The 55,788-nt window shown below is 73.6% G+C and carries 51 protein-coding genes; 17 read left to right on the forward strand and 34 right to left on the reverse strand.

Features of this window, described 5'->3' with window-relative positions:
- Positions 1–35 precede the first annotated feature (35 nt).
- Complete coding sequence (locus ACFUC1_RS03995; RefSeq protein WP_379116846.1) at positions 36–2,558, reverse strand: ATP-dependent Clp protease ATP-binding subunit; 2,523 nt, start codon at positions 2,556–2,558, stop codon at positions 36–38.
- Positions 2,559–2,920: 362 nt separating this feature from the next.
- On the reverse strand, positions 2,921–3,433 hold the full coding sequence (locus ACFUC1_RS04000; RefSeq protein WP_379116848.1) for a hypothetical protein: 513 nt from the start codon (positions 3,431–3,433) through the stop codon (positions 2,921–2,923).
- A 201-nt stretch (positions 3,434–3,634) separates the two neighbouring features.
- On the opposite strand from ACFUC1_RS04000, the gene ACFUC1_RS04005 reads away from it, so the two are divergent.
- Positions 3,635–4,471, forward strand: a complete 837-nt coding sequence (locus tag ACFUC1_RS04005; RefSeq protein WP_379116850.1) for a DUF4397 domain-containing protein — start codon at positions 3,635–3,637, stop codon at positions 4,469–4,471.
- Positions 4,472–4,494: 23 nt separating this feature from the next.
- On the forward strand, positions 4,495–5,214 hold the full coding sequence (locus tag ACFUC1_RS04010; RefSeq protein WP_379116852.1) for a class F sortase: 720 nt from the start codon (positions 4,495–4,497) through the stop codon (positions 5,212–5,214).
- Between the two features lie 133 nt (positions 5,215–5,347).
- Here ACFUC1_RS04010 and paaK read toward each other — a convergent pair whose 3' ends face one another.
- Positions 5,348–6,628: a phenylacetate--CoA ligase PaaK gene (paaK, locus tag ACFUC1_RS04015; protein ID WP_379116854.1), complete on the reverse strand. Its 1,281-nt coding sequence runs from the start codon at positions 6,626–6,628 to the stop codon at positions 5,348–5,350.
- A 205-nt stretch (positions 6,629–6,833) separates the two neighbouring features.
- On the opposite strand from paaK, the gene ACFUC1_RS04020 reads away from it, so the two are divergent.
- From ACFUC1_RS04020 to ACFUC1_RS04040, 5 genes are read left to right on the forward strand one after another with little or no spacing between them, the layout of a single operon-like run.
- Entirely contained in the window at positions 6,834–7,697 is an 864-nt protein-coding gene (locus tag ACFUC1_RS04020; protein ID WP_379116856.1) for a S1C family serine protease, read from the forward strand.
- A 59-nt stretch (positions 7,698–7,756) separates the two neighbouring features.
- Positions 7,757–8,821 (forward strand): AAA family ATPase, encoded by a 1,065-nt coding sequence (locus ACFUC1_RS04025; protein WP_379116858.1) that lies wholly within the window; start codon positions 7,757–7,759, stop codon positions 8,819–8,821.
- The gene (locus ACFUC1_RS04030; protein ID WP_379116860.1) at positions 8,800–9,696 is read left to right on the forward strand and encodes a DUF58 domain-containing protein; all 897 of its coding nucleotides are present in this window, start codon (positions 8,800–8,802) and stop codon (positions 9,694–9,696) included. The genes ACFUC1_RS04025 and ACFUC1_RS04030 overlap by 22 nt, the downstream gene beginning before the upstream one ends.
- Positions 9,693–10,676 carry a VWA domain-containing protein gene (locus ACFUC1_RS04035; RefSeq protein WP_379116862.1) on the forward strand — a complete coding sequence of 328 codons (984 nt, stop codon included), beginning with the start codon at positions 9,693–9,695 and terminating at the stop codon, positions 10,674–10,676. Before ACFUC1_RS04030 ends, ACFUC1_RS04035 begins: the two co-directional genes overlap by 4 nt.
- 1 nt (position 10,677) lies before the next feature.
- Positions 10,678–11,805 carry a VWA domain-containing protein gene (locus ACFUC1_RS04040; protein ID WP_379116864.1) on the forward strand — a complete coding sequence of 376 codons (1,128 nt, stop codon included), beginning with the start codon at positions 10,678–10,680 and terminating at the stop codon, positions 11,803–11,805.
- A 66-nt stretch (positions 11,806–11,871) separates the two neighbouring features.
- On the opposite strand, the gene ACFUC1_RS04045 is transcribed toward ACFUC1_RS04040, so the two are convergent.
- From ACFUC1_RS04045 to ACFUC1_RS04055, 3 genes are read right to left on the reverse strand one after another with little or no spacing between them, the layout of a single operon-like run.
- Positions 11,872–12,699 (reverse strand): Fpg/Nei family DNA glycosylase, encoded by an 828-nt coding sequence (locus tag ACFUC1_RS04045; RefSeq protein WP_379116866.1) that lies wholly within the window; start codon positions 12,697–12,699, stop codon positions 11,872–11,874.
- A 4-nt stretch (positions 12,700–12,703) separates the two neighbouring features.
- Positions 12,704–13,096 carry a DUF4440 domain-containing protein gene (locus ACFUC1_RS04050; protein ID WP_379116950.1) on the reverse strand — a complete coding sequence of 131 codons (393 nt, stop codon included), beginning with the start codon at positions 13,094–13,096 and terminating at the stop codon, positions 12,704–12,706.
- A 9-nt stretch (positions 13,097–13,105) separates the two neighbouring features.
- On the reverse strand, positions 13,106–14,068 hold the full coding sequence (locus tag ACFUC1_RS04055; RefSeq protein ID WP_379116868.1) for a Ku protein: 963 nt from the start codon (positions 14,066–14,068) through the stop codon (positions 13,106–13,108).
- A gap of 84 nt (positions 14,069–14,152) precedes the next feature.
- On the opposite strand from ACFUC1_RS04055, the gene ligD (ACFUC1_RS04060) reads away from it, so the two are divergent.
- The gene (gene ligD, locus ACFUC1_RS04060) at positions 14,153–15,097 is read left to right on the forward strand and encodes a non-homologous end-joining DNA ligase (protein WP_379116870.1); all 945 of its coding nucleotides are present in this window, start codon (positions 14,153–14,155) and stop codon (positions 15,095–15,097) included.
- Complete coding sequence (gene ligD, locus ACFUC1_RS04065) at positions 15,090–15,965, forward strand: non-homologous end-joining DNA ligase (protein WP_379116873.1); 876 nt, start codon at positions 15,090–15,092, stop codon at positions 15,963–15,965. Before ligD (ACFUC1_RS04060) ends, ligD (ACFUC1_RS04065) begins: the two co-directional genes overlap by 8 nt.
- Here ligD (ACFUC1_RS04065) and ACFUC1_RS04070 read toward each other — a convergent pair.
- From ACFUC1_RS04070 to lysS, 4 genes are all read right to left on the reverse strand, one after another.
- Positions 15,962–16,420, reverse strand: coding sequence for a hypothetical protein (locus ACFUC1_RS04070; RefSeq protein ID WP_379116875.1), 459 nt, complete (start codon positions 16,418–16,420; stop codon positions 15,962–15,964). The genes ligD (ACFUC1_RS04065) and ACFUC1_RS04070 overlap by 4 nt on opposite strands.
- 212 nt (positions 16,421–16,632) lie before the next feature.
- Positions 16,633–16,968 carry an Lsr2 family protein gene (locus ACFUC1_RS04075; RefSeq protein WP_379116877.1) on the reverse strand — a complete coding sequence of 112 codons (336 nt, stop codon included), beginning with the start codon at positions 16,966–16,968 and terminating at the stop codon, positions 16,633–16,635.
- A 97-nt stretch (positions 16,969–17,065) separates the two neighbouring features.
- On the reverse strand, positions 17,066–17,266 hold the full coding sequence (locus ACFUC1_RS04080; RefSeq protein ID WP_379116879.1) for a hypothetical protein: 201 nt from the start codon (positions 17,264–17,266) through the stop codon (positions 17,066–17,068).
- Complete coding sequence (gene lysS / locus ACFUC1_RS04085; protein ID WP_379116881.1) at positions 17,263–18,786, reverse strand: lysine--tRNA ligase; 1,524 nt, start codon at positions 18,784–18,786, stop codon at positions 17,263–17,265. Before lysS ends, ACFUC1_RS04080 begins: the two co-directional genes overlap by 4 nt.
- A 29-nt stretch (positions 18,787–18,815) precedes the next feature.
- On the opposite strand from lysS, the gene ACFUC1_RS04090 reads away from it, so the two are divergent.
- Positions 18,816–19,607 (forward strand): AAA family ATPase, encoded by a 792-nt coding sequence (locus tag ACFUC1_RS04090; RefSeq protein WP_379116883.1) that lies wholly within the window; start codon positions 18,816–18,818, stop codon positions 19,605–19,607.
- An 80-nt stretch (positions 19,608–19,687) separates the two neighbouring features.
- On the opposite strand, the gene nadC is transcribed toward ACFUC1_RS04090, so the two are convergent.
- The 5 genes from nadC to ACFUC1_RS04115 are packed head-to-tail and all read right to left on the reverse strand — an operon-like array spanning position 19,688 to position 24,647.
- Complete coding sequence (nadC, locus tag ACFUC1_RS04095) at positions 19,688–20,575, reverse strand: carboxylating nicotinate-nucleotide diphosphorylase (RefSeq protein WP_379116885.1); 888 nt, start codon at positions 20,573–20,575, stop codon at positions 19,688–19,690.
- Positions 20,572–22,362 (reverse strand): L-aspartate oxidase, encoded by a 1,791-nt coding sequence (locus ACFUC1_RS04100; protein WP_379116887.1) that lies wholly within the window; start codon positions 22,360–22,362, stop codon positions 20,572–20,574. Before ACFUC1_RS04100 ends, nadC begins: the two co-directional genes overlap by 4 nt.
- Complete coding sequence (gene panD / locus ACFUC1_RS04105) at positions 22,352–22,780, reverse strand: aspartate 1-decarboxylase (RefSeq protein WP_379116890.1); 429 nt, start codon at positions 22,778–22,780, stop codon at positions 22,352–22,354. The genes ACFUC1_RS04100 and panD overlap by 11 nt, the downstream gene beginning before the upstream one ends.
- Before the next feature lie 35 nt (positions 22,781–22,815).
- The gene (gene panC / locus ACFUC1_RS04110) at positions 22,816–23,757 is read right to left on the reverse strand and encodes a pantoate--beta-alanine ligase (RefSeq protein ID WP_379116892.1); all 942 of its coding nucleotides are present in this window, start codon (positions 23,755–23,757) and stop codon (positions 22,816–22,818) included.
- Positions 23,754–24,647 carry a Rossmann-like and DUF2520 domain-containing protein gene (locus tag ACFUC1_RS04115; protein WP_379116893.1) on the reverse strand — a complete coding sequence of 298 codons (894 nt, stop codon included), beginning with the start codon at positions 24,645–24,647 and terminating at the stop codon, positions 23,754–23,756. The genes panC and ACFUC1_RS04115 overlap by 4 nt, the downstream gene beginning before the upstream one ends.
- Positions 24,648–24,762: 115 nt before the next feature.
- Here ACFUC1_RS04115 and ACFUC1_RS04120 point away from each other — a divergent pair, with 115 nt between their 5' ends.
- Complete coding sequence (locus ACFUC1_RS04120; RefSeq protein ID WP_379116895.1) at positions 24,763–25,725, forward strand: SAM-dependent methyltransferase; 963 nt, start codon at positions 24,763–24,765, stop codon at positions 25,723–25,725.
- On the opposite strand, the gene ACFUC1_RS04125 is transcribed toward ACFUC1_RS04120, so the two are convergent.
- Positions 25,709–26,914 (reverse strand): cytochrome P450, encoded by a 1,206-nt coding sequence (locus ACFUC1_RS04125; RefSeq protein ID WP_379116897.1) that lies wholly within the window; start codon positions 26,912–26,914, stop codon positions 25,709–25,711. The two genes, ACFUC1_RS04120 and ACFUC1_RS04125, sit on opposite strands and share 17 nt — an antisense overlap.
- Before the next feature lie 163 nt (positions 26,915–27,077).
- Here ACFUC1_RS04125 and ACFUC1_RS04130 point away from each other — a divergent pair, with 163 nt between their 5' ends.
- Both ACFUC1_RS04130 and ACFUC1_RS04135 read left to right on the forward strand, forming a co-directional pair.
- Positions 27,078–27,635, forward strand: coding sequence for a hypothetical protein (locus ACFUC1_RS04130; protein WP_379116899.1), 558 nt, complete (start codon positions 27,078–27,080; stop codon positions 27,633–27,635).
- A gap of 44 nt (positions 27,636–27,679) precedes the next feature.
- Positions 27,680–28,852 (forward strand): NADH-quinone oxidoreductase subunit D, encoded by a 1,173-nt coding sequence (locus tag ACFUC1_RS04135; RefSeq protein WP_379116901.1) that lies wholly within the window; start codon positions 27,680–27,682, stop codon positions 28,850–28,852.
- A 43-nt stretch (positions 28,853–28,895) separates the two neighbouring features.
- Here ACFUC1_RS04135 and ACFUC1_RS04140 read toward each other — a convergent pair whose 3' ends face one another.
- The 10 genes from ACFUC1_RS04140 to ACFUC1_RS04185 all read right to left on the reverse strand — a co-directional run bounded on the left by ACFUC1_RS04140 (position 28,896) and on the right by ACFUC1_RS04185 (position 39,990).
- Positions 28,896–29,381, reverse strand: coding sequence for a DUF3180 domain-containing protein (locus tag ACFUC1_RS04140; RefSeq protein WP_379116903.1), 486 nt, complete (start codon positions 29,379–29,381; stop codon positions 28,896–28,898).
- Positions 29,378–30,262 (reverse strand): 2-amino-4-hydroxy-6-hydroxymethyldihydropteridine diphosphokinase, encoded by an 885-nt coding sequence (gene folK / locus ACFUC1_RS04145; RefSeq protein WP_379116905.1) that lies wholly within the window; start codon positions 30,260–30,262, stop codon positions 29,378–29,380. The genes ACFUC1_RS04140 and folK overlap by 4 nt, the downstream gene beginning before the upstream one ends.
- A gap of 58 nt (positions 30,263–30,320) precedes the next feature.
- Complete coding sequence (gene folP / locus ACFUC1_RS04150) at positions 30,321–31,118, reverse strand: dihydropteroate synthase (RefSeq protein ID WP_379116952.1); 798 nt, start codon at positions 31,116–31,118, stop codon at positions 30,321–30,323.
- A 53-nt stretch (positions 31,119–31,171) separates the two neighbouring features.
- Positions 31,172–32,914 carry a phosphatidylglycerol lysyltransferase domain-containing protein gene (locus ACFUC1_RS04155; RefSeq protein WP_379116907.1) on the reverse strand — a complete coding sequence of 581 codons (1,743 nt, stop codon included), beginning with the start codon at positions 32,912–32,914 and terminating at the stop codon, positions 31,172–31,174.
- Complete coding sequence (folE, locus tag ACFUC1_RS04160) at positions 32,911–33,504, reverse strand: GTP cyclohydrolase I FolE (protein WP_379116909.1); 594 nt, start codon at positions 33,502–33,504, stop codon at positions 32,911–32,913. Before folE ends, ACFUC1_RS04155 begins: the two co-directional genes overlap by 4 nt.
- 12 nt (positions 33,505–33,516) lie before the next feature.
- Entirely contained in the window at positions 33,517–35,616 is a 2,100-nt protein-coding gene (ftsH, locus tag ACFUC1_RS04165) for an ATP-dependent zinc metalloprotease FtsH (protein ID WP_379116911.1), read from the reverse strand.
- Positions 35,617–35,793: 177 nt separating this feature from the next.
- Positions 35,794–36,330: a hypoxanthine phosphoribosyltransferase gene (gene hpt / locus ACFUC1_RS04170; protein WP_379116954.1), complete on the reverse strand. Its 537-nt coding sequence runs from the start codon at positions 36,328–36,330 to the stop codon at positions 35,794–35,796.
- A 79-nt stretch (positions 36,331–36,409) separates the two neighbouring features.
- Positions 36,410–37,390, reverse strand: a complete 981-nt coding sequence (gene tilS / locus ACFUC1_RS04175; protein ID WP_379116913.1) for a tRNA lysidine(34) synthetase TilS — start codon at positions 37,388–37,390, stop codon at positions 36,410–36,412.
- A 7-nt stretch (positions 37,391–37,397) separates the two neighbouring features.
- The gene (locus tag ACFUC1_RS04180) at positions 37,398–38,459 is read right to left on the reverse strand and encodes a zinc-dependent metalloprotease (RefSeq protein ID WP_379116915.1); all 1,062 of its coding nucleotides are present in this window, start codon (positions 38,457–38,459) and stop codon (positions 37,398–37,400) included.
- 67 nt (positions 38,460–38,526) lie between these two features.
- A complete protein-coding gene (locus tag ACFUC1_RS04185) occupies positions 38,527–39,990 on the reverse strand; it encodes a D-alanyl-D-alanine carboxypeptidase/D-alanyl-D-alanine-endopeptidase (RefSeq protein WP_379116917.1) in 1,464 nt (487 codons plus the stop codon).
- Between the two features lie 64 nt (positions 39,991–40,054).
- Here ACFUC1_RS04185 and ACFUC1_RS04190 point away from each other — a divergent pair, with 64 nt between their 5' ends.
- Positions 40,055–40,606 carry an inorganic diphosphatase gene (locus tag ACFUC1_RS04190; protein ID WP_379116919.1) on the forward strand — a complete coding sequence of 184 codons (552 nt, stop codon included), beginning with the start codon at positions 40,055–40,057 and terminating at the stop codon, positions 40,604–40,606.
- Positions 40,607–40,703: 97 nt separating this feature from the next.
- On the opposite strand, the gene ACFUC1_RS04195 is transcribed toward ACFUC1_RS04190, so the two are convergent.
- Both ACFUC1_RS04195 and ACFUC1_RS04200 read right to left on the reverse strand, forming a co-directional pair.
- On the reverse strand, positions 40,704–42,086 hold the full coding sequence (locus ACFUC1_RS04195) for a C40 family peptidase (protein ID WP_379116921.1): 1,383 nt from the start codon (positions 42,084–42,086) through the stop codon (positions 40,704–40,706).
- Positions 42,087–42,314: 228 nt separating this feature from the next.
- A complete protein-coding gene (locus ACFUC1_RS04200; RefSeq protein ID WP_379116922.1) occupies positions 42,315–43,667 on the reverse strand; it encodes a nitrate/nitrite transporter in 1,353 nt (450 codons plus the stop codon).
- 47 nt (positions 43,668–43,714) lie between these two features.
- Between ACFUC1_RS04200 and ACFUC1_RS04205 the strand changes: the two genes are divergently transcribed.
- Genes ACFUC1_RS04205 through ACFUC1_RS04215 form a run of 3 tightly spaced genes read left to right on the forward strand, consistent with a single transcriptional unit; the run spans position 43,715 to position 46,615 of the window.
- Positions 43,715–44,626, forward strand: coding sequence for an alpha/beta fold hydrolase (locus ACFUC1_RS04205; protein WP_379116924.1), 912 nt, complete (start codon positions 43,715–43,717; stop codon positions 44,624–44,626).
- On the forward strand, positions 44,619–45,008 hold the full coding sequence (locus ACFUC1_RS04210) for a VOC family protein (RefSeq protein ID WP_379116926.1): 390 nt from the start codon (positions 44,619–44,621) through the stop codon (positions 45,006–45,008). The genes ACFUC1_RS04205 and ACFUC1_RS04210 overlap by 8 nt, the downstream gene beginning before the upstream one ends.
- 29 nt (positions 45,009–45,037) lie before the next feature.
- Positions 45,038–46,615, forward strand: coding sequence for an LLM class flavin-dependent oxidoreductase (locus ACFUC1_RS04215; protein WP_379116956.1), 1,578 nt, complete (start codon positions 45,038–45,040; stop codon positions 46,613–46,615).
- 75 nt (positions 46,616–46,690) lie between these two features.
- Here ACFUC1_RS04215 and ACFUC1_RS04220 read toward each other — a convergent pair whose 3' ends face one another.
- The 6 genes from ACFUC1_RS04220 to ACFUC1_RS04245 form a co-directional block, all read right to left on the reverse strand.
- The gene (locus tag ACFUC1_RS04220) at positions 46,691–47,233 is read right to left on the reverse strand and encodes an ATP/GTP-binding protein (protein ID WP_379116958.1); all 543 of its coding nucleotides are present in this window, start codon (positions 47,231–47,233) and stop codon (positions 46,691–46,693) included.
- Between the two features lie 22 nt (positions 47,234–47,255).
- Complete coding sequence (locus ACFUC1_RS04225; RefSeq protein ID WP_379116928.1) at positions 47,256–47,627, reverse strand: DUF742 domain-containing protein; 372 nt, start codon at positions 47,625–47,627, stop codon at positions 47,256–47,258.
- 4 nt (positions 47,628–47,631) lie between these two features.
- On the reverse strand, positions 47,632–48,033 hold the full coding sequence (locus ACFUC1_RS04230) for a roadblock/LC7 domain-containing protein (RefSeq protein WP_171244902.1): 402 nt from the start codon (positions 48,031–48,033) through the stop codon (positions 47,632–47,634).
- A gap of 4 nt (positions 48,034–48,037) precedes the next feature.
- Complete coding sequence (locus ACFUC1_RS04235; protein WP_379116930.1) at positions 48,038–51,976, reverse strand: ATP-binding protein; 3,939 nt, start codon at positions 51,974–51,976, stop codon at positions 48,038–48,040.
- Positions 51,977–52,447: 471 nt separating this feature from the next.
- On the reverse strand, positions 52,448–54,802 hold the full coding sequence (locus ACFUC1_RS04240; RefSeq protein ID WP_379116932.1) for a TIM-barrel domain-containing protein: 2,355 nt from the start codon (positions 54,800–54,802) through the stop codon (positions 52,448–52,450).
- A gap of 284 nt (positions 54,803–55,086) precedes the next feature.
- The gene (locus tag ACFUC1_RS04245) at positions 55,087–55,788 is read right to left on the reverse strand and encodes an ANTAR domain-containing protein (RefSeq protein ID WP_379116933.1); all 702 of its coding nucleotides are present in this window, start codon (positions 55,786–55,788) and stop codon (positions 55,087–55,089) included.

The raw sequence follows: 55,788 nt of genomic DNA on the forward strand, positions 1-55,788 counted from the left end.
GCGCGGTTGCCCGCGCGGCACACCGGCCTTGTGGCTCAGCCCTCGGCGGCGTCGCCGACGGTTTCCACGACCGGGAGGTCGAGGCTGCCGGGGTGCGGGGTGCCGGTGAAGGTGAACGTCTCCGCCTTGCCCTCGCCCTCGGTCTTGACCAGGACCAGCTCGCCCGGCTTGAGCTCGCCGTAGAGGATCTTCTCCGACAGCACGTCCTCGATCTCGCGCTGGATCGTGCGACGCAGCGGACGGGCGCCGAGGACCGGGTCGTAGCCCTTCTTCGCCAGGAGGTTCTTGGCGTCGATGGTGAGCTCGATGCCCATGTCCTTGTCCTTGAGCCGCTTGTCGAGCTTGGCGATCTCGAGGTCGACGATGGCGACGATCTCCGCCTGCGTGAGCTGCGGGAAGACGATCGTGTCGTCGACGCGGTTGAGGAACTCGGGCCGGAAGTGCTGCTTCAGCTCGTCCTGGACCTTGTTCTTCATCCGCTCGTAGTCGCTGCGGGAGTCGGGCCCGGCCGAGAAGCCGAGCGAGACGCCCTTGGCGATGTCGCGTGTGCCGAGGTTGGTGGTCATGATGATCACGGTGTTCTTGAAGTCGACCATCCGGCCCTGGGAGTCGGTGAGGCGGCCGTCCTCGAGCACCTGCAGCAGGCTGTTGAAGATGTCCGGGTGGGCCTTCTCGACCTCGTCGAAGAGGACCACCGAGAACGGCTTGCGCCGCACCTTCTCGGTCAGCTGGCCACCCTCCTCGTACCCGACGTAGCCGGGCGGGGAGCCGAAGAGCCGCGAGACCGTGTGCTTCTCGGAGAACTCGCTCATGTCGAGCTGGATCAGGCTGTCCTCGTCGCCGAAGAGGAACTCCGCGAGCGTCTTGGCCAGCTCGGTCTTACCGACACCGGTCGGACCGGCGAAGATGAACGAGCCACCGGGACGACGCGGGTCCTTCAGGCCGGCGCGGGTGCGGCGGATCGCCTGGGACAGCGCCTTGATGGCGTCGTCCATGCCGACGATGCGCTTGTGCAGCTCGTCCTCCATGTGGAGCAGCCGCGAGGACTCCTCCTCGGTGAGCTTGAAGACCGGGATGCCGGTGGAGGCGGCCAGGACCTCGGCGATGAGCTCCTCGTCGACCTCGGCCACGACGTCCATGTCCCCGGACTTCCACTGCGACTCGCGCTCGGCCTTCTGGGCGAGCAGCTTCTTCTCGTCGTCGCGCAGGCGCGCGGCCTTCTCGAAGTCCTGCCCGTCGATGGCCGACTCCTTCTCGAGCCGCACCGAGGCGATCTTCTCGTCGAACTCGCGCAGGTCCGGCGGTGCGGTCATCCGGCGGATGCGCAATCGCGCGCCCGCCTCGTCGATGAGGTCGATCGCCTTGTCCGGCAGGAACCGGTCGTTGATGTACCGGTCGGCGAGGTTCGCCGCGGAGACCAGCGCGGAGTCCGTGATGGACACGCGGTGGTGCGCCTCGTAGCGGTCGCGCAGGCCCTTGAGGATCTCGATCGCGTGGCTGAGCGTCGGCTCGGCGACCTGGATCGGCTGGAAGCGGCGCTCGAGCGCCGAGTCCTTCTCGATGTGCTTGCGGTACTCGTCCAGGGTGGTGGCACCGATGGTCTGGAGCTCGCCCCGGGCCAGCATCGGCTTGAGGATGCTGGCGGCGTCGATCGCGCCCTCGGCGGCACCCGCACCGACGAGGGTGTGGATCTCGTCGATGAACAGGATGATGTCGCCGCGGGTGCGGATCTCCTTGAGGACCTTCTTCAGCCGCTCCTCGAAGTCACCGCGGTAACGGCTGCCGGCGACGAGCGCGCCGAGGTCGAGGGTGTAGAGCTGCTTGTCCTTGAGGGTCTCGGGCACCTCGCCCTTGACGATGTCCTGGGCCAGGCCCTCGACGACCGCCGTCTTGCCGACACCGGGCTCGCCGATGAGGACGGGGTTGTTCTTGGTGCGGCGGGACAGCACCTGCATGACCCGCTCGATCTCCTTCTCGCGCCCGATGACCGGGTCGAGCTTGCCCTCGCGGGCGGCCATGGTGAGGTTGCGGCCGAACTGGTCGAGCACCAGCGAGCCGGCAGGAGTGCCCTCCTGCTGCACGCCCGCACCGACGCCGGCGGTCGCGCCGCCCTCCTTGCCCTGGTAGCCGGAGATGAGCTGGATGACCTGCTGGCGCACGCGGTTGAGGTCCGCGCCCAGCTTGACGAGGACCTGGGCGGCGACGCCCTCGCCCTCGCGGATGAGGCCGAGCAGGATGTGCTCGGTGCCGATGTAGTTGTGGCCGAGCTGCAGCGCCTCGCGCAGGCTCAGCTCGAGGACCTTCTTCGCACGCGGCGTGAAGGGGATGTGGCCGCTCGGGGCCTGCTGCCCCTGGCCGATGATCTCCTGGACCTGCTCGCGGACCGACTCCAGCGAGATGCCAAGGCTCTCCAGGGCCTTGGAGGCGACACCCTCACCCTCGTGGATGAGGCCGAGCAGGATGTGCTCGGTCCCGATGTAGTTGTGGTTGAGCATGCGCGCCTCTTCCTGCGCGAGCACGACCACCCTCCGGGCCCGATCGGTGAACCGTTCAAACATCTCTTCTGCTCCTGCCTATCGAGATCATCTCGATGCTATCCGTGCTGCCTGACCGTGGCGCGTCCCATTCGGCGACCGATACGCGATCGGGACGAACGGACCACCCCGCCCACGTCCTTCCTGCGGGCCGGCCAGGTGGCTCACCGTGCGCAACGCGGCGCTTCCCCGCGCTGTTCCCGGCCCTGAGTCGGGTCGGCTCAATTCCGCCGTGGGCGGACAAAAGGCGCTGCCGCCGTGGGCGGACACGGGGCACTGTCGCCGTGGGCGGACAAAGGGCGCTGCCGCCGTGGGCGGACAAAGGGCGCTGCCGCCGTGGGCGGACACTGGGCGCTGTCGCCGTGGGCGGACCAAGGACCTCGGGGTCACGCGCCGGGACCCTTCCTGCGGACCTCCTCCACCTGCTCCATGGCCGCGCGCAGCTCGGCGAGCCAGGTGTCGGACCGCTCCCCCACGAGCTTGACGCACCACGCGAGCGCGTCCGCGCGCGAGCGGGCGACCCCGGCCTCGACGAGCGTGTCGAGGACCCGCCGCTCGGGCTGGCGCAGCCGGGTCATCACGGGGGCTGCGAGGTGCGTGAAGAGGGACTCGTGCCCGCCGACCCGCACCCCCCAGCTCACCTTGCGACCAGAGAGGTGCTCGAGCTCTCGGGCGATCTCGATGCGGCGCTCGCGGGTCTCCTCGCGGAAGGTCTTCGCCCGGCCGCGGGCGGCGACCTCGCGGTCGGCCTCGGCGGCGTCGTCGGGCAGGTCGGGGGCGGCGAGGTCGCCCCAGATGATGAGCTCGTCGCGGTCGCGGCTGACCTCGACGGGGCCGGTGAACCAGTCCTGCGGGAGGCGGCCGGCCAGCCATGCCTCGGCGGTGGCGCGTGCAGTCATGTAATCATGATTACTCGGTTGCACCGTACGGGGAAGGGGTGAGCCGTCCGCCCACGGTGAACACGGAAAGCCAGCCGGGCGGCCGCCGAACTTGTTCACGGACGGGAATCCCTGAAGAAGTTCCAATCCGGCTCCGACACGGGAGCGAATCCGGGGCAGGAGGCGCCCGCCGGGGGTCGCCCCGTCCGGAAAGGAACGACCATGAGCACAACCAGGACCACGACCGTTCGAGCCGTGCTGGCAGCCGGCGCCGTCGCCGCTGCCACGGCCGGCCTCGCCGCCCTGCCCGCCCAGGCGGCGTCCACCGCGACCGTGACCGTGGTGCACGGCATCCCGAAGACGCCGGTCGACGTGTACGTGGACGGCACGAAGGCCCTGTCCGACTTCCAGTTCAAGACCGTGACGAACCCGATCAGCCTGCCCGCGGGTTCGCACCAGATCGCGATCCGCCCGGCGGGTGCGGCCAGCAGCTCCACGCCGATCCTCACCCTGGCCCCCACCCTGCCGGCCGGTGCCAACGCCACGGTCGTGGCCTACCTGACGGCCGACGGCAAGCCCGCCCTCAAGCCGTTCATCAACCCCACCACTGCGGTGCCCGCCGGGATGGGCCGCGTCATCGTGCGGCACACCGCGGCAGCCCCGGCGGTCGACGTCCTGGCCGGCGGCAAGCCGATCATCTCCAAGCTCACCAACCCCAACGAGGCCATGCTCATGGTCCCGGCCGGCACCGTGTCCGCGTCCGTGGCCGCTGCCGGCACCACCAAGCCGGTCATCGGCCCGGTCGACCTCCCGGTGACCTCCGGCAAGACGCTGGTGGTCTACGCGATCGGCAGCCTCCAGGACGGCAGCCTGACCGCGGTGACGCAGAGCTACTCCAGCGGTGGCAGCGCCGCCCCCAGCTCGGTCAACGCCGGCACCGGCGGCCAGGCGGCCGACCGTGGTCCCGCGGCTGCCCTGCTCGCCCTGTCTGGCCTCGCCGGGGCCGCGCTCGTCGTCGGTGGCACCCGTCGCCGGGCGACCGCGACCGTCCGTCGCTGACGAACCGACGGCCTGACAGCACCATGTCGGACACGGGGCGCCGGTCACGGCGGGGCATCGTCCCCGTCGCGGCCGGCGTCCTGCTGCTCGCCGCCACCGGCGTCGGCGTGGCCGTGAAGGCGTCCGACCAGCCGCTCCCCGACGCGGGTGCCCTCCCTGCCGCCACCGCCACCGCCTCGACCACGCGAGCGCCCGGGGCCGCCGACCGGACGTCGACCGGGTCCCCCACCGGTTCGCCCAGCACGGCCGCGGATCCGTCGGGCGGCCCGACCGGCCCCACCATCGCGGCGGACAGGTCGTTCGAGCCCACTATGGTCCGGGTGCCCGCCATCGGCGTCTCGGCCCCCGTCGTTCCGACCGCGGTCGACGGAAGCGGGGCGCTCGGCATCCCCGAGGACCCCCGTGAAGTGGGCTGGTGGTCCGGCGGAGCCGCGCCGGGGTCCCCCTACGGCACGACCCTGCTCGCGGGGCACGTGGACTCGGCGAGCAGGGGGCTCGGCAGCCTCGTCGACCTGAGCCGCGCGCCCATCGGGGCCCGGGTCACCGTGACGGGGGCGGACGGCGCCTCCCAGGCCTACCGCGTCGTCGCCCGCCGGTCCTACCCCAAGGCGACCCTCCCGACCACGGAGCTGTTCCGCCAGGACGTCCCGGCCCGGCTGCTCCTCATCACCTGCGGCGGGCAGTTCGACCGCAGCACCGGCCACTACGAGCGCAACGTGGTCGTCTTCGCCGTCCCTGTCTGAACGGGTCCGTCGGGGACTGGTTGGGGGGCGCGCAGGCGCCCCCACCCGCGAAACGGGCCTGTCCGGACCCGTTTGGCGCTCGGAGTGCGGCTCACGGGTGCGAAACGGGCCCGTCCGGAACCGTTTCGCCCCGTCAGCGCAGGTGGCGCTGGTCGCTGATCCGCCTGGCCTTGCCGAGCGACCGCTCGAGGCTGTGCGGGTCGAGCACCTCGACCCGCACGGTCACCCCGATCCGGTGCTTGATGCGGCTCGCGAGCTCGCGCGCCATACCTGCCCGCTCGTCCGGGCCCGACGAGGAGGACGCGGCCTCCACCTGCACGGTGAGCTCGTCCATCCGCCCCGGGCGGGTGAGCACGCACAGGTAGTGCGGCGCCAGCCCGTGGATGGTGAGGATCTGCTCCTCGACCTGGGACGGGAAGACGTTGACCCCCCGCACGATCATCATGTCGTCGGTGCGGCCGGTGATCTTGGCCATCCGCCGGAACTGCGGGTGGGCGGTGCCCGGCATCAGCGTCGTGAGGTCGCGGGTGCGGTAGCGCACGACCGGCATGGCCTGCTTGGTGAGGGAGGTGAAGACGAGCTCCCCCTCCTCTCCGTCCGGCAGCACCTCACCGGTGATCGGGTCGACCACCTCCGGGTAGAAGTGGTCCTCCCAGATGTGCAGGCCGTCCTGGGTCTGCCCGGACTCCTGCGAGACGCCCGGGCCCATGACCTCGGACAGTCCGTAGATGTCGACCGCCCGGATGTTCGACCGGCGCTGCACCTCCTCGCGCATCGCCTCGGTCCACGGCTCCGCGCCGAAGATGCCGATCTCGAGGGAGGTGTCCTTGGGGTCGATGCCCTGCGCCTCCATCTCGTCGAGGATCGCCAGGAAGTACGACGGCGTCACCATGATCACGCGCGGGCGGAAGTCGACGATGAGCTGCACCTGCCGCTCGGTCATGCCGCCGCTGACGGGGACGACGGTGCAGCCGAGCCGCTCCGCGCCGTAGTGCGCGCCGAGCCCGCCGGTGAACAGCCCGTAGCCGTAGACCACGTGGAGCACGTCGCCCGGCCGCCCGCCTGCCGACTCGATCGAGCGGGCCATCACCTGGGCCCAGGTGTCGATGTCCTCCCTGGTGTAGCCGACGACGGTGGGGCGGCCCGTGGTGCCGCTCGAGGCGTGGATGCGCACCACCTGCTCCCGCGGGACCGCGAACATCCCGAACGGGTAGTTGTCGCGCAGGTCCGCCTTGGCGGTGAACGGGAATCGGGCGAGGTCCGAGAGCTCGCGCAGGTCGCCCGGGTGCACGCCGGCGTCGTCGAAGGCCTTGCGGTAGTGCGGCACGTTCTCGTACGCGTGGGCGAGGCTCCAGCGCAGCCGGTCCAGCTGGAGGGCGCGCAGCTCTTCGACGGTGGAGACGACGGTGTCCATGGCGGCATCCTCGCACCGGCCCCTCCCCCGCCGGTATGCCGTGTGGCCGCCGCCCGCGCACCACGGGACCCGAGGTCGCGCCCGCCCGGCGACTCGCGCCGATTTCCCGTGGGTGACCGGCGCGGCGGCACGGCCAACCTGAGAACTTCCCGTGAAAGGCCTGCACCCGTGTCGCGCGAACGGGTTCGGACGTACGCTCGCAAGGGTGGACCGGCTGGGGCTGCCTGCGGTCGACCGGGAGCCCAGGGGGGAGACGGTCGACGCCCCCGCACGCCGCCCCTGGCGGGACCGGCTGCCCCGCCTGCACGGCCGCGCGCTCGTGGCCCTCGTGGCGCTCCTCGTCGCCCTCCTGGCCGTCGGCACCTGGGCCATCACCCGGGGCCCCGGCACGCCACCACTGACCAGGGCCGACGTCAACGCCGCGGTGCGCAGCGGCATCGCCGACGCGGAGAAGCGGGCACGGCAGGCACCACCCGATGCGGCCACGGCATACGACACCGCCCGACCGTCCCTGGTGACGGTGGAGGGACGGCTCGCGAACGGCACGTCCACGGGGGCGGGCACCGTCATCGCGCAGGACGGCACCGTGCTCACCGCCCTGCACGTCGTCGCGAAGTCCTCGAGCATCGAGGTGACCTTCGCCGACGGCACCCGCTCGCCGGCCACGGTCGAGAAGCAGGACGCCGCCTCGGACATCGCCGTGCTGATGCCGAGCCGGCTGCCGCAGGTGGTCGTCCCGGCGGTCCTCGGCGGCGGGGTCCGGGTGGGCGACCCGGTCTTCGCCCTCGGGAACCCGCTCGGGCTCACGCACTCCCTGTCGGCGGGTGTGGTGTCGGCCACCGGTCGCACCGTCGAGGTGGAGCAGGGCCGCACCCTCAAGGACCTCATCCAGTTCGACGCGGCCGTCAACCCCGGCAACTCCGGCGGCCCGCTGCTCGACCGGGACGGGCAGGTCGTCGGTGTCGTCACGGGACTGGCCAACCCGTCGCGCCAGAGCTTCTTCGTCGGCATCGGCTTCGCCGTGCCCATCGCCACGGCCGGCGGCACCGCCGGCGCCCCGCCCCAGTGACCGGACAGCCGCGTCCGCCCGACCGTGACGACCCCGTCGCGCACCTCGAGGAGCACCGCATGGACCCGCACCGACCCGAGCCGCACCGGCCCGAGCCCCACCGAGCCGAATCCGGTCGGCAGCACCCGCTCGAGCAGGCGCTCTACGAGGTGAAGAAGACCATCGTCGGGCAGGACCAGCTGCTCGAGCGGATGCTCGTCGCGCTCCTCGCCCGGGGCCACCTGCTCGTCGAGGGCGTGCCTGGGCTGGCCAAGACGATGGCGGTCAAGACGCTGGCGCAGGCCGTGGGCGGGCAGTTCCAGCGGATCCAGTTCACGCCGGACCTCGTGCCCGCCGACGTCGTCGGCACGCGCATCTGGAACCAGAAGGAGGGCGACTTCCAGGTCTCGCTCGGCCCGGTGTTCGCCAACCTCGTCCTCGCCGACGAGATCAACCGGGCGCCGGCGAAGGTCCAGAGCGCGCTGCTCGAGGTGATGCAGGAGCGGCAGGTGACCATCGGGCGCGAGACCTACCAGGCCCCCGACCCGTTCCTCGTCATGGCGACCCAGAACCCGATCGAGTCCGAGGGCACCTACGCGCTCCCGGAGGCCCAGGTCGACCGGTTCATGCTCAAGGTGCTCATCGGGTACCCCACTGCCGCAGAGGAGTTCGTCGTCGTCGAGCGGATGACGACGACGTTCGAGAAGGCCCAGCAGGTGCTGACGACCGAGCAGCTGGTCGAGTACCAGCAGCGCACCGACCGGGTCTACGTCGACCCCGCGGTGATCGAGTACGCCGTGCGGCTCGCGAGCGCGACGCGGGCGCCCGCCGACGTGGGGCTGGGCGAGCTGGCCCGGTTCATCTCCTTCGGCGCCAGCCCGCGCGCGTCGATCAACCTGGTGCTGGCCGCCAAGGCGCTGGCGTTCCTGCGCGGGCGCGACTTCGCCCGGCCGCAGGACGTGCGCGACCTCGCCCGTGACGTGATGCGCCACCGCCTGGTCCTGTCGTACGAGGCGCTCGCCGAGGGCATCTCCGCGGACGACCTGCTCGGGCCGGTCCTCGACGCGGTGGGTATGCCGGACGTACCGCTGCGCGACCGCCGCCACCAGACCAGCGAGGCACCGTGGACACCGCAGCCACGCTGACCCCGGAGAGCCTGCTGCGGCGGCTGCAGTGGCGCGTCGTGCGCCGCCTCGACGGGCGGCTGCAGGGCGACTACCGCACGCTCTTCCGGGGCAGCGGCCTGGACTTCACCGACCTGCGCGAGTACGAGGCCGGCGACGACCTTCGGCACATCGACTGGAACGTCACGGCGCGGATGGACACCCCGTACGTCCGCGAGTACGTCGAGGACCGCGAGGTCACGGCGTGGCTGCTGCTGGACCGGTCCGCCTCGATGTCCTTCGGCCCGGTGGACCGGCAGAAGTCGCTCGTCACGGCGGAGGTCGCCACGACCCTCGCCTACCTGCTCGCCCGTGGCGGCAACCGGATCGGCGCGCTGCTGCTGGACGCCGGGGTCCGGACCATCCCGCCGGGCTCGGGGCGCAACCAGGTGCTGCGCATCTCGCGGGCGCTGCTCGAGCCGCCACGCGAGTCGTCCGACCGCACCACCACCGACCTCGGGGTGCTGCTCCACGCCGGGCTCGGCGTCGCGCGGCGGCGCTCCCTCGTCGTCGTGGTCTCGGACTTCATCAGCCAGCCGGGGTGGGAGCGCCCCCTGTCGCTGCTCACCCGGCGCCACGACGTCGTGGCCCTGCAGGTCGCCGACCCCCGGGAGACCGACCTGCCGTCGGTGGGCATGGTCTACGTCGAGGACGCCGAGACCGGCGAGCAGATCTTCGTCGACACCAGCGACCCCGCGTTCCGGCGCCGGCTGGGCGAGGTGGCCGCCGAACGCCAGGAGGAGCTGGTGGCCGCTGCCCGCAGGGCGGGCACCGACCTGCACCGCGTGGCCACGGACGACGACCTCGTGCGCTCGCTCGCGCGGATCTCCGAGCTGCGTCGCCGGAGGCGCGGATGACGTTCGTCTGGCCCCTCGCCCTGCTGGCCCTGCTGGTCGTCCCCGTTCTCGTCGTGGCGTACCGCGGCCAGGAGCGTCGACGCGCAGAGGGCCGGGCGCGCCTGGCCGCGCAGGGGTTCGTCGTGCCGCAGACCTCGCAGCAGGGCGCACGGCGGCACGTGCCGGCAGCCCTGCTCCTCGCATCGCTGACGCTGCTGCTGTTCTCGCTGGCCCGGCCGGAGGCGACGGTCTCCGAGCCGCACCGGGAGGGCACGGTCATCCTGGCCTTCGACGTGTCGACGAGCATGGGAGCCAAGGACGTCACGCCCACCCGGCTCGAGGCGGCCAAGGCCGCGGCGGCCTCGTTCGTCCGTCGCCAGCCCGCCGGCATACGCCTGGGGGTGGTGGCGTTCGGGGACAGCGCGGTCGTGGCCCAGCAGCCCACCGACGACCGGACCATGGTGCTCGCCGCGATCGACCGGCTCAGCCCCCAGGGCGGCACGTCGCTCGGGCAGGGCATCGTGGCGGCCCTCGGGGCCATCGCGGGGAAGCCGATCACGGTGCCGCAGGGCGACGACGGCTCGCTGGACGGCGTCGACGTCGGCTACTACGGGTCGGCGGCGATGGTGCTGCTGTCGGACGGGGAGAACACCACGCCGCCTGACCCGCTCGCCGCAGCCGACCTCGCGTCCGCCGCCGGGGTGCGCATCTACCCGGTGGGTCTGGGCAGCCCGGAGGGCACCGTCCTGCAGGTGGACGGGTTCTCGATCGCGACCGCGCTCGACGAGGCCACCCTGCAGCAGATCGCCCAGCGGACGAACGGGCAGTACCGGTCGGCCTCGGACGCGACCGCGCTCGCGAAGGTCTACGACTCGGTCCACCTGGCCTGGACGGCGCGCAGCGAGAAGCGCGAGGTCACCTCGTGGTTCGCCGCCGCCGCTGCCCTGCTCCTGCTGGCCGGCGCGGCCCTGTCGGTGCTGCGGTCGGGACGGGTGGTCTGACATGCGCTTCGGTGTCCCCTACGCGCTTCTGGCGCTCCTCGCGGTGCCGGCGCTCGCGGCGGCATACGTCTGGCAGCTGCGGCGACGGCGGCGCCAGGCGATCCGGTTCTCCAGCGTCTCGCTCCTGCGGACGGCGCTGCCGCAACAGCGTCGGTGGCGCCGGCACGTCCCGGTCGCGCTCGTCCTGGCCGCGCTGGCCCTCCTCGCGGTCGCCGGCTCGCGGCCCCAGGTCCGGGCGCAGGTGCCGATGTCGAGCTCGGCGGTCATCCTCGCCATCGACGTCTCGGGGTCGATGTGCTCGACGGACGTCCAGCCCAACCGGCTGAGCGCCGCCCAGCAGGCCGTGCGCCAGTTCATCGACCGGCAGGACGGCGACCTGCGCATCGGGCTCGTCGTCTTCTCCGGTTTCTCCGAGCTCGCGGTCGCGCCCACCACCGACCACGACCAGCTGCGCCAGGCCGTGGACGCCCTCACGACCGGGCGCGGCACCGCCATCGGTTCAGCCATCCTGAAGTCCATCGACGCCATCGCCGAGATCAACCCCGAGGTCGCGCCGTCCGACCCGCTCGCCGCGATGCCACAGACCGATCCGTCGCAGCCCGTGCCCACCGAGCCCGCCCCCGGCTCACCGACCCCCGGGCCGCCCAGCGGCGTGCGGACCGCGCCGGAGATCGTGGTGCTGCTCACCGACGGCGCCAACACCCGGGGCGTGACGCCGGCCGCGGCGGCCCAGCAGGCGGCGCAGCGGGGCGTGCGGGTCTTCCCCATCGGCTTCGGCACGACGCACCCCACCCAGATGGTGTGCACCCGCCAGCAGCTCGGCGGCGGGGCGCTCGACGGCCCCCCGGGGAGCTTCGGCGGCGGCTTCGGCGGCGCCATCGGACCCGGCGGTCGCAACTTCCTCGTCGTCGACGAGGCCGCGCTCAAGGACGTCGCCGACACCACCGGCGGCCGCTACTTCAAGGCGGAGGACGCCGGGCAGCTGCAGGACGTCCTCAAGAACCTCCCCGCCCAGGTGGACCGGCAGGAGCGGACGGTCGACCTCAGCGTCGGGTTCGCCGCGCTCGCGGCGCTCGTGCTGGTCCTCGGGCTGGCCCTCGGGGGCAGGTGGGCCGCGCACCCCCAGTGACGGGTGGCGGCCAGCCCGTTCGGGCCCTCGGCTCGGGTGCCGCAGGGGGGCGCCTCCGGACCAGGGTCAGCGGCGACGCTGGCAGCGCCCGCACCAGAACAGGTTCCGGCCGGCCACGACCTGCGTGCGGACCCGCGACCCGCAGACGCGGCAGGGCTCGCCCTGGCGGCGGTAGACGTAGGAGGTGCGCTCGAGCAGCGGCGTCGCCGAGCCGCCGGCGAGCTGGGCGCGGACCTGCTCGACCTGCTCCTCGACGGTGACGATGCGCCCGGTCGCCACCCCCAGCGGGAGCAGGTCGACGAGGTCTCGCCAGATGGCGTCCCAGGTGCTGCGGCGGATCTCCCGGCCCGGGCGGAAGGGGTCGACCCGCTGCCGGAACAGGACCTCGCAGCGGTAGACGTTGCCCACCCCGGCCAGGACCGCCTGGTCCATGAGCAGCTCGGCGATCGTCTTGCCGCTGCGGCTGATCCGGCGCCAGGCGAGGTCGGGGTCGGGCTCGGGACGCAGCGGGTCGGGGCCGAGCCGGGAGGTGACCGCCTCCACCTGCTCGGGCGTGATGACGGCGCAGAGGTTGGGGCCGCGCAGGTCTGCGACGTGCTGGTCGGTCTGCAGCCGCAGCCGCACCTGCCCCGCGACCGGCGTCGCGCCGGCGTACTCGTGGCCGTCGACCGAGAACTTCCCGATCAGGCCGAGGTGGACGTGCAGCCACGCGTCGCCCTCGAACTCCACGAAGAGGTGCTTGCCCCACGAGGTGGCGTGCACGAGCTCGCGGCCGGAGAGCAGCTCGGCCCCGGCGGCGAACCGGCCCTGGGGGCTGGTGGCCTCCGGGCGGGTGCCGGCGAAGGCGCGGTCGAGGTCACGCGCGAGGGCGTGGATCGTGTGGCCTTCGGGCATCGGCTCAGTCGTCCGGGGTGGCGGGCTGGGCGTCCTGGGTCGGAGCGGGGGTGCCCTGGTGGTGCAGCAGCTGCCAGCGCCCGTCCCGGCGCACCCACACCGAGGACCGGTGGGCCCGTCCCTGCGCGGAGACCGAGACGTAGGTCAGGAGCACGACGTCCTCGGCCAGGGCCGTCGGCACCAGCTCCTCGGCACGGATGGCGACGGGTCCGGCATGGGCCTCGGCCTCCAGCATGTCCAGGATCGAGTCGCGGTCCCAGACCCGCCCCGACTGCCCGACCTCGCGGAAGTCGGGGTGCAGCAGCAGCCCGGCGCTGAGCCGGTCTCCGCGCACCGACCCGGTGAGCAGGGCGCGCTCGCAGTCCTCGACGACGGACAGGTCGTCGGCAGTGGGCATCGCGCTCACTCAGCTGGCCTTCTTCGCGGTCTTCTTGGCGGCTGTCTTGGACGCGCTCTTCGACGCGCTCGTGGACGTGGTCTTCTTCGCCGCCGTCGACTTCGCGGCGGTCTTCGTGGCGGCCGCCTTCTTCGCGGCCGACCCCGACCCGGCGGCCTTCTTCGCCGCCGCCTTCGGCGGGGCGGGTGCCTCGCCGCGCGACGCCTTGGCCTTGTCGACGGACCGCTTCAGCGCGGCGAGCAGGTCGACCACCTCGCCGGACTCGTCCTTGGACTCCGGGGTGAACTGCACCTCGCCGCCCTCGACCTTGGCCTTGACCAGGGCCTGCAGCGCGGCTGCGTAGTCGTCCTCGTACTCGTCCGGCTCGTAGTCCCCGGCGAGCTGCTCGATGAGCAGGTCGGCCATCGCGAGCTCCTGCTTGGTGGCCTTCTGGTCGTCGTCGAGGGTGGCGAAGTCGGGCTTGCGGATCTCGTCCGGCCACAACATCGTCTGCATCACGATGACGCCCTCGTGCACCCGCAGCACCGCCATCGTCATCCGGGTGCGGATCGAGACGGTCACGACCGCCATGCGGTTCTCGCGCTCGAGCGCGTCGCGCAGCAGGACGTACGGCTTGGTCGCCGCCTTGTCGGGCTCGAGGTAGTACGACTTGTCGAACAGCATCGGGTCGATCTGCTCGGCCGGCACGAACTTCTCGACCGAGATCTCCTTGCTGCTCGTGGCGGGCAGGTCCTTGAAGTCCTCGTCGGTGAGGACGACCATCTCGCCGTCCTCGGTCTCGTACCCCTTGGCGATGTCGTCGTACGACACGACCTCGCCGTCGATCGAGCAGATCCGCTGGTACTTGATCCGCCCACCGTCCTCGCGGTGCACCTGCCGGAACTGCACGTCGTGGTTCTCGGTGGCGGAGTACAGCCGGATGGGCACGTTGACCAGCCCGAACGACACCGCGCCCTTCCAGATGGCTCGCATACCGACGATCTTCGCGTATGCCGCGTGGCGGCGCCACGTCCCTTTTCCGCAGCTCCCCGGTCGGTGCACTGACAGAATGACCGGATGCGTCCCATGTTGGCCACGCCGGCCACGGCCCTCCCCGCCGGGAAGGACTGGCTGCACGAGGTGAAGTGGGACGGCATGCGCGTCCTGGCCGACGTCCGCGACGGCCGGCTGACGCTCACCTCCCGGGCCGGCAACGACGCGACCGCGAGCTTCCCCGAGCTTGCCGGGCTGGCCGACCTGTACGACGACATGCTCCTCGACGGCGAGGTCGTGGCGCTCGACGGGGGAAGGCCCTCCTTCGGCGCCCTCGCCGAGCGGATGCACGTGCGCGACCGCCGCAAGGCCGAGCGGCTGGCGGCGACGCGACCGGTCACCTTCATGGTGTTCGACCTGCTGCGGCTGTACGGGTCCGACCTCACCGGCCAGCCGCTGTCGGCCCGCCGCGAGCTGCTCGAGCGCCTCGACCTCGACGGCCGGCACTGGCAGGTGCCGCCTGTCTACGACGACGGGCAGGAGCTGTTCGACGCGACGCTGGAGCAGGGGCTCGAGGGCGTCGTGAGCAAGCGGCGCTCCTCCCCCTACCTGCCGGGACGGCGGTCGGCCGACTGGCTCAAGTCCCCGCACCGGACCACGCACTCCGTCGTCGTCGGCGGCTGGCGCCCGGAGCAGACGAACGACTCGGGCCGGCTCGGGGCGATCCTCGTCGGCACCCCCGACGGCGCGGGCGGCTGGGCCTTCCTCGGCCGGGTCGGCAGCGGCATCGCCGGCCGCGCGGCCACCCTGTTGGCGGAGGAGATCGGCACCGAGTCGATCGCGAGCTCCCCGTTCTCCACCCCGGTCCCCCGGGTCGACGCCGTGGGCACGACCTGGGTCGAGCCGAGGCTCGTCGTGGAGGTGCGCGCGCTCGAGGTGACGCGGGACGGCCGGCTGCGCCAGCCGGCATACCTCGGGGTGCGACCGGACCTCACCCCCGCGGACCTGCAGGAGGTCGACGGTGCCTGAGGGCGAGGTGACCCGCGTCGAGGTGGCCGGGCGCCGGCTGCGGCTGACCAGCCTGGACAAGCTGCTCTACCCGCACACGGAGACCACGAAGGGCGAGGTGCTCAACTACTACGCCCAGGTGGCCGACGTGATCCTCCCCCACCTCGCCGGGCGCCCGGTGACGCGCGTGCGCTGGCCGCACGGCACGTCCGACCAGAGCTTCTTCGAGAAGAACCTCCCGTCGGGGGCGCCGTCGTGGCTGCCGCGGGTGCAGGTCGACGACGTGACGTACCCGATGGTGGAGGACCTGTCGCACCTGACCTACCTGGTCAACCTCAACTCCATCGAGCTGCACGTGCCGCAGTGGCGCGTGGACGCCGACGGCACGCGGCTCAACCCCGACCGGCTCGTCGTCGACCTCGACCCCGGGGCTCCCGCGGGCCTGGCCGAGTGCGCCCGGGTCGCGCTCCTGGTGCGTGAGCGGCTCGGGGAGCTGGGTCTCGAGCTCCACGCGGTCACCAGCGGCAGCAAGGGCATGCAGCTCTACGCGACGATGCCCGGCGACCTGACCTCGGACCAGGCCCGCGACCTCGCCCAGCAGCTCGCGCAGGAGCTGACCAGGAAGCACCCGGACCTGATCGTCTGGAAGATGACCAAGTCGCTGCGGCCCGGCAAGGTCTTCCTCGACTGGAGCCAGAACGTCGCGGCCAAGACGACCATCTGCCCGTACTCGCTGCGCGGCAAGGACGCCCCCACCGTCGCCGCGCCGCGCACCTGGGACGAGGTCGAGCAGGGCGCCGAGGGCGGGAAGTTCGAGCAGCTCGACCTCGAGGCGGTCCTGGAGCGCCTCGACTCCGACGGTGACCTCATCGAGGACCTGCTGGCCTAGCGGTCCGCGTGCCGGTCCACGGCGGGCGGCCGCCGGCGCAGCCGCGGGCAGCCGGTGCACTCGTGCGTCCCCGGCAGCACGTAGAGGTAGCAGCACGACCCGCGCTGCGGGGGCGGCTGGCCGCAGGCCCGCGCCAGCGCCATCGCCCACACGTCGCGCACCATCTCGAGCCGCTGGTGCGTCCCGAGGTGCACGCCCGGCCGGTACGTCAGCGCGAGCTCGGTCGCCGCCGAGAGGTATGCCGCGTGCGCGGCCCCGAGCCGCTCCTCGAGCAGCACGGGGGTCACCTGCGCCTCGCGCAGCTGGACGACGACGGGGTACAGCTGTCGCGGCTCGAGCGCGAAGCTGAGCCCGGCCCCGAGCGGGTCGACCAGGTGGGCGGTGTGCACCGCCGCGTACGCCGCGGGCACCGCAGCCACCTCGAGCAGCCACTGCAGGACGAACGCCGCCGGCATCGCGGGCGGGGTCGCGGCGAGGTACTGGCGGGCCGTCGACGCGGACAGGGACGCACGCCACGGCCCAGCAGGGTCCTCACCCGCGCGCTGCCCGGCGAGGACGTCCGCCCAGCGCCACGGCAGGTCCGGGTCGTCCGGACCTGCCGCTCGCAGGGTGGGGTAGGGCAGGACCGGCCGGAGCCGGTCGACGAGGGAACGGGCGGAGATGGCGGTCAGTGCGCCTTGTCGTAGGCCGCCTGGATCTCGGCGGAGATGCGGCCACGGTCGCTCACCTGGTGGCCGTTGGCGCGCGCCCACTCGCGGACGTCGGCGAGGTCGCGCTTGGCGCCGCCACCCGACCGGCTCGAGGTGGACCGGGCGGGGGCCCGGCGGCCCGACGCGCGGCGGGCGTGCCCCACGTAGGGCGCGAGGGCGTCGCGCAGCTTGGCCGCGTTCGCGGCGCTGAGGTCGATCTCGTAGGTCGTGCCGTCGAGGGCGAACGACACCGTCTCATCGGCCTCGCTGCCGTCGAGGTCGTCCTCGAGGACGATGTTCACACGCTGGGCCATCTGGGTTCCTCTCAGGGGAAAAGGAAATCCGTACGAGAGAAAGATAGCCGGGAAAAGGACGACGGCAAAAGCAGGAAGGCGATTTCCCCGGGTTTACTCAGTCATTTTCCTTCGGGGCCGGGGAATTCTCCGCCGCCTTTTCCCGGGATTGTTCCTTTTCGTGCTCGCGGTCCCACTGGGAATGCGCGAGGCGTTCCTTGCGGTCGCCCTCGATCATGTTCTTGATGACGACCCAGAAAAGGAATCCGACGCCCGCGGACGGGATGATCGCCGCGATGTACGGCCACACCCCGCTCACCGTGCCACCTCGGGCTTGAGGTGCGGGAACAGGATGGTCTCGCGGATGTTCGCGCCGGTGAACAGCATGATCATCCGGTCGATGCCCAGGCCCAGGCCACCCATGGGCGGTGCGCCGTACTCCAGCGCCCGCAGGAAGTCCTCGTCGAGCTGCATCGCCTCGTGGTCGCCCCCGGCGGCCTTGATCGACTGGGCGGTGAGGACCTCGCGCTGCACGACGGGGTCGACGAGCTCGGAGAACCCGGTGCCGCGCTCGACCCCGGCGATGATGAGGTCCCACGCCTCGATGTGGCCGGGCTTGGAGCGGTGCGGGCGGGCCAGGGGCTGGGCGACCGCAGGGTAGTCGCACAGGAACGTCGGCTGCAGCAGCGTCGGCTCGACGAGCTCGCCGAGCAGCTCGAGGAAGACCTTGTCCTTGTCCCACGCGGGGTCGACCGGCACGTCGTGCTTCGCGGCATACCCGCGCAGCGTCTCCAGGTCGGTGTCGATGGTGACGGTCTCGCCGAGGACCTCGCTGACCGCGTCGTAGACGGGCAGCCAGCGCCACTCGGCGTCGAGGTCGACGGTGCCGCGCTCGGTCTGGACGGTGCGCGAGCCGAGCGCGTCGGCGACGCCGAGGTAGAGGTCGCGCATGAGGGCGCCGATGGTGGTCTGGTCGCCGTACGCCTGGTAGGCCTCGAGCATCGTGAACTCGGGGCTGTGGGTCGCGTCGACGCCCTCGTTGCGGAAGATGCGGCCCATCTCGTAGACGCGGTCGACGCCGCCGACGACGGCCTTCTTGAGGTTGAGCTCCAGGGCGATGCGCAGCGTCATGTCCTGGTCGAAGGCGTTCATGTGGGTGCGGAACGGCCGCGCCGCCGCGCCGCCGTGGACCAGCTGGATGATCGGCGTCTCGACCTCGAGGTAGCCCTGGCCGTCGAGGACGCCCCGGATCGCGGACAGCGCGCGGGCCTTGGTGCGCACCATGTCTCGGGACTCCTGGCGCACGATGAGGTCGGCGTACCGCTGGCGGACCCGCGCCTCCTCGGACAGGTCGTGGTGCAGCACCGGCAGCGGCCGCAGCGCCTTCGAGGCCATCTGCCAGGTCTTGGCCATGACCGACAGCTCGCCGCGCTTGGAGGAGATGACCCGGCCCTCCACGAAGACGTGGTCGCCGAGGTCGACGTCGGCCTTCCACGCCGCGAGCGACTCCTCGCCCACCTCGGCGAGGCTGAGCATCACCTGCAGGCGGGTCCCGATGCCCTCCTGGAGCGTGGCGAAGGCGAGCTTGCCGGTGTTGCGGATGAAGATGACGCGGCCCGCGACGCCCACGAGGTCGTCGGTCTCCTCGCCGGCCTCGAGGTCGCCCCACTGCTCGCGCACCTCGGCCAAGGTGTGCGTGCGATCGACCCACACCGGGTAGGCGTCACGGCCGTCGGCGAGCAGGCGGTCGCGCTTGTCCCGCCGGACCTTCATCTGCTCGGGCAGGTCGGTCTCGGGGGTGGCGACGGTCGTCTGGCCGGGGGTCGAGGTCACCTGCAAAGGGTACCCAGCGTCATATCGTGCTCCGCATGGCGGGCAGGCGAGGTCGCGACGCCGGGAACGGCGACCGTGGGTGGGCGGCGCCCCTGCCGGTGCGCCGGGTCGAGCGCAGCCCGTATGCCGCCCTGCCCCCGGACGAGTGGCCGCTCACCGTCCCGGCCGTCGCCCAGGTGCTGCGCGAGGGGCTGGACCTCGGCCGTGCGACCGTGCTCGCGGGCGAGAACGGCTCGGGCAAGTCCACGCTGCTCGAGGCCGTCGCCATGGCGTACGGGCTGTCACCCGAGGGCGGGTCGACGGGGGCCCGGCACTCCACCCGCCCGAGCGAGTCCGCCCTGCACGAGGACCTGCGCCTCGTCCGCGGCGCCGGTGCGTCGCGATGGGGGTACTTCCTGCGCGCCGAGACGATGCACGGCCTGTTCAGCTACCTCGAGGCCAACCCCGCCGGCACCCGGGACACGCCCGCCTCGGGGCCGGTCGAGCCCACCTTCCACCAGCTCAGCCACGGCGAGTCGTTCCTCGCGATGCTCAACACCCGCCGGTTCGCCGGCGACGGGTTCTTCGTCCTCGACGAGCCGGAGGCCGGGCTGTCCTTCACCGCGCAGCTGGCCCTCGTGGGCGCGCTGGCCGAGGCCCTGGCCGAGCCCGGACGGCAGGTGCTGCTGGCCACGCACTCCCCCGTCGTGGCCAGCCTGCCGGGGGCCAGGATCCTGCAGCTCGACGACACCGGGCTGCACGAGGTCGCGTGGGAGGACCTCGACGTCGTCGACCACTACCGCCGGTTCCTCGACGCACCGGAGCGGTACCTGCGCCACCTCCACTGAGCCACCCCTCGAGCCCGCCCCGGGGCGCAGGTGGGTCCGGGTGTCAGTGGCGACGCTCGGGCACGGCGAGGCGTGCGGGGTCAGTCCCGGGACTCGTCGACGAGGTCGAGGGCGAGGTCGAGGATCGGGCTGGAGTGGGTGAGGCCCCCCACCGACAGGTAGTCGACGCCGGTCTCGGCGTACTCGCGCGCCTCCCCCAGCGTCAGGCCGCCGGTGGCCTCGAGCTCGACCTGCTCGCCCGTCGCGCGGACGGCCTCGACGGTCTCGCGCAGCAGCGCGGGAGTCATGTTGTCGCACAGCAGGAACCGGGCACCCGCGTCCACGGCCTCGACCGCCTCGGCCACGGTGGTGACCTCGACCTGGACGGGGACGTCCGGGTGGGTGGCGCGCACCGCGGCATACGCCCTGGACAGCGAGCCGGCGGCGAGCTTGTGGTTGTCCTTGATCATCGCCACGTCGAACAGTCCCATGCGCTTGTTGGTGCCGCCGCCGGCCCGGACGGCGTACTTCTCCAGCGCGCGCAGGCCCGGCGTGGTCTTGCGCGTGTCGAGCACCGTCGCGCCGGTGCCCTCGAGCCGCCGGGCCCAGTCCCACGTGTGGCTGGCGACGCCGGACATCCGGCAGACGATGTTGAGCATGGTCCGCTCCCCGACGAGCAGGACCCGGGTCGAGCCGCGCAGCACCGCGACGACGTCGCCGGCGCCGACGAGGTCGCCGTCCTGGTGCGGGCAGTCGACCTCGAGCGGGTCCGCACCGAGGCGCCGGGCCACCTCCTCGAACACCAGCCCGATCACGGGGGTGCCGGCCAGGACGCCGTCGGCACGCGCGACGAGGTGGGCGGTGCTCACCTGGTCTGCCGGGATGGTGGCGTCGGTCGTGACATCGACCCCGTGCGGGCCGAGGTCCTCCTCCAGCGCGGTGCGGACGACCGCGAGCGCGGCCTCACGGGGGAACTGCAGGTCGGTCATGCGGGTGCCTCCGTCTTGACGGGCTCGTAGGTCGTGGTCACGACGCCGTCCCGTCCGCGGGAGGCCACGGTGTGGCCGCGCCAGCGGGCGTCGTCGAGGTCGGGGAAGTCGCCGCGGACGTGGCCGCCGCGGGTCTCCTCGCGCAGCGCCGCGACGGTCGCCAGGAGCTGGCCGACGTGCAGCAGGTTGGTCGTCTCCCACGACTGCGGGCCGGGTTCGGCGGACCCGTCCCGCAGGGACTCCTCGGCCAGCGCCGCCAGGTCCTCGGTGGTGGACGCGAGCGAGTCGGCGGTCCGCACGGCGCCCGCACCTGTGGTCATGGCGGTCTGCAGGCGGACGCGGGCTGCCTCGTCGAGCAGGGCCGCTGCGCCCGGGGGCCGGCCCGCCTGGCCGGGCGGCACCGGCGGCAGCTCGCCCGCGGCGAGCCGGGTGGTGAGGTCGTCGGCGATGCGCGAGGCGAAGACGAGCCCCTCGAGCAGGGAGTTGGACGCGAGCCGGTTGGCACCGTGGACGCCGGTGCACGACACCTCGCCGCAGGCGTACAGGCCCTCGACCGAGGTGCGGCCGTGCAGGTCCGTGCGCACGCCGCCCGAGGCGTAGTGCTGGGCGGGCGCGACCGGCAGCAGGTCGGTGGCCGGGTCGAAGCCGAGCTCGCGGCACCGGGCCACGATCGAGGGGAACCGGCGCTCGAGGAACTCCCGACCGAGGTGCCGGGCGTCGAGGTAGACGTGGTCGCTCCCCGTCTCGCGCATGCGCTGCGCGATCGCCCGGGCCACGACGTCGCGGGGGGCGAGGTCGGCCAGCGGGTGCAGCCCCTGCATGAAGCGCACGCCGTCGCCGTCGACCAGGACGGCGCCCTCGCCGCGCACCGCCTCGGAGATGAGCGGCTGCTGCCCGCTGGCGCCCGGACCGAGCCACAGCACGGTCGGGTGGAACTGCACGAACTCGACGTCGGCCACGGCGGCCCCGGCCCGCAGGGCGGCGGCCAGCCCGTCGCCGGTGGCCACCGAGGGGTTGGTCGTCGCGGCATACACCTGTCCGAGGCCACCCGTCGCGAGGACGACGGCTCGCGCGCGGGCGGCGCCGACGCCGTCGCGCTGCCCCTCGCCGATGACGTGCAGGGTGACGCCGCAGGCGCGCCCGCTCGCGTCGAGCAGCAGGTCGAGGACCAGCGCGTGCTCGATGACCTCGATGCCCGGGTCGTCCTTGACCTGGTGCAGGGCCGCGATCAGTGCGCGCGAGATCTCCTTGCCGGTGGCGTCGCCACCCGCGTGGGCGATGCGGTCGCGGTGGTGCCCGCCCTCGCGGGTCAGCTTGAGCTCGCCGGCCTCGTCGAGGTCGAACTCGGCGCCGAGCGCCACGAGCTCGCGCACCCGCTGCGGCCCCTCGGTGACGAGGGCACGCACCGCGTCGACGTCGCAGATCCCGACGCCGGCGACGAGGGTGTCGTGCAGGTGCTCCTCCGGGGAGTCGGCCGGGTCGAGCGCCGCCGCGATGCCGCCCTGGGCCCACTGGGTCGAGCCCTCGGAGAGCACGGTCTTGGTGACGAGCAGCACGTGGTCGACCCGCTGGCGCAGCCGCAGGGCCGCCGTGAGCCCGGCGATGCCCGAGCCGACGACGATGACGTCGGACTGCGCGGTCCAGCCCGGCTGCGGGGCGCGCAGGCGGCCGGGGACGCGGAGTATGCCGAGCGGCTCGGTGCCGGCCGCCTCGATGCCCGCCGCCCGGGTGCCGGCCGACTCCGTGGCGGGCGCGTCGCCCGGCACGGCGCCTGCCTCAGGCGTCATGGCCGCGGTGCGTGACGGCCGAGGTGTGCAGCCCGAACCCGTCGGGCACGTCGCCGGCGTCGTGCCCGACCTCGACGATGCGGTTCTGCCGGTCGACGAAGACGACCTGCGGCTCGAACGTCCGCGCCTCGGTGTCGTCCATCGCGGCGTACGCGATGATGATGACGGTGTCGCCGGGCGAGATCAGGCGGGCCGCCGCGCCGTTGATGCAGACGATGCCCGAGCCGCGCTCCCCCTCGATCGCGTACGTGGTGAGCCGGTTGCCGTTGTCGACGTCGACGACGTCCACCTGCTCCCCGGGGAGCAGGCCCGCCGCGTCCATGAGGTCGCGGTCGATGGTGAGCGACCCGACGTAGTGCAGGTCGGCCTGCGTGACGGTGGCGCGGTGGATCTTGGCGTAGAGCATGAAGCGCTGCATGTCGGGTCCTCGGTGAGTGCCGGCCGTGGTCGCCGTCAGGCCGGTGTGGCCGAGTCGACGTCGGAGAAGACGTCGAGCGCGCCGCCACCGGGGCCGACGGAGATGGGCATGTTGTCGATGAGCCGGGTGGTGCCGACCCGTCCGGCGACCGCCAGGAGCGCCTCGCCGCGGTACCACTCGGGCACGTCCTCCAGTGTCGTCGGGTGGACCAGGACGAGGTAGTCGATGAGGGCCAGTGGTTCGCGCACGAGCACCGCCCGGGCGGCGCGGCGCACGGCCGACGGGCCCTCCGGTGCGGCAGCCGCCCCGGCCCTGAGCGCGCGGGACAGGCACAGGGCGACCTCGCGGTCGGTCTCGGTGAGGTAGGCGTTGCGGCTGCTCATGGCCAGCCCGTCGGGCTCGCGGACCGTCGGGACCGAGACGACCCGGACGGGGAAGTCGAGGTCGCGCACCATCCGCCGGATGAGCAGGAGCTGCTGGGCGTCCTTCTGCCCGAAGTAGGCGCTGTCGGCCGCCGTGAGGTGGAACAGCTTGGCGACGACGGTCAGCATCCCGTCGAAGTGCCCGGGCCGCGCCTGCCCCTCGAGGACGGTGCCGAGCGGGCCGGCCGAGATGCGCACGCCCGGGTCGCCGTCCTGGTAGACGACGTCCGGTGTGGGGGCGAAGACGAGGTCGACCCCGGCGCTGCGGCAGATCTCCATGTCGGCGTCGAAGGTCCGCGGGTAGCGGGAGAGGTCCTCCTTGGGCCCGAACTGCAGCGGGTTGAGGAAGATCGTCACGATGACGTGCGCCGCCTCCTGGCGGGCCAGGCGGATGAGGGTGGCGTGGCCGTCGTGCAGGGCACCCATCGTCATGACCACGGCGACGTCGCCGTCACCGAGCCGGGACCGGGCGGCGCGCAGCTCGTCCCGCGTCCGCGCGACCACGGGCGCGGGAAGCTCCTCGGTGGCCCGGGGTGCGGTGTCCTGGTCGGTCATGGGCGCTCCTCGTCGCGCGCGAGGATCTCCAGCAGGGGCTCCGCGGCGTGGGGTCGTAGCCGTCCGGACGCCAGGGCACGCTCGGCGGTGGCCCGCGCGAGCGCGACGTACGTCGGACGGACGTCGGGGGTCAGGGTTCGCAGCTGTCTCAGGTGCTCGGCCACCGTACCGGCGTCGCCCCGGGCCACCGGCCCGGTGAGAGCGGCGTCACCACGGCGCAGGGTGTTGTCCAGCGCCGCCTCCACGAGCGGGCCGAGCATCCGGTCGGGCGAGTCCACGCCGGCGGCCCGCAGTGCCTGCAACGCCTGGGAGACGAGGGTGACGAGGTGGTTGGCGCCGTGGGCGAGGGCCGCGTGGTACATCGGCCGGGCCGCCTCGTCGATCCACACGGGCTCGGACCCCACCTCGACGACGAGCGCCTCGGCGACCGCGCGCAGCGGCTCGGGGGCGGTGATGCCGAAGCAGCAGTCCACGAGCCGGTCGAGGTCGAGCGCGGTGCCGGTGAAGGTCATCGCCGGGTGCAGGGCCATCCCCAGGACCGCCTGTCCCGCCGGCGCGAACACCTCGAGCCCGTGCCGTCCCGAGGTGTGCACCACGAGCTGGCCCGGCCGCCAGGCCTGCGTCGCGGCCAGCCCGGCGACGAGGTCCGCGAGCGCGTCGTCGGGGACCGCCAGGACGACCAGCTCGGCCCGCCGCACCACCTCGTCCGGGGGCAGCACCGGGGCGTCGGGAAGCAGCTCGGCGGCCCGCGCGAGCGACGCCTCGCTCACGGCCGACACGGCCACGACGTGGTGGCCGGCCCGCGCCAGCGCGGCGCCGAGGACGGAGCCGACGCGGCCGGCGCCGACGACACCGACCGTCAGGCGCGCCGGGCGCTCGTCGCTGGTCACGCGGCCCAACCTATCCCCGCGGGGGCACCGTGCGGGTCCTGCCCCCGACGACGCCCGCCGGCGGCCGGACGCCCTTCGGGCCCGACGTCCGTGGCCACGGCCCTAGGTTGGGTCCGTGGTGCGGACCTGGGCGGTGGCGTGGCAGGACGCGCTCTACGGACCGGGCGGCTTCTACCGCGCCCGCGGCGGCCCGGCAGCCCACTTCACGACCGCGACCCACGGCCCCACGGGCCGCGTCCTCGCCCGGGCCCTGCTGCGGCTCGCCGACGAGCACGGGCTCACCAGCGTCGTCGACGTGGGCTGTGGGGGCGGTGAGCTGCTGCGCCACCTGTATGCCGTGAGCCGCGGCGAGCGCCCCGGGGCAGCGCCCGTGGGCCTGGCCGGCGTCGACGTGGGGCCGCGCCCGGACGGCCTGCCCCAGGACGTGCGGTGGCTGGTCTCGCCCGGCGGCCCCGCCCTGCCCGACGAGCTCGGCGACCTGCGGGACGTCCTCGTCGTCGCTCACGAGTGGCTCGACGTGGTCCCGTGCACCGTCGCGGAGGTCGACGACGGCGGCATCCTGCGCGAGCGGCTCGTGGACCCGGCGACCGGGGCCGAGTCGTGGGGCGCCCCCTTGGCCGGGGAGGAGCTGGCCTGGGCCGAGCGGCACTGGCCGGCAACGGCACCCGGCGCGCGCGTGGAGGTGGGCCTGGCCCGCGACCGCGCCTGGGCCGGGCTCCTGGGACGCGTCAGGAGCGGCCTCGTGGTGGCGGTCGACTACGGCCACACCGCCGCGACGCGACCCGCGCACGGCACGCTCACGGCATACCGCCGCGGGCACCTCGTCGACCCCGTGCCGGACGGGACCTGCGACCTCACCGCGCACGTCGCCATGGACTCCCTCGCGCACGACGAGCTCGTCGACCAGCGCACCGCGCTGGCGCGGCTCGGCGTCGACGGCCGGACGCCGCCGTTCGAGCTGGCGCGGACCGACCCGGCCGGGTACCTGCGGGTGCTGCAGGAGTCGAGTGCGGCCGCGCAGCTCACCGCGCGCGGCGGCTTCGGCGACTTCCTCTGGGCGTTCAGCCGGCGGGGCTGACGACCAGTCGCTCGAACCCGCGCAGCACGAACGTCGGGCGCTGCACCGCCTCGACGAGCTCGAGCCGCGGGTGCCGGGCCAGCAGCGTGCGCAGCGAGATCGCGAGCTCGAGCCGGGCGAGCGGTGCCCCGATGCAGAAGTGGATGCCCGCGCCGAACGCCAGGTGCGGGTTCGGGTCGCGCGTGGGGTCGAACCGGTCGGGGTCGGCGAAGACCTCCGGGTCGCGGTTGGCGGCACCGAGCAGCGCCGCCACCTTCTCGCCGGGCTCGAGGTCGACGCCCGCGACGGACGCCTGCTCCTTGGCCGTCCGCTCGAACAGGTGCAGCGGGCTGTCGTGCCGCAGGAACTCCTCGACGAGGCGCTCGACCGCGGCGTGGTCGCGGGGGTCGACCTGCGGCCGGTCGGGTGCGGTCAGCCACGAGTGCAGGCCGTTGCCGAAGCCGTTGACGCTCGCCTCGTGACCGGCGTTGAGCAGCAGCACCGCGGTCGCCACGAGCTCATGGGCGGACAGCCGGTCCGAGCCGTCACGCGCCTGGACGAGGTCGGTGAGCAGGTCCTCCCCGGGCGCCTGGGCGCGCTCGGTCGCGAGCTCCTCGACGTAGGCCGCGAACGCCGCGGCCGCGTCGCGCGCCGCCTGCTCCTCGGCCGGCGTCCGGTCGACCTCGTACATGCGCACGATCGCCTGCGACCACGGCCGCAGGTGGTGCCGGTCGGCCTCGGGCACGCCGAGCAGCTCGGCGATGACGAGCACCGGCAGCGGCTCGGCATACTCCTCGATCACGTCGAACGGCCCGCTCTCCGGGAGCTGCGCGAGCAGCCCGGCGGCGAGCTCCTCGATGCGCGGCGCGAGCCGCTGCACGTGGCCGCGGCCGAAGGCGCCGGCCACGAGGCGGCGCAGGCGCGTGTGCTTGGGCGGCTCGCTGTCGAGGATCGAGTCGGCGTGCAGCCAGTTGAAGGTGCCCCAGTCGGCCTCGGGCGTGCGCGGGCCGAAGACACGGCCGAGCCGCCGGTCGCGCAGCACCGCCCCGGCCTCGGCGTGGCCGGTCGCGAGCCACGTGCCCATCCGGCTGTGCCAGGCGATCGGCGCCCGCTCGCGCAGGGCGGCCATCGCGGGGTAGGGGTTCGCGACCACGGCGGGGTCACCGAGGTCGAGCAGGTCGGCGGCGTCGAACGAGGACTTCGTGGGCACGGGAGCAGCCTGCCCCAGGAGGTCCGGCGCTGTCAGGCGGGTCCCCCGGGCGCCCGTCCGGGGCAGCGACCCGGCGCCGAGGCTGCCACCTGCCCGGTTTGGGCCCCGGGCCCGGTCCACGGCACACTGATCGCTGCTGAACCTCGAAAGGACCCCTGTCCCCATGACCTTCCAGCACCCTGCCCGCGCGGCCGTGGGCCTCACCGCCGCGGGCGCCGCGCTCGTCCTCGCCGGCTGCGGCGGCACCCCGAAGTCCGCGGACGTCACGGTGACCGTCACGCCGACCGTGACCGCCACGGGCGCCCCCGGCCAGGCGCCCGCCCCCAGCGCGACCAGCGACGTCAAGGGCCGCGCCTTCGACTACGGCACCGTCCGCAAGGTCTCGACCATCGCCGGCACCACGGTCATCGTGCTCGACCGCTGGACCTGGAAGGGCCTCGACGACGCCAAGCTCGCCCAGCAGGGCGTGCCCACCGGTCCCTTCACGGGGCCGGTGCCGTACGAGAACCAGAACGACAAGCTCGTCTACTCCATCCCGGTCGTCGCCGGTGCGCGGATCCTCGTCCACCACTGCGTGGCCAAGGACCAGCCCCTGCAGACCAAGTCGGCCGACGCCGCCGCGCTCGCCGCCCTGCCGGACCGCGAGAACACCGTGCTGGTCAAGCTCGACGACCAGGGGCGCATGGTCGCCGCGGACAACATCCCCGGCTGCCCCGGCTAGCAATCCCGGGCTGGCACCCCCCGCGGCGGGCTAGCCTGCAGGTCATGAGCACCACCGGCGACCAGCGCGAGCTCACCGTCGGCATGGGGGCGGGTGGCCTGGCCACCGCCGACATGGTGCTCAACATCGGCCCGCAGCACCCGGCGACCCACGGGGTGCTGCGGCTGCGGATCGTCGTCGACGGCGAGCGCATCGTCAGCGCCGACCCGATCGTCGGCTACATGCACCGCGGGGCCGAGAAGCTGTTCGAGGTCCGCGACTACCGCCAGATCGTCGTGCTGGCCAACCGGCACGACTGGCTGTCGGCCTTCGCCAACGAGCTCGGTGTCGTGCTCGGCGTCGAGCGGATGCTCGGCATGGAGGTGCCCGAGCGCGCGGTCTGGGCGCGCACGCTGCTCGCCGAGCTCAACAGGGTGCTCAACCACCTCATGTTCCTCGGCTCCTACCCGCTCGAGCTCGGCGCCATCACCCCGATCTTCTACGCGTTCCGCGAGCGCGAGGAGCTGCAGGCCGTCATGGAGGAGGCGTCCGGCGGCCGGATGCACTACATGTTCAACCGCGTCGGCGGCCTCAAGGAGGACCTGCCCGCCGGCTGGCTGGACCGGGTCGACCGGGCCGTGGCCGCGGTGCGGCGCCGCCTGCCCGACCTCGAGTCGATGCTCGTCGGCAACGAGATCCTCGAGGCGCGCACGCGCGGGGTGGGCGTCCTCACGCCCGGGACCATCGCGGCATACGGCGTCTCGGGGCCGATCGCGCGGGCGTCCGGCGTCGACGTGGACCTGCGCCGTGACGAGCCCTACCTGGCGTATGCCGAGCTGTTCGCCGAAGGCGGGCCCGGCCGGGTCGTGACGCGCACCGACGGCGACTGCCTGGCGCGGCTGGAGGTGCTGCTCGAGCAGGTGCACGTCAGCCTCGACCTCGCCGAGGCCTGCCTGGACCGGCTGCGGTCGCTGCCCCGCGGGCCGGTCAACGTCCGGCTGCCGAAGGTGCTCAAGGTCCCCGAGGGCGACCTCTACACCGCCACCGAGAACCCGCTCGGCTTCAACGGGTACTACCTGGTGTCGCGTGGGGAGAAGACGCCGTGGCGGCTCAAGCTGCGCTCGGCGTCGTTCAACAACGTGTCGGTGCTCGGCGAGGTGCTGCCCGGCAACCTCGTCTCGGACATGGTCGCCATCCTGGGCTCGATGTTCTTCGTCGTCGGCGACGTCGACAAGTAGCTCCTGCCGCCTCCTCGGCGCACTCCGGGCGGGGGTGAGCCGCTCAGCCGTCGCCGCGGCCCTCGCGCCGGGGCGGCTCGCCACCGTCGTCGATGCGGCACATCCGCTGCGTCAGCATGCCCGCGACCGCGAGCAGGGCGGCGGCCAGGCAGACCGTCAGCAGCCGCCACAACGCGTCGCGGTAGCCGGGCAGGTCGATGTCGGCGACCGCGTGCGGGACCAGGCCGGCGTACCAGCCCAGGACGGCCGAACCGGTGAGCCCCGCGGCCTGGGCCAGGACGAGCGTCCTCGCGGCGCGGATCGGGCTGAGCGGCTTGGTGGCCCGGCCACGCAGGAAGCGGCGCACGGGCAGGCCCGCTGCCAGGACGAGGACCGCCATCAGGACCAGCAGCACGGCCGAGACCCACGACGGGGGGGACAGGAGGTGCCCGCGCCCGAGGTAGACCCGCCACCCCACGAACGACGCGAGCCCGACGACGAGCGCGATCGCCACGAGCTGCGACCAGCGCAGGCCCGTGCCCGAGTTCACCACGGGCCCTCCAGGAGGTCGACGTCGGGCCCCGGGCGCACGCCGGAGGTGTCGAGGCCGGCGACGACGTCCCCCACGCGGCGTACCTGCCCGTCGACGCGCAGGACCGCCTCGGGGTCGGCCTGTAGCCACGGCACGAGCACGAAGGCCCGCTCGTGGGCCCGGGGGTGCGGCAGGGTCAGGGTGGCGGTGTCCATGACCACGTCGGTGTCGAACACCGGGTCGCCGTACTGCACGAGGTCGAGGTCGAGCGTCCGCGGCCCCCACCGCACCTCGCGGGTGCGCCCGTGCTCGCGCTCGATGTCGTGCAGCCCGGCCAGCAGGCTGGACGGCGCGAGGTGTGTGGTGCCCGTGACGACGGCGTTCAGGTATGCCGGCTGCTCCGGGCCGCCGACGGGGTCCGTCTCGACGAGCCGCGAGACGGCCGTGACGTCGAGCAGGCCGTGCAGCGCGACCGCGGCGTCCTGGAGCGTCTCCACCGAGTCGCCGACGTTGGAGCCGAGGGCCACCACGACGGGGGTGCACCGTTCCCGGCTGACGACCACCTGCACGTCGCTGAACGGCACGCCCACCGGCGCCTCCGGCTTGTGCACCGTGACCTCGACGGCCTCGACGAGCGGGCGGGCCAGGACGCGGTCGGCGATGCGGGCCGCCAGCGCCTCGATGAGGTCCAGCGGCTCGCCCTCGACGAGCGCCACGACGTCGGCCGCGACCTCGGCGTAGTTCACCGTGTCGGCGAGGTCGTCACTCGACCCGGCGGGCGCGAGGTCGACGTCCATCGTCACGTCGACGACGAAGACCTGGCCGTCGCGCTTCTCGAAGTCGAGGACCCCGTGGTGCCCGCGCGCGGAGATCCCCTTGAGGACGATCTGGTCGCTCATCGGGGTCCCCGCGAGGTGGCGCAGCGACGAAGGAGCGGAGGACGTCGCGGGGTGATGTTCATCGTGCCTCCTCGACGGCCCGGGCGACGCGCATCGCGTCGAGGGTGGACGGCACGTGGTGGACGCGCACCCCCCACGCGCCGAGCCGGGCAGCGTGCATGGACGTGGCGGCGGTCGCCACGTCGCGGTCCAGCGGTTCGCGCGGCGCGCCGCCCTCGGGCACGCCCAGCCGGCCCAGGAACGCCTTGCGCGACGTGCCGACGAGCACGGGGTGGCCCAGGCCGAGCAGCTCCTCGAGCCGCGCCAGCAGGGTCCAGTTGTGCCCTGCGAGCTTGGCGAACCCGAAGCCCGGGTCGAGGACCAGCCGGTCCTCGCGCACCCCCTGCGCGGTGAGGGCGTCGACCCGGGCGAGCAGCTCGTCCCGGACCTCCCCCACCACGTCGTCGTAGGCGGCGCGCGACTGCATGTCGGCGCTGTGGCCGCGCCAGTGCATGACCACGAAGGGCGCGCCGGCGTCCGCGACCACGGATGCCATGCCGTCGTCCGCGAGACCGCCGCTGACGTCGTTGACCAGGGCCGCGCCGGCCCCGAGCGCCGCGGCCGCGACCTCGGCCCGCATGGTGTCGACCGAGACGACGGCCCCGTCCGCGGCGAGCGCGCGCACGACGGGCAGCACGCGTCGCAGCTCCTCCTCGACCGAGGGGCGCTGCGCGCCGGGCCTCGTCGACTCGCCGCCGACGTCGAGGACGTCGGCACCCTGCGCGAGGAGCTCGTGCCCGTGCGCGATGGCCGCATCCGGCTCGAACCACTGGCCGCCGTCGCTGAAGGAGTCGGGGGTGACGTTCACGACGCCCATCACGACGGGCAGGCCGTCGGGCCGCCGCAGCGGCCAGTCCCCGCGCGCCGGGCTCACCTGGCCCCCACGGCCTCACGGGCACCGTTGAGGCGCCCGAGCCGGGGCCAGACGAGGAACGCCTCTGCCTCCAGCGAGGCCAGCGCCACGCGGGGCAGGTCGCCCGCGGCGGGGTAGACGAGGAACCGGGGCTGCCACTGGGGCTGGAACTTGGCGTTGAACCGGTACAGGCTCTCGATCTGCAGCCAGCGCGAGGCGAACAGCAGCACCCGCCGCCACATCCGCAGGACCGGTCCGGCGCCGAGCCGCTCGCCCCGCTCGAGGGCCGAGCGGAAGGCGGCGAAGTTGAGCGACACCCGCCGCACACCGAGCTCGGGTGCCCGCTGCAGGGCGGTGGCGATCATGAGCTCGTTGACGCCGGCCTCCGCGGTCGAGTCCCGCCGCATGACGTCGAGGGACATGCCGTCGTCGCCCCAGGGCACGAACTGCAGGAAGGCGCGCACGACCCCGTCGTGCCGCGCCGTCACGAAGACGCACTCGGGGTCGGCCACCGGGTCGACGAGCCGGCCGAGGGCCATCGAGAAGCCGCGCTCGGTGTCCGAGGAGCGCCACGCCGAGGCATCCTTCATCGCCTCGTCTCGCACCCCCGGGTCGACGTCGCGCACGCGGGTGACGTCCACGGAGTACCCGGCGCGCTCGATCCGGCCCACCATCTGGCGCACGTTGCGCATGGGCCGGCCCTGCAGGGTGAACGTCGTCGTGTCGACCACGGCCTCGTCGCCGAGCTCGAGCGCGGTGAAGCCGGTCTCGCGGACCCACACGGTGCCGGCCTGCTCCGAGCAGCCCAGGACGGCGGGGGTCCACGCGTGGTTGCGCGCCTCCTCGAGGAACGCCTCGATCGCGCCCGGCCAGGCCTCCGGGTCGCCGAGCGGGTCACCGCTGGCGAGCATGACGCCGCTGACGACGCGATAGGCGACCGCGGCCTTGCCGGTCGGGGACCACACGACGGACTTGTCGCGCCGGGTGTTGAAGTACGCGAGGGAATCGGCGTGGCGCTGCATGAGCATGCGCAGGCGCTCGTCGTCGTCGTCGGTCAGCTCCGGGCGCGGTTCCGCAGGCCGGAGCGCGAGGTAGGTCGTCGTGAACGCCGTCATGAGGCCGAGCCCGAGCAGCAGCGAGCCCACGATGTCCTCGGCCCGGGAGTGGGTGAACTGCAGGGGCCCGCTCACGCCCACGGCGCCGTAGAGCAGCTCACGGACCAGGTCGCCGAAGGAGGGGAAGCCACCGACGATGTGGCGGCGGTTCATCCAGATCGCGGCGGTCCCGGCCAGGAACGACCCGGTGCCGAGCACGAGGAACGCGCGCACGGCCCGCCACCGGGTGCTGGGGTCGCCGAGGGCGTAGAACTCGCGGCGGTTGCGCACGAGGAGCGCGACCGCCCCCAGCGAGACGAGGGTCGACAGCGGCTCGACCTTGGCCGCGTGCAGCACCACGGAGACCCCGAGGAGCGCGACCGCGGCGCGCCAGGCCCGCCGCTTGCGGCGCTTGAGCGAGTGGCCCAGGACGAACAGCAGGACGCCGGCCACCACGGTCGCGGCGGCGGCGGCGTCGGACAGGGCGCCGGGGAGCACCTCGGTCAGCTCGAGCAGGCGGTGCCGCCAGCTGTGCAGCAGACCCGTCAGCAGGTCGAGCAGGCCGATGAGGTAGGTGAGGTTGCCCAGGAGGGCCGGCGCCTTGCTGGGCAACAGGATGCCGGGGAGCCGGGGGGTGGTGGTGCGGGTGCTCTCGCGACCGCTCACCGCTTGCCCCCGAGCAGCAGCGACATCGCCTCTGCCCGCGTGGCGGGGTTGCGCAGCTGGCCACGCACGGCGGAGGTTATGGTGCGGGACCCGGGCTTGCGGATGCCGCGCATCGACATGCACAGGTGCTCGCACTCGACGACGACGATCACACCCTGCGCCCCGAGGTGGGTGACGAGGGCGTCGGCGACCTGGGTGGTGAGCCGCTCCTGCACCTGCGGGCGCCGGGCGTACATCTCCACGAGGCGCGCCAGCTTGGACAGGCCCGTGACGCGGCCGTCCCGGGCCGGGATGTACCCGACGTGGGCGACCCCGTGGAACGGCACGAGGTGGTGCTCGCACATCGAGTACACCTCGATGTCGCGCACGAGGATCATCTCCTCGTGCTCGATCTCGAAGGTCTTGCTCAGCACCTCCGCCGGGTCGAGGGCGAGTCCGGCGAAGAACTCGCCGTACGCGCGCGCGACCCGGGCGGGGGTCTCGAGGAGGCCCTCGCGGTCCGGGTCCTCACCGATGGCGATGAGCAGCTCGCGGACCGCGGCCTCGGCACGGGCCTGGTCGACCACGTGCCGTGGCGTGTCTGGGGACATCGGGCCGGCGCCTCAGTGCTGCCCGCGACCCGGGTCGACCGGGTCGCTGCCGGGCGTCTCGATGACCTGGGTGGGTGGGTGCTCCTCGGTCGACTTCACCGCACCGGCCTCGGCCGCGCGGTCGATGGCCACGGCGGTGTGCCGGTCGGTGCCCGCGGACTCCAGCCCGCCGCTGCCGTTCTGCGCGGCCCGCTCGGCGGGGGTCAGCACCGGCGGCTGGTCGGACAGGAACCGGGTCTCGCTGGACATCCAGGTCGGGCGCAGCGGGCGCTTGCGCACCGGCGAGAACAGCTCGGCGAGCTCCTTGGCGTTGAGCGTCTCGTGCTCGAGCAGCTCGAGCACGAGGTGGTCGAGGATGTCGCGGTTGTCGTTGATGACGTGCCACGCCTCGTCGTGCGCGTTCTCGATGAGCTTGCGCACCTCCTCGTCGACGACGCTGGCGATCTCCTCGGAGTAGTCGCGCTCGTGGCCCATGTCGCGGCCGAGGAAGACCTCGCCCTGGCTCTGGCCGAGCTTGATCGCGCCGATCCGCTCGCTCATGCCGTACTCGGTGACCATCTTGCGGGCCATGCCGGTGGCCTTCTCGATGTCGTTCGCCGCACCGGTGGTCGGGTCGTGGAAGACGACCTCCTCGGCGACGCGGCCGCCGAGGGCGTACGCGAGCTGGTCGAGGATCTCGTTGCGGGTGGTGGAGTACTTGTCGTCGGTCGGCATGACCATCGTGTACCCGAGCGCGCGGCCGCGGGGCAGGATCGTCACCTTGGTGACCGGGTCGAGGTGGTTCATGGCCGCCGCGACGAGGGCGTGGCCACCCTCGTGGTACGCCGTGATCTTGCGCTCCTTGGCGGACATGATCCGGGTGCGCTTCTGGGGACCGGCGATGACGCGGTCGATGGCCTCGTCCAGGGCGTGGTCGTCGATGAGCTTCTTGTCGCTGCGGGCCGTGAGCAGGGCGGCCTCGTTGAGGACGTTGGCGAGGTCGGCACCGGTGAAGCCGGGGGTGCGCCGGGCGACGGCGAGCAGGTCGACGCCGCTGGCCATCGGCTTGCCCTGGGCGTGCACCTCGAGGATGCGGTGGCGGCCGATCATGTCGGGCGCCTCCACCGCGATCTGGCGGTCGAAGCGGCCCGGGCGCAGCAGCGCCGGGTCGAGGATGTCGGGCCGGTTGGTCGCCGCGATGAGGATGACGTTGGTCTTGACGTCGAAGCCGTCCATCTCGACGAGCAGCTGGTTGAGCGTCTGCTCGCGCTCGTCGTGGCCGCCGCCAAGGCCGGCACCGCGGTGGCGGCCGACGGCGTCGATCTCGTCGACGAAGACGATGGCAGGGGCGTTGGCCTTGGCCTGCTCGAACAGGTCGCGGACGCGCGAGGCGCCGACACCGACGAACATCTCGACGAAGTCCGAGCCGGAGATCGAGTAGAACGGGACGCCGGCCTCACCCGCGACCGCGCGGGCCAGCAGGGTCTTGCCGGTGCCGGGGGGACCGTAGAGCAGGACGCCCTTGGGGATCTTGGCTCCGACCGCGAGGAACTTGGCGGGCTCGGAGAGGAACTCCTTGATCTCGTGCAGCTCCTCGACCGCCTCGTCGACACCCGCGACGTCGGCGAAGGTGACCTTGGGCGTGTCCTTGGTCGCGAGCTTGGCGCGGGACTTGCCGAACTGCATGACGCGCGAGCCGCCGCCCTGCATCTGGTTCATGAGGAACCAGAAGATGGCCAGCAGGATGATGATCGGCAGCAGGGACCCGAGCAGGGCCAGGACCGGGTTGGTGTCCTTGATCTGCTGGTCGACGCCGCCGGGCGGCGGGTTGTCCTTGAGGAGCTGGATGAGGCCGGGGCCGGCGGCGTCCACGTACTGGGTGCGGACCTTGGTCGCGTCCTTGACGTTCTTGCCGTCCGAGTACGTCTGACCCTTCTTGAGGTCGATGTCGACGACCTCGTTGTTGGTGACGACGACGCGCTCGACCTTCTTGTCGGAGATGAGCTGCTGCGCGGCCGAGGTGTCGATCCGGGTGTAGCCACCGGAGTCGCTGAAGCTGAACACCGTCAGGGTGATCGCGACGACGGCCACGACCCAGAACAACGGGGCTCGAAGGATGCGCTTGAAGTCCATGTGTGTAGCGGGGCCGGCGGCCCCGTGCCTCCTGCTCGGTCACGCTTCGTGCCGTCACCCTGCTGGGCGCGGCGTCACCACGACGGTACTACGCGGTACCTCCGTGGTTCGTGCTGGTCAACGAGCCGGATGGCGGAGGTGTTCCGACGTCCGGCACGGGTCCTCGGTGCGTTCGCCTCAGGCGTACACGTGCGGGGCGAGGGTGCCCACGACCCGCAGGTTGCGGTACTGCTCGGCGTAGTCGAGGCCGTAGCCGACGACGAACTCGTTGGGGATGTCGAAGCCGACCCACTTGACGTCGATCTCGACCTTGGCCGCCTCGGGCTTGCGCAGCAGCGTGCAGATCTCCACCGAGGCCGGCGAGCGCGACTCGAGGTTCGAGCGGATCCAGGACAGGGTCAGGCCCGAGTCGACGATGTCCTCGACGATGAGGACGTGCTTGCCCGAGATGTCGGTGTCGAGGTCCTTGAGGATCCTCACGACGCCGGAGGACTTGGTGCCCGAGCCGTAGGACGAGACGGCCATCCAGTCCACGGGCGCGGTCCCCGGGAGCGCGCGGGACAGGTCGGCCATCACCATGACGGCGCCCTTGAGCACGCCCACGAGGAGCAGGTCCTTGCCCTGGTACTCGGCCCAGATCTCGGCCGCCAGCTCCTCGAGCCGGGCCTGGATCTCCTCCTCGGTGATGAGGACCTTCTCCAGATCTGCTCCCATGTGGGCAGCGTCCACGGCTCTTCTCCTGGGGTGTCAGCGACGCGGGTGTCGTGCGGGATGTCGTGCGGGGATGCCCGCCCTATTCAACCGGAGCCGGTGCGGCGATGGATACCCGACCACCGGATCGGGTGACCTGCAGCGGGCCCGGTGCGCTCACCGGGCCCTGCCCGTGCCAGTCCGTGAGCAGGGCGTCGCACGCGTCGGTGTGCCGGCTGCCGAGCTGGCCCCCGGGCGCACCGGCGGCCAGGAGCAGGCGCCGCCACACCCGGGTGCGGACCGGCCGCGCGAGCGCGGCGAGCGCGGCGACGTCCCAGGGGCCGGGGCCCAGCCGCGCCACCGCCTCGTCAGCGAGGCCGTCGAGCAGGTCGGCGTCCTCGCGCAGCTGGTCGGCCGAGCGCGCCAGGGCGGCGGCCACCCCGGGGCCCAGGTCGCGCTCGAGGTCCACGAGGGCGCGCCGGGCGCGCACGCGGGTGTATGCCGGGTCGTCGTTCATCGGGTCGTCCCACCACGCCAGCCCCTCGGCCCGGCAGGACGCCCGGGTCTGCTCGCGGGTGACGCCCAGGAGGGGACGGCGCAGGAGGCCGCGGGCACGCGGCATACCGGCGAGGGAGCGGGCGCCGGCGCCCCGGGTGAGCCCGAGGAGCACCTGCTCCGCCTGGTCGTCCAGCGTGTGGCCGAGGAGCACCAGCCGGGCGCCGTCGCGGGCTGCGGCGCCGGCCAGGGCGTCGTGGCGAGCGGCGCGGGCGGCGGCCTCCACACCCTCGCGGCCTCGGGGGACGTCCACCCGCACCCGGGAGACGGGGGCGAGGCCGAGCCCGTCACAGGCCGCCGCGGCCCGGCCGGCCACCTCGGCGGAGCCGGGCTGCAGCCCGTGGTCGACGACGACCGCTCCCCCACGCACCCCCAGCCTCGGCGCCTCGAACGCGAGCGCCGCGGCGAGGGCGAGGGAGTCGGCCCCGCCGCTCACGGCGGCGAGCACGACGTCGCCCGGGTCGCACTCGGCCAGCACCCCGCGCACGGCGACGCGGACCGCGGCGGTGGCGGGGTGGGGGCCGCTCACGACCGGGTCAGGCGTGGACGCGGGCGACCCACGCGGCGGGCTCGTCGATCTCCTCGGGCCGCGGCAGCGTCTCGGGCGAGTCCCAGATGCGGTTGAAGCCCTCGACCCCGACCGTGTCGACGACGCCGCGCACGAACGTCGCACCGTCGCGGTACTGGCGCATCTTGGCCTCGAGGCCGAGCAGGCGGCGCAGCAACCGGTCGAGGGCACCGGCGCCCTTGCGCCGGGTGTCGAAGCGGCTGCGGATGTGGGCGACCGAGGGGATGACCTGGGGGCCGACCTCGTCCATGACGACGTCGGCGTGGCCCTCGAGCAGGGACATCACGGCGGTGACCTCGGCCAGCGCGCGGCGCTGCTCGGGGGTGGCGACGAGGTCGACGAGGCCCGTACCGCCGGCGCGGACGGCGTCGGGCAGCGACGTGGCAAGCCTCGAGAGGGTCTCCTGGAGGGACTCGGGGTCGGGCACGAGGTCGACGGCCAGCGAGCGCACCCGCTCCACCATGTGGTCGCGCAGCCACGGCACGGCGGTGAACTGCACGCGGTGGGTCTCCTCGTGCATGCAGACCCAGAGCCGGAAGTCGTGCGGGTCGAGGCCGAGCTCGCGCTCGACCTGGACGATGTTGGGGGCGACGAGCATGAGCGCGGGGGTGCCGTCGGGCGCGAGGTCGTACTGGCCGAGGACCTTGCCGGCCATGAAGGCGAGCAGCGCGCCCGCCTCGCCCCCGCTGACCTTGCCCGTGATGGCGCGGGCGGCCTCCCCGGGGGTGCGTCTCTGCGACGCGGCGAGCTTGGTCATCACCGGGTCCATGAGCGCCGCCATGGAGTCGGCGTTGAGGCTGATCCACGTGGCGCGGTCGACCACGACCGGAGCGGGGGCGTCGCCGGGGGCGTGCAGCCGCGCGGTCTCGGCCACGGGACCCTGCGCGCGTGCCGCGCTGGCGCGCACCGAGGCGACGACGTCCGCCGCCTCGCCGGGCGTGACCCGGGGGCCTGCGGCCACGAGCCGCCGACCGGTCGCCTTCGCGAACTCCCAGTCGACGTACCGCGTCGTCGGTGTCTGCACGCTCATCCCCTCACCGTAGTCGTGGGTGCTCGGCCCGGCCCGTGCGCTCCGGGACACGGGGTCGGCGACCCGGTCAGCGACAGCCGCAGGTGGCGAGCCGTGCCACGAAGCGGTCCAACGCGCCCCGCGCCTCCAGCGTTCCGACGCCCGGGCGCAGCCCGTCGGCGAGCACGACGTACGACAGCACCCTGCCGTCGGCGTCGATCACCGTGCCGGCGATCGCGCTGGCCCCGGTGAGCGTCCCGGTCTTGGCCCGGGCCAGGCCGGCGACCACGTGCGTCGTCCTCGTCGTGAACCGGTCGTGCAGGGTGCCGCTGAGCCCCGCCACGGGCAGCTGGGCGACGACGTCCTGCATCCCCGGCACCGAGCCGTCGGCGCCACGCTGAAGGACGTCGGAGATCACCCGGGGAGGGATCGCCTGGCCCGAGGTGAGGCCGCAGGTGTCCTTGAGCACCGCACCCGTGAGGTCGACCCCGAGGTCCGCGACGGTCCTGCGGACGAAGTCGACGGCCGCGGCGAAGGTCGCAGGGCGGCCCGCCTTGACCGCCGCCTGGCGGGCGAGGCCCTCGGTGAGGGCGTTGTCGCTGTCGCCGAGGGCGAGCGCCAGGACGTCGCCGATGGGGGCCGACTCGACCCGGGCCAGCTCACCGGCGCCCGCGGGCACCGGCGTGGACCAGGTCGACTCGGGGGCCAGCGTGGCCGTGAGGCCGACCTTCGCCAGGGCCGCGACGAACGCCGCGGCGGTCGCTGCCTCCGGGTCCCTCGGCGCGGGCTTGTACGGGACGGCGCGCTGGCCGGCGAGGCCGATCATGCTGACGCCACCGGTGAACCCGGCGTCGATGTCCGCCCGGCTCCACCCGGGCGCCCACCGGTCACCGTGGGCGTAGGACGTGTCGAGGCGCAGGGTGACGCTCGTGGTGCCGCTGGGCTGGAGGGCCGCGGCCACCTGTTCGGCGAGGTCCGCGAGGCCGGCCCGCCCCTCCACCGCTGCCGGGTTGCCCTTGCCCGGGGCCAGCATGGTGTCGCCCCCGGCGACCAGCACCAGGTCGTGCGGCGACGGGCCCTGCACGACGCGCGTGGTCATCGTCGCCCGGGTGTCCAAGGTGGTGGAGACCGCGAGGGCCGTGAGCAGCTTGGCCGTCGAGGCAGGGACCCGGGCCCGGTCCGCGTCTGCGGCGTACAGTGTCTGGCCGGTGAAGGCGTCACGGACGACGACACCGGGCCGGCCGCCCAGTCCCGGGTCGGCCACGTCTGCCGCGAGGGTGCGCGCGACACCGGTCGCGGCGGGGATGGGCGCGTCGGCCGAGACCGGGGGCAGCGGCTGGGCCGCCGCGTCGACGGTCGGGATCGTGACCGTGGGGCCGGTCGGGGCCGTGGTCGTGGGGGTGGGCGCCGGGGCGGGCCGGGCGAGGGTGAGCACGCCGGGCACGACGTCGAGGACGTCGAGGGTCGCGTAGCCCAGGAGCAGGACGAGCACCGCCGCGACGACTGCCAGGACCCGCCGCACTCGACCCCCTTGGATCTCGACTTGCACCATGCGGAACACTTGTCCGCGAGCCTAGGTCATCCACCTGGCGGCACAGAGGAAAGGGGCCAGCGTCGTGGAGTTCGACGTCACCATCGAGATCCCGCAGGGAGCTCGCAACAAGTACGAGGTCGACCACGCGACGGGCCGCATCCGCCTGGACCGGCTGCTGTTCACGTCCACCCGCTACCCGGCCGACTACGGGTACGTCGAGGACTCCCTCGGGGAGGACGGCGACCCGCTGGACGCCCTGGTGCTCCTCGAGGAGCCCACGTGGCCGGGCTGCCTCGTGCGCGCCAGGCCGATCGGCATGTTCCACATGCGTGACGAGGCCGGCGGCGACGACAAGATCCTGTGCGTCCCGGCCGGCGACCCCCGCCAGGCGCACATCACCGAGCTCGAGCACATCAACGAGTTCGACCGCCTGGAGATCCAGCACTTCTTCGAGACCTACAAGGACCTCGAGCCGGGCAAGTCGGTCGAGGGCGCGCACTGGGCCGGCCGCAAGGCCGCGGAGCAGTGCGTCCGCGAGGCCGCGAAGCGCGCGACCGACGCCGGCTTCACCACGGCCCGCTGGACCCTGCCCGGCCACACCGCCCAGAGCGAGGCCCGCCCCGTCAGCGACTGAGGGGCCCGCCTGCGCGGCAGGGCCGCACACAGCACGGGACCCCCGGACGACGTCGAGTCGTCCGGGGGTCCCGTGCTGTGTGCCGTGACGGCGCCGATCAGGGGCGCCCACCGTAGGGCAGCAGGTCGCTGCGGTAGATGGAGGCGTACCGGACGACCGCGCCGGTGTGCGGGGCCTCGATCATCTGGCCGTTGCCGACGTAGAGCCCGACGTGGTGGCTGCTGGGGCCGTCGGAGCCGTAGAAGACGAGGTCGCCGGGCTGCAGGTCGCTGATCGCGACGCGGGAGGTCTCCGCCCACTGGGCACCGGTGTAGTGGGCCAGGTAGACCCCCGCCTGGGCCCAGGCCATCGAGGTCAGGCCGGAGCAGTCGAACGCGTCCGGGCCGGCGGCACCCCAGCCGTAGGGCTTGCCGAGCTGGGCCTGCGCGTAGGCGATGACCGCGCCGACGCCACCGCTGCTCGGCGGCGGGGGCGGGGGCGGCGGGTCGGCCGGCTGCGGCGCAGGGGACGGCGTGGGCCGGGCCTGCTGCTGTGCCGCCAGCTGGTCGGCCGCCTGCTGGGCTGCCTGCGCAGCGGCCTTCTGCCGGGCTGCCTCCTGCGCGGCGCGCTGGGCGGCGGCCTCGGCCGCTGCACGGGCCGCGGCGTCGCGGGCCTGCTGGGCGCGCTGGGCCGCCAGGCGCGCCTGCTCGGCGGCTGCGGCGGCCGCGGCGCGGGCGGCGGCCGCGGCGGCGAGGCCCTGCTGGCGCTGCTGCTCGAGGGCCACCGAGGTCTTGCGGAGGGTGGCGAGCTGGACGGTGAGCGACTGCTGCTCCCGCTGGATGCTCGCGGCCTCGGCGGTCGCCTGGTCGGCGCGGGCCTGCGCCTCGTCGCGGGCCTGCTGCGCGGCTGCTGCGGCCGTTGCCTGCTGGTCGCGGGCGGTGGCCGCCTGCTCCCGCATCATCCGCGCGACGAGCGAGGTGGCCGAGGCCACCTGGAGGGCTCGGCTGCGCGAGTCGCTCACGGCCTGGATGGCGGTGGCCCGGTCGACCAGGTCCTGCGGGCCGGTGCTGGACAGGTAGGCGTCGAGCTCGCCGAGGTTGCCGCCCGACTGGTAGACGGTGGAGGCGTAGCGACGCACCTCCAGGCTGGCGGCGTCGGCCTGGGCCTGGGCGGCGGCGGCGCGCTTGGCGGCCGCGTTCGCCTCGGCCGTCGCCTGGTCGAGGGCGAGCCGGGCGCCGTTGTAGGCCTCGTCGGCGGCGCTCGCGTCGTCCTGCACCTGGCTGAGCCGGGCGCTGGCGGCGGCGTACTTGGCGTCGAGGGCGGCGACCTGGGCGGCGGTGCTGGACACCTTCGCCTTGGCCTGGTCGACCTGGGACTTCGACGGGAACACGGGACCGGGGTCGGCACTGGCCGTCCAGGCGGTGCCGAGACCGAGGGCGCCGACCAGGGACATCGCGGCGCCCACGCGCAGTGCGCGTCGGGGGGAGGTGGTGCCTGCCACGGGGAGATGCCTCTCTCGTCACGGTGCTTCACTGGGGTCAGCCGGACGAGACTACGACCGCCTTTTCACTCCGAACCCACTCGTCACACGAATCCCACGTCTTTCGGCCCCTGCGGCGAAATGACATCCGTGCAACTCGGCGAATGACAACGATGTTTTTCAGCAGGTGGACCGGGTCCTTCGGACACGTGTCCAGCGACCGTCACGAATTGGTCACGAAATCGGCGTTTACGCAGGTGGGAGGCCCTGATCGACCGGCTGGACCGGCTTCCCCGCCCGCAGCGCGGCATACGCCTGGGGGTCGCTGTCGAGCAGGTGGCGCCTGGCGCGCCGCCGGTACCGCAGGATCTGGGCGACGCCGATCCCCCACACGAGGTACTGCACGGCCATCGCCGCGCGGAAGGTGTCGACGGTGTACGTCCCCGGGCCGCCCGGTGCGACGCGGTCGAGCACGATGCCGATGAGGGTCACGGTCGACAGCGACGCGAGGAACCCGCCGACGTTGACGATGCCGGTGGCGCTGCCCAGCCGGGTGGGCGGGTTGAAGGTGCGGGCGAGGTCGAAGCCGACCAGCGACCCCGGTCCCCCGACGGCCGTCACGACGACGAGCAGCACCAGCAGCGGCAGCGGAGCGCGGCCCGGCCACAGGAGCACGACCGCCCACACGGTCATGATGACCAGCACGATGCCGAGGATCAGGGTCGAGCGGGAGAACGGGTACCGCGTGACGAAGCCACCGATGAGCGGGCTGGTGACGACCGTGGTGACGGTCATGAGCATGAGCAGCGTGCCGGCCGTCTCAGGCGAGAGCCCTTGTCCCGCAACGAGGAACGGGTAGCCCCACAGCAGCGCGAAGACGGTCGCGCCGAACTGGGCGGAGAAGTGCGACCACAGCCCCAGGCGCGTGCCGGGCGCGCGCCAGGCCGCCCGCAGGCTGCGGGCGATCGCGCGCACCTTGATCCGGTCGAGCTCGTGGTCGGGGTTCGGGGAGTCCCTGACCAGCACCAGTGCCACCACCCCTGCCACGACCCCGGCGCCGGCCGCAGTCAGGTAGGACGGCGTCCAGCCCCACCGGTGCAGCGCGTAGACGAGCGGCGAGGCGGCCACGAGCGCGCCCAGCTGCCCCAGCAGGCCGGTCAGCTGCGACACCATCGGGATCCTCATCGGAGGGAACCACAGCGCCACGATGCGCAGGAGCGGGACGAAGACCATCGAGTCGCCCATCCCGAGCAGCACCCGGGCCCCGATGCCCGCTGCGAACGAGTCCGCGAACGCGAACGCCAGCTGCGCCGCCGTCATCAGCCCCATGCCGGTCAGGAGCAGGCGCTTGGGCCCGAACCGGTCGAGCAGCGCACCCACCGGGATCTGCATGGCGGCGTAGACGAACAGCTGCACCATCGTGAAGACCGACAGCTGCGTCGCGGCGATGTGGAAGCGGTCGCCGGCGAGCAGGCCCGCGACGCCGAGCGAGCTGCGGTTGAAGACGGCGAGCACGTAGAGCGCGACGGCGCTGCCGTAGACCACCCAGGCCCGGCCACCGCCCATGGGGTACTGGTGGTCTCGGCTGGTCACGGCCGCCATTGTCCCGCAGCCGCGCGACCGGCTGCGGGCCGGGCTAGGTTGCGGTCATGCGCGAGCTCAGCAGGAACGGGCTGACCTTCGACGTCAGCGACGACGGCCCCGACGACGGCTCGGCCGACCCGCCGGTCGCGCTGCTGCTGCACGGCTGGCCGCAGGACCGCCACGCCTGGTCGCGCGTGACCCCGCTGCTCACCGCGGGCGGCCTGCGCGTCGCGGCGTTCGACCAGCGCGGGTACTCCCCGCGCGCCCGCCCCGCCGGCCGCGCGGCCTACCGGATGGGCGAGCTCGTGGCCGACGTCGTCGCGGCGGTCGACGCGTGCGGGGTCCAGCGGGTGCACCTCGTGGGGCACGACTGGGGCGGTGCGGTGGCGTGGGCGGCGGCAGAGCGGTACCCGGAGCGCTTCGCCTCGCTGACGGTCCTGTCCACGCCGCACCACCGGGCGTTCGCCGAGGCGCTGCGCCACCTCGACCAGGCCTCGCACAGCTGGTACATGGCCGCGTTCCAGCTTCCCGTCCTGCCCGAGCTGGTGCTGGCCGGCAGGCTGGAGGGGGTGCTGCGGCGCAGCGGCCTGCCTCCGGAGGACGCACGCAGGTATGCCGCGCGCTTCCGGGAGCCGGGCTCGGCCAGCGGCGGCCTGGCCTGGTACCGAGCCCTGCCGCTCGGCGCCTCGACGCTGTCCGGCCTGCCGAACCCGTTGCGCCGCAATGACTCCCACCACGGGTCCACGACACCCGGACCCGGAACACGCCACCAGCGGATCACCGTGCCGACGACCTACCTGTGGGGTTCGCACGACCCCGCGCTGGGTCGCCGTGCCGCCGAGGCCAGTGGCGACTGGGTGGCCTCGGACTACCGGTTCGTCGAGCTCGACGCCGGCCACTGGCTGCCCGAGACCCGGCCGCGGGAGGTCGCCGCGGCGGTACTCTCGCGAGCAGGAGGTGCTGCGCAGGATGCCTGACCCGACGCTCGCGCAGGTGGCCCAGCGCGCCACGGACCTCGACCGCGCCGCCCGGTTCTACGAGCGGCTCCTCGGCTCCCCTCCCCTGGCGCGGTTCGACCCGCCCGGCCTGCTGTTCTTCTCCCTCGGCGACGGCACCCGGCTGCTGCTCGAGGCGGGCGCCCCTTCGGCCCTGCTCTACGTGCGCGTCGGGGACGTGCGCGAGACCGTCGAGCGGCTGCGGGCGGGCGGCGTCCCGGTGGAGAGCGAGCCGCACGTCATCTTCCGCCACGAGGACGACACGCTCGGGCCCGCCGGGACCGACGAGGTGATGGCGTTCGTGCGCGACAGCGAGGGCAACCTGCTCGGCCTCGTCGCCACCGGCCCGCAGGGGCAGGACTGACCGGGCCCGCGGGGCTCCCCGACCCGGCCCTGGTCGTCCTCGTCGGCCCGACCGGCTCGGGCAAGTCGACCTGGGCGGCCCGGCACTACCGCCGCACCGAGGTGGTGTCCTCCGACGCGCTGCGTGCCGTCGTCGGCAGCGGCGAGTACGACCTCGAGGCCTCCGCGGACGCCTTCGCAGTGCTCCACCAGGTCGTCGCGGCCCGGAGCCGGCGCGGGCTCACGGTCGTCGTCGACACCCTCGGGCTCGACCCGGACACCCGGTACCGGTACCGCGAGATGGGGCGCGCGGCCGGGCTCCCGTGCGTCGCCGTCGTCCTCGACACCCCGGCGTCCGTGTGCCGGGAGCGCAACGCCCGACGCGACCGGCCGGTACCGGCGAAGGTCCTCGCCCAGCAGCTGGCCAGGATGCCGCGCGTCGTCGAGGACGTCTCCGGGGAGGGCTGGGACGCCGTCCTCCACGTCGACGGCTCCGCAGCCGGCACCGGGCCCGCAGCCCCGGGTGGGGACACGCACGGCGGCGGCTCCGGTGCGGGCGCCCGGGGCGCCGTGGCGCAGCCGCCCGGGACGAGCGGCCGTGGCGCGCAGGGGCGCCAGCCGGTCGTCCCGTCCACCGTCACCGCCGTTGCGTCCCAGTGGCACCGCGGCTCGCGCACCGACCGACAGGGCCTGCGCGCAGGGCTGCCCGAGCTCGTCCTGCAGGTCTCGCGCTTCCCGTGGGGCCAGGACCCGGTCGGGTGGCTGCGGGCGGTCGCGCTGGCCGCCGACGAGGTGGGCTTCTCCGGGCTGGCGCTCATGGACCACCTCCTCCAGATCCCGCAGGTGGACCGGGCGTGGGAGCCGATCCCCGAGCCGTGGGTCACGCTGGGCCTCCTGGCCGGTCTGGGCACCTCGCTGCGCCTCGGGACGCTCGTCTCGCCCCTGACCTTCCGCCCCGCTGGCGTCCTCGCGAAGGCCGCCGCCACCCTCGACGTGCTCAGCGGCGGCCGGGCGTTCGTCGGCGTCGGCGCGGGGTGGTGGGAGCGCGAGCACCTCGGCTCCGGTGTCCCCTTCCCACGCACCTCCGCACGCCTCGACCTGCTCGAGGACGGCATCGAGACGATGCGGGCGCTGTGGGCCAGCGGCACGAGGGCGTATGCCGGGCAGCGGGTCTCGCTGCCGGAGACCACGGCGTACCCACGCCCCGTCGGACCGCTGCCGGTCGTCGTGGGGGGCGGGGGCGAGCGGCGCACGCTGCGGGTCGCGGCCCGGCTCGGCGACGCGTGCAACGTCTCGAGCGACCCGTCCACCGTGCGGCGCAAGGTCGAGGTCCTGCACCGCCACTGCGCGCAGGTGGGCCGCGACCCGGCGGAGGTGGCGGTCACCGTGCTCGACGTCCCCGTCGTCGGCCGCGACCGCGAGGACACGTGGCGCAGGGTGGAGCGGCTGCGCGGGCGCACCGCCGCCGCGGCATACGCCCGCTCGCACCACGCCGGGGAGCCGGGGAGCCACGTCGAGCGCTACCGGCAGCTCGCCCGGGAGGGCGTGGACACCGTGTTCGTGGCCCTGCCCGACCTCGCGTCGCCGGACGACCTGGAGCGGTTGGCGCCGGTCCTGCGCGACGGCTGACGGGGCCGGGCACGACGGCCCGGACACGACGAAGGGCCGGGGCGCGCGGCGTCCCGGCCCTTCGTCGTGCTGGGGTCAGGCCGTGGCCGCGACCCCGGTGAGCTGGGTCAGCGCGAACTCGGTGATGCGCACGAGGGCCTGCTTGGCGGACTCGCGGTCGCGGGCGTCGACCGTGATGACCGGGATGTGCGACGGGATGGCGAGCGCCTCGCGGATCTCGTCCGGCCCGAACTCGCCGGCACCGTCGAACTGGTTGAGCGCGACGATGAACGGCAGGCCCTTGGCCTCGAAGTAGTCGACGGCGGCGAAGCTGTCGTCCAGCCGGCGGGTGTCGACCAGGACCACGGCGCCGATCGCGCCCTTGACCAGGTCGTCCCACATGAACCAGAAGCGGCGCTGGCCCGGGGTGCCGAACAGGTACAGCACGAGGTTCTCCGCCAGCGTGATGCGGCCGAAGTCCATCGCCACGGTGGTGGTGTGCTTCGACTGCACCTTGGAGATGTCGTCCTGCCCCTCGGACTCCTGGGTGACCAGGGCCTCGGTGCGCAGCGGGTCGATCTCGGAGACGGCACCCACGAAGGTCGTCTTGCCGACGCCGAACCCGCCGGCCACGACGATCTTCGTCGAGGCGCTGTTGCGGTTAGAGGGCGCGTAGTCCACTGAGAGTCCTTTCGATGAGGGCACGACGCTCGTCCGTCGTCGTGTTCTCGGAGATGGTGGCTCGGGTCTTCAGGTGCCCGACGGTGATCAGGTCTCCCAGGAGGACCCGCGCCACGCCGAGCGGGATGTGGAGCTTGGCCGAGACCTCGGCCACGGACGGGTTCGTGGCGCACAGCTCGACGATGCGACCGGACAGGTCACCCTCCGGCCAGGTCGCGGACTTGGCGGACGGCAGCACCTCGAGGGTTGCCTCGATCGGAAGGTCGACCTTGGCCTCGGTGCGGCCGTGCGTCAGCGCGTAGGGCCGGACCAGGCGGGGTCCGGCGCCCTCCTCACGCTCCTCGGCACTCATCGCACTACCCCGACATCGGGGTCCGGGCAGCCGCGTCGATCATCTGTCCGACGCGGTCGACGAGGACCGCCATCTCGTAGCCGACCTGACCGATGTCGGAGTCCGTACCGGTCAGCGCGGCGAGGTGGGAACCGTCGCCGACGCTCATGAGCAGCAGGTAGCCGAGCTCCATCTCGATGACGGACTGGAGCACGGTGCCGCCCTGGAAGAGACGAGCCGCACCCGAGGCGAGGCTGGCCATGCCGGAGGCGACGGCTGCCATCTGCTCGGCCCGCTCCGGCGGGAGCTGCTCACTGGAGGCCATCGGGAGCCCGTCGGCCGAGACCAGGATGGCGTGCGACACGCCGGGGGTCTCGGTCGCGAACTTGGCCACGAGCCAGTCGTACTCGCCCTTGGGCTGGGCCATGGCGTCAGTGGTGAACATCGGCTTCCTCTCGGTGTGTTCCGTCTTGTGCCTCGGTGCGTGCGGCGCTCACACCGTTCTTGTGGCGGTTCAGGTTGCGGCGGATGGTCTCCGGGTCGCGGCGCGAGCCGGTGGGGGCGACCGTGGGCGTCTCCGGCGTCGGCGCCGAGGCGTCCATGGCGCCGGGGATGAGGTTGCTGCCGGGCCTGCGCATGGGCAGACCTGCCGAGCTCTCCTGCACGGGCTCCTGCTCCTCGATGCGCGCGGCGGCGGACCAGGCCTGGTCGGCCTCGGTCGGCGACCAGTTGTCGGCGGCGGGCTGGGCGCTCCCGTCGGTGAGCCAGTTCGACATCATCGCCCGGAAGATCGGGGTGTCGTTGAGCGGACCGGCCTGGGCGGGCTCACCGTCGGACGAGGCGTCCTGGGCAACCGGCTGCGCCGGCTGCTCCTCGACGGGCTCGGTCTCGGTCTCGACGACCTCGGCCACCGGCTCGACGAACTCCGGCTCGGAGAGCTCCGGCTCGGGCTGTGCGACCTCGGCCACCGCCTCGCCGAGCTCGGGAGTGAAGGCCTCCGACTCGGGCTGGGCGACCAGTGCCTGCGGCTGCTCCACCTGGGGCTGCTCCACCTGGGGCTGGTCCACCTGGGCGACCGGTGTCGCCTCCGCGCCGGGGGCGCCCTGCGCGGTGGCCTCGACCGGGCCGCGGCGACGGGCGCCGAAGAACGAGGAGGAGTGGGCCCGCACCGCCGGGCGGCGGGTCGGCGCGCTCGCGGACTCGTCGGACTCCGGCGGCACCTGGTCGGCGACGGCCGAGCCGGTCGCGCCGGGGACGCGGGTCGGCAGGGCCTCGGCGGTGTCGGCGGACGGTGCCTCCGTGGCGGACTCGGCCACCGGGGACTCGACGACCGGGGACTCGTCCACGGGGGTCTCGTCCACGGGGGTCTGCGCCACCGGCTCCTCGGCCGCCTGGACGGGGGACCCGCCGTCGCCGTCGCGCGGACCGTCGTCCTCGCGGGCGACGGGCTCCTGCTCCGGCGCCTCGGGAGCCGCGGGTGCGGTCTCCGACGCCAGGAGCTCGGCGACCTGCTCGTCGGCGAGGGCCTCGGCGACCCACTCCTCCGGCACGGTCATGTCCGTGGTCTCCGGCACCTCGAGGGCCGCGGCCGGCGCCTCGGGCGTGGCCGGGGTGGCCTCGGCGGGCTCGGCCGCAACCGCGTCGGTGCCGTCCTCGTCGGTGGTCTCCTCGACCGCTGCCTCGCGGGCCTGGGCGGCCTCGACGAGCTTGGCGCGGTGGTCGAGCCAGGCCGACAGGTTCGACGGCATCTGGCGCGGCTCGTTGGCCTCGGCCTCGAGCCGGGCGGCCTCCGCCTGGGCCTTCGCCCGGCCGGGGAGCCAGCTCATGAGGCGCGAGCCCTTGGCGGCGCTCGGGGTGGCCGACGGCGTCGCAGGGGAGTCCTGCTCGCCCTCGGGCGCCACGGAGGGCGCGTCCTCGAACTCGCGGAAGGCCGTGATGCCCGTGGCGCCCGACCGGCGGACCGGCAGGCCCGACGGCGAGAGCTTCGGGGCCGGCTCCTGGGCGGCCTGCTCGGGCGCCGCGTCAGCGGTCGGGGCCTGCGTGGCCTCGGCGGCCGGCGCCGGTGCCTCCTGGGGCGCGACCTCGCCGTGGGCGGTGTCGCTGGGTGCGCTGCCGTCGACGTCGGCGCCGTTGCTGCCGTCGGCGGTGGCGTGGCCGTTGACCGGCGAGCCGTTCGGCTGGGCGCCGCTCGTCTCCGCGCCGTTGGTGGCGGAGCCGTTGGCCGGCGCCTTGTCGGTCGCCGGCTCGGCGCCCTCGATGACGGGCTTGACCGGAGCCGGAAGGGCGGTCGACGCGTTGGGCCCGTGGGCACCCGGGGTGCGGGTGGGCAGGACCTTCTTCGCCGCACCGGGAACCGGGCTCGGACCGGCGAGGCTGGGAGCCCCGCTCGCGCCGCGGACGCGGGTCGGCAGGCCTGACTTCGTGGTGCCACCGACGGCGGGCTGGGCCGGCGAGGCCGGCGTTGCCTCGACCGGCGCCGGGCTCGGCGCGGCCTTGGCGACCGGTCGGGGCTGGCGCTCGAGGGTCGAGCTGTCCGCGAGCAGGCCGGCGGGCAGGTGCACCGAGACGGTGATGCCCATCTTGTCCTCGCCGTTGCGGCGCAGCCGGACGGCGATGCCGTGCCGCTTGGCCAGGCTGCCGACCACGAACAGGCCCATGCGGCGGGCGGTGTCGGCGGTGATGTCGCCACCGTTGGCGAGGCGGTCGTTGAGCGCCGCGAGCTCCTTCGGCGGCATACCCAGGCCGTGGTCGCTCACCTCGATGAGCAGGCCACCCTCGGGCGTGCGGGCACCACGGATCGCCACGCGGGTCGTGGGCGGGGAGTAGGCCAGCGCGTTGTCGACGACCTCGGCCACCAGGTGGATGAGGTCGGAGCCGACGGCGCCGAGGACCTTGTCGTTGGAGGTGTCGCCGATGTCGATGCGCTCGTAGTTCTCGACCTCGGACACGGCCGCACGAACGGCGTCGGAGACCGCGATGGCGCCCGAGACACCACGACGGGTCGACGTGCCAGCGAGCACGAGCAGGGAGTCGGAGTTGCGGCGCATGCGAGCCGCGAGGTGGTCGAGGCGGAACAGGCTCTGGAGGCGCTTGGGGTCCTCCTCGTCGCTCTCGAGGCGCTCGATGAGGGTGAGCTGCTGGTCGATGAGCGAGGTGCTGCGGCGCGAGAGCGTCTCGAACATGTGCCCGACCTGCACCCGCAGGCGGGCCTGCTCGCCAGCGAGGGCGAGGGCCTGGCTGTGCAGGTCGTCGACGGCGCGGGCGAGCTGGCCCATCTCCTCGCGCGTGGTGACGGGGATCGGCTCGAATGCCGGGGGCTCCTCGCCGTCGCGCATGGCGGCGACCGCCGCCGGCAGGCGCTTGTTGGCGATGTCGAGGGCGCCCGAGCGGACGGCGCGGATGGGCGTCAGCAGCGAGCGCAGGAGGCCGATGACGATGACGAGGGCGGCCAGCAGCGCGATGCTGATGAGGCCGGCGTTGACGAGGGCGTCCCGCTGGTGGGTCGCGGCCCGGTCACGCAGGGTCGTCTCGAGGTTCGTGAGCTGGGTGTCGGCGAGGTCGGAGTAGCCGCTGTTGCTGCGCTCGATGACGGCGCCGAGCTGCGCCACGGCGTTCTTGTCGAGGGAGTCCTGCTGCAGCGCGTAGAAGCGTCGCCCGTTCTCGTTGAGGAGCTGACGCACCGCGGTGCCCTCGTCCTCCGGGGCGTTGGACACCAGCCGGGTCAGGGCCGCGGTCTCGGCGCCGACCGAGCCGAGGGCACGCAGCTTGGAGCTCGCGTCGTCGGAGTTGGCGAGGTTGAGCTGCTGGGCGGTCATGGCGCGCTGGGCCGCGATCGCGTCCTGCAGGTTGGCGACGATCTTGGACGAGCCGGAGTCGTCGGCGAGGCCGAGGTTGCCGATGGCGCTGGAGAGCAGGGTCGCGGTGCTGCCCGACTTGTCGATGACGAGGGCGGAGAAGCTCTGCTGGGTCTTGGCCGACCGCACGGACTGGCCGAGGGCCAGGGCGGACTCGGCCTGCTTCTTCACGGCCTCGGGGACGCTGGGCGACTTGATGGCGATGCGCAGGTTCGCCGCGGCCGACTCGTACCTGGTGATGGCGGCGATCTCACCGCCACCACCGATCGAGTCGGCGGCAGCCAGGTGCTGCACCGCGAGGTTGTAGTCGACGATGGGTCGCAGCACCAGCACCGTGTCGGCGCCCCGGGTGAGGGAGCGGGCGGCGTCGAAGTCGGTCTTGACCCGCAGGCCACCGAAGACGAAGGCGAGGATCACGGGCAGTGCCAACGCAGCGGCGAGCTTGCGCCGCAGCGGCCAGTGACCGAACGACCAGCCGGGGGAGACACGGCCGGCCGCCGACTTCAGTCTGGACACAGACTCACCTTCCTCATCACGACACATATCGGGCTCAGTGCAACCTAGGGCCGTCTACGGGTGGCCCGGATAGGCCTGCACAGGCAGTTGGCACCTTCGGACTCCGCACAACTGACCAAACGGACTAGTGCGTCTCGGTGCGTCCGCTCGCGCCGCCCGCGCAGCGCCGAGTATGGAGGTCCGTGGGCCCTCGTGGGGGCTTTCGGCGCCGCCGATCTGCCTGCGGGGGAACGCCGCTCGCCCGCCGACCGCTTGCGGCCGCATCAGGTGGGTATCGTCCGGACATGGGCCACCTGGACGACGCCGACGCCGACGACGGGCGCCACGAGACGCCGACCGAGCGGCTCGACCGCAACGGGGACGAGCTGCTGCGCCTGCTGCAGGAGCGCGGGACCCAGGGCCGAGGCCGCCCGGTCCCGGGGGAACGGGCTGACCCACCCCGAGCGGTCCAGGGCTCGTCACCAGGGGCCGTCACCACCGGGCGAGCAGCAGCTCCAGGAGGGCGCCCTCGACGTCCCGGTCGAGCTCCAGGCCGCGCAGCCCGGCCGCGGCCTCGGCCCCGCCCCGGGCAGACTGCACGAGCTCGAACGCGTCGCGCTTGGTGTCGTACTCGATCCGGGCGCGGTCGAGGACGGCGCGCACCTGCTCCACCGTGCGGTCCCAGCCGTACGGCCTGAGGTCCTCGACCTGCACCGTGAGGCCGGCACCCCCGGCCGTCTCTCCGAGCTCGATCCGCGTGCCCGAGCCGGTCGCGCCGGCCGGCAGCGGCTCCCCGTCGCGGGTGGCCCCCGCCTCGCAGCCGAGGAGCAGCAGGCTCCAGCTGCGCCGGGCCGGGAGTACGTCGGTGTCACCGGACGGGCCCGCGACCCCGAGGATGCGCTCGCCGTCGTCCCAGGTGAGCGTCGTGACCGCGGTCCGCGGCTGGGTGCTGCCGTCGTCCTCCACGAGGTCGAAACGGCCGTCGGCGCCCGGGGCGAGCACCACCTCGACGTGCTCGGGGAGGTCGGTGCCGACCGCCTCGTCGGCACTGCCCGCGAGGGGCAGCAGCCCGCCGGCGCGCAGCAGCACCGGGAGCGTCTCCAGCGGGCGGTGCAGCCGGACCCGCCGGCCACCGCGGTAGACGGTCCCCGTGAAGAGGTCGGTCCACTCCCCTGCCGGCAGCCAGGCCAGCGTGCTGCCGAGCCCGAGGACGTCCTGCTGCGGGCTCGTCACGGGCGCTACCAAGAGCTCGGTCCCGAAGCGGAACTGGGTGGGCACGGCATACGCCTCGGGGGCCTGGGGGTCCTGCCAGTACATCGGCTCGACGAGGGGGGCGCCGTCGCGGGCGGCCCGCGCGTTCATGGTGTGCAGGTAGGGCACGAGCCGGTGCCGCAGCCGCAGGAACGCGTCGATGGTGTCGCGGGCCTGGGCCGGGAAGGTCCACGGCTCCTTGCGGATGAAGGGGTGGAGCGTCGAGTGCAGCCGCATGACCGGCGAGAAGACGCCCAGCTGCACCCAGCGCACCGTGAGGTCGTCGTCGCGGCTGCCGTACCAGTGGCCGCCGATGTCGTGGCTCCACCAGCCGTAGCCGATGTTCGAGGCGGTGCTGGTGAAGTACGGCTGGAAGGCGAGGGAGTCCCAGGTGATGTGCGTGTCGCCGGAGAAGCCGACCGGGTAGCGGTGGCTGCCAGGCCCGGCGTAGCGCGAGAACGTGATCGGCAGCCGGCCGCGGCGGGCCGAGTCGTTGAAGTGCTCGAGGTTGAGCACCCACAGCGGGTCGACGCCGGCAGTGCGGCTGTGTGCCCCCTGCTGCCAGTCCAGCCACCAGAAGTCGACGCCCTCGTCCTCGAGCGGGTGGTGCAGCACCTCGAAGTAGGCGTCCATGAATCGGGAGTCGGTCGGGTCGAACGCGACGGTCTTCCCGCTGTCGGGGTCGATGCCCATCGCCCGGGCCATGGCCGGGTAGGCGTCCTCGAACGCCCGCACCCCGTCGGCCGGGTGCACGTTGAGGGTCACCGCCAGGCCGCGACGGTGCAGCTCGTCGAGGAATGCCGGTGGGTCCGGGAAGAGCTCGCGGTTCCACGTGTAGCCGGTCCAGCCCGTGCCGTACCGCGGGTCGATGTCGACGAGGTGCCAGTCCATGTCGAGGACCGCCACCGACAGCGGAACCCGCTCGGCGTCGAAGGTGTCGAGCAGGTCGAGGTACTCCTGCGCCGAGTAGGGGTGGTAGCGGGACCACCAGTTGCCGAGCGCCCACCGCGGCAGCATCGGCACCGGGCCGGACACGGCATACAGGTCGCGAACGGCGGCGCGGTAGTCGTGGCCACGGACGAAGACGTACAGGTCGACCGATCCCTCGGGCCTTGGCACCGCGTGCCCGTCCTCGACGAGGAACGACGTCGAGTCGTCGAGGACGGCGATGCCGGTGCGGGAGACGACGCCCGGCCCGAGGGGCACGGCGCCGTCGACGTCGTCGAGCGTGCGCGCCGTGCCGCCGAGGTCGTGGGTGGGCTCGCCGTACCGCCACTGCTGGGTGTGCGGGTGGTCGACCGGACCGACGACGGTCACGAGCAGGCCGCTGGGGCTGAAGGGCTGGCCGTCGTAGTCGAGGTGCAGGCACTCGGTGGTGAGCTCGAGGCGGCCGTCGTGGCGCCGGACCTCCACCTCGGGCACGGGCAGGCGCCGGTTGACGGCGAAGACGCTGGCCCGGTCCTCGAACCAGCCCGACTCCGACCACTCCAGGCGCAGCAGGCCGGGCGTCAGGACGGTCACCCGCCACCGGTCGCCCGTGACCACCGCCGCCGGGTCCGCCACGGGGTCGCCGGCCACGGCCAGTCGTGCGCTCACGGGCACCGTCCTTCGTCGTCCGCCGGGAGCGGGGGTGCGGCCGGCGCGAGGGCCACGCTAGCGGCGCCCGTCCGGTCCGCGCTCGGCGGCGATGCTGCGCCCACCCGCCGCGGACGGGACCACTGCGCAGGTCAGGTCCCGCAGCGCGCATACGTTCCCGGGCGGTGGGGGTATGGGGCGGGCGTCGGTCACGGCCGACGGGCCGGGGCAGTTGAACCAGCAGCTGCCCCGGTCCACGACGGCGGTCCGACGTCAGGGTCGGCCGGGCCCGGAGCCGGCCGGCCTCAGAGCTGGCCGGTGTAGACCACGTCGTCGGCGATGTCGGCCAGCTTCCGGTTGGTGTCCTGGCTGCGCCGGCGCAGCAGCTCGAAGGCGGCCTGCTCGTCGAGCCGGTGGCTGGCCATCACGATGCCGATGGCCGTCCCGATACGACGGCTGCTGCGCAGGGCGATCTCGAGGTTGTCGGCGCGCTGCTGGTCCTCCGCGGCCTGCAGCGCGATCGCGGCGTGCGCGGCGAACACCTCGGACACGAGCACGTCCCCCGGCGTGAAGGCGTCCGGGCGGGCGGCATACACGTTGAGCGCACCCACGGCGCCCTCCCGCACGAACAGCCGGTGCGACAGCATGCTGCGCACCCCCGTCTCCGCGGTGACGCGCGAGGCGAACCGCGGCCAGCGGCCGTCGCAGCCGAGGTCACCGGTCGCGTAGGACTCGCGGTCGAGCAGGCCGTCGATGCACGGGCCCTCACCGGTCTCCCCCTGGATGCGGTCCACCGCCTCGGGCAGGTCGCCCGTCGTGGCCAGGGTGCTGAAGACCTCGCCCCGGCGCACGGTGATGGACGCGTGGTCGGCGCGGATGATCGTGACGGCGAGCTCGCAGACCGTCTGAAGGGTGCCCTGTCGGCCGCCCTCGGCCTGGACGGCGTGCACGAGCTCTGAGAAGTACCGGGCCAGGTCGTGCTCTGGCGCCGGGACGAATCGACTCAT

Origin of the sequence: Pedococcus sp. NPDC057267, assembly GCF_042668795.1 — a bacterium.
Lineage (GTDB): Bacteria > Actinomycetota > Actinomycetes > Actinomycetales > Dermatophilaceae > Pedococcus.

What these genes read in the sequence shown, in the direction of transcription:
- ACFUC1_RS03995 (WP_379116846.1), bottom strand. Translation starts at nt 2,558, where the DNA reads ATGTTTGAACGGTTCACCGATCGGGCCCGGAGGGTGGTCGTGCTCGCG.
- ACFUC1_RS04000 (WP_379116848.1), bottom strand. Translation starts at nt 3,433, where the DNA reads ATGACTGCACGCGCCACCGCCGAGGCATGGCTGGCCGGCCGCCTCCCG.
- ACFUC1_RS04005 (WP_379116850.1), top strand. Translation starts at nt 3,635, where the DNA reads ATGAGCACAACCAGGACCACGACCGTTCGAGCCGTGCTGGCAGCCGGC.
- ACFUC1_RS04010 (WP_379116852.1), top strand. Translation starts at nt 4,495, where the DNA reads ATGTCGGACACGGGGCGCCGGTCACGGCGGGGCATCGTCCCCGTCGCG.
- paaK (WP_379116854.1), bottom strand. Translation starts at nt 6,628, where the DNA reads ATGGACACCGTCGTCTCCACCGTCGAAGAGCTGCGCGCCCTCCAGCTG.
- ACFUC1_RS04025 (WP_379116858.1), top strand. Translation starts at nt 7,757, where the DNA reads ATGGACCCGCACCGACCCGAGCCGCACCGGCCCGAGCCCCACCGAGCC.
- ACFUC1_RS04035 (WP_379116862.1), top strand. Translation starts at nt 9,693, where the DNA reads ATGACGTTCGTCTGGCCCCTCGCCCTGCTGGCCCTGCTGGTCGTCCCC.
- ACFUC1_RS04040 (WP_379116864.1), top strand. Translation starts at nt 10,678, where the DNA reads ATGCGCTTCGGTGTCCCCTACGCGCTTCTGGCGCTCCTCGCGGTGCCG.
- ACFUC1_RS04045 (WP_379116866.1), bottom strand. Translation starts at nt 12,699, where the DNA reads ATGCCCGAAGGCCACACGATCCACGCCCTCGCGCGTGACCTCGACCGC.
- ACFUC1_RS04050 (WP_379116950.1), bottom strand. Translation starts at nt 13,096, where the DNA reads ATGCCCACTGCCGACGACCTGTCCGTCGTCGAGGACTGCGAGCGCGCC.
- ACFUC1_RS04055 (WP_379116868.1), bottom strand. Translation starts at nt 14,068, where the DNA reads ATGCGAGCCATCTGGAAGGGCGCGGTGTCGTTCGGGCTGGTCAACGTG.
- ligD (WP_379116870.1), top strand. Translation starts at nt 14,153, where the DNA reads ATGCGTCCCATGTTGGCCACGCCGGCCACGGCCCTCCCCGCCGGGAAG.
- ACFUC1_RS04070 (WP_379116875.1), bottom strand. Translation starts at nt 16,420, where the DNA reads ATGCCGGCGGCGTTCGTCCTGCAGTGGCTGCTCGAGGTGGCTGCGGTG.
- ACFUC1_RS04075 (WP_379116877.1), bottom strand. Translation starts at nt 16,968, where the DNA reads ATGGCCCAGCGTGTGAACATCGTCCTCGAGGACGACCTCGACGGCAGC.
- ACFUC1_RS04090 (WP_379116883.1), top strand. Translation starts at nt 18,816, where the DNA reads ATGGCGGGCAGGCGAGGTCGCGACGCCGGGAACGGCGACCGTGGGTGG.
- nadC (WP_379116885.1), bottom strand. Translation starts at nt 20,575, where the DNA reads ATGACCGACCTGCAGTTCCCCCGTGAGGCCGCGCTCGCGGTCGTCCGC.
- ACFUC1_RS04100 (WP_379116887.1), bottom strand. Translation starts at nt 22,362, where the DNA reads ATGACGCCTGAGGCAGGCGCCGTGCCGGGCGACGCGCCCGCCACGGAG.
- panD (WP_379116890.1), bottom strand. Translation starts at nt 22,780, where the DNA reads ATGCAGCGCTTCATGCTCTACGCCAAGATCCACCGCGCCACCGTCACG.
- panC (WP_379116892.1), bottom strand. Translation starts at nt 23,757, where the DNA reads ATGACCGACCAGGACACCGCACCCCGGGCCACCGAGGAGCTTCCCGCG.
- ACFUC1_RS04130 (WP_379116899.1), top strand. Translation starts at nt 27,078, where the DNA reads ATGACCTTCCAGCACCCTGCCCGCGCGGCCGTGGGCCTCACCGCCGCG.
- ACFUC1_RS04135 (WP_379116901.1), top strand. Translation starts at nt 27,680, where the DNA reads ATGAGCACCACCGGCGACCAGCGCGAGCTCACCGTCGGCATGGGGGCG.
- folK (WP_379116905.1), bottom strand. Translation starts at nt 30,262, where the DNA reads ATGAGCGACCAGATCGTCCTCAAGGGGATCTCCGCGCGCGGGCACCAC.
- folP (WP_379116952.1), bottom strand. Translation starts at nt 31,118, where the DNA reads ATGGGCGTCGTGAACGTCACCCCCGACTCCTTCAGCGACGGCGGCCAG.
- folE (WP_379116909.1), bottom strand. Translation starts at nt 33,504, where the DNA reads ATGTCCCCAGACACGCCACGGCACGTGGTCGACCAGGCCCGTGCCGAG.
- ftsH (WP_379116911.1), bottom strand. Translation starts at nt 35,616, where the DNA reads ATGGACTTCAAGCGCATCCTTCGAGCCCCGTTGTTCTGGGTCGTGGCC.
- hpt (WP_379116954.1), bottom strand. Translation starts at nt 36,330, where the DNA reads ATGGGAGCAGATCTGGAGAAGGTCCTCATCACCGAGGAGGAGATCCAG.
- ACFUC1_RS04180 (WP_379116915.1), bottom strand. Translation starts at nt 38,459, where the DNA reads ATGAGCGTGCAGACACCGACGACGCGGTACGTCGACTGGGAGTTCGCG.
- ACFUC1_RS04185 (WP_379116917.1), bottom strand. Translation starts at nt 39,990, where the DNA reads ATGGTGCAAGTCGAGATCCAAGGGGGTCGAGTGCGGCGGGTCCTGGCA.
- ACFUC1_RS04200 (WP_379116922.1), bottom strand. Translation starts at nt 43,667, where the DNA reads ATGGCGGCCGTGACCAGCCGAGACCACCAGTACCCCATGGGCGGTGGC.
- ACFUC1_RS04205 (WP_379116924.1), top strand. Translation starts at nt 43,715, where the DNA reads ATGCGCGAGCTCAGCAGGAACGGGCTGACCTTCGACGTCAGCGACGAC.
- ACFUC1_RS04210 (WP_379116926.1), top strand. Translation starts at nt 44,619, where the DNA reads ATGCCTGACCCGACGCTCGCGCAGGTGGCCCAGCGCGCCACGGACCTC.
- ACFUC1_RS04225 (WP_379116928.1), bottom strand. Translation starts at nt 47,627, where the DNA reads ATGAGTGCCGAGGAGCGTGAGGAGGGCGCCGGACCCCGCCTGGTCCGG.
- ACFUC1_RS04230 (WP_171244902.1), bottom strand. Translation starts at nt 48,033, where the DNA reads ATGGCCCAGCCCAAGGGCGAGTACGACTGGCTCGTGGCCAAGTTCGCG.
- ACFUC1_RS04245 (WP_379116933.1), bottom strand. Translation starts at nt 55,788, where the DNA reads ATGAGTCGATTCGTCCCGGCGCCAGAGCACGACCTGGCCCGGTACTTC.